This window comes from Blastomonas sp. AAP53 (genome assembly GCF_000331245.1).
Classification (GTDB): domain Bacteria; phylum Pseudomonadota; class Alphaproteobacteria; order Sphingomonadales; family Sphingomonadaceae; genus Blastomonas.
Map to the genome: position 1 here is coordinate 57,672 of NZ_ANFZ01000007.1, position 44,872 is coordinate 102,543.

The 44,872-nt window shown below is 64.0% G+C and carries 41 protein-coding genes and 2 tRNA genes (1 of these 43 running past the window's edge); 23 read left to right on the forward strand and 20 right to left on the reverse strand.

The features are described 5' to 3' along the window. Together D618_RS18965 and D618_RS18970 are read right to left on the reverse strand one after the other, a co-directional pair. On the reverse strand, positions 1–844 hold the beginning of the coding sequence (locus D618_RS18965) for an AbfB domain-containing protein (RefSeq protein ID WP_193746686.1). The gene continues 2,264 nt to the left of window position 1, outside the view; 844 of the gene's 3,108 nt are visible here — the first part of the coding sequence; it begins with the start codon at positions 842–844; the stop codon falls past the left edge of the window. After that, positions 804–1,394, reverse strand: coding sequence for an SCO family protein (locus D618_RS18970; RefSeq protein ID WP_081590435.1), 591 nt, complete (start codon positions 1,392–1,394; stop codon positions 804–806). Before D618_RS18970 ends, D618_RS18965 begins: the two co-directional genes overlap by 41 nt. Positions 1,395–1,702: 308 nt before the next feature. On the opposite strand from D618_RS18970, the gene D618_RS0106270 reads away from it, so the two are divergent. After that, positions 1,703–1,951, forward strand: a complete 249-nt coding sequence (locus D618_RS0106270) for a hypothetical protein (protein ID WP_017670646.1) — start codon at positions 1,703–1,705, stop codon at positions 1,949–1,951. A gap of 239 nt (positions 1,952–2,190) precedes the next feature. Here the strand turns inward: D618_RS0106270 and D618_RS0106275 are convergent. Then, positions 2,191–2,277: transfer RNA gene (locus D618_RS0106275), tRNA-Leu, on the reverse strand. Positions 2,278–2,510: 233 nt separating this feature from the next. On the opposite strand from D618_RS0106275, the gene D618_RS0106280 reads away from it, so the two are divergent. Further along, positions 2,511–3,458 (forward strand): complex I NDUFA9 subunit family protein, encoded by a 948-nt coding sequence (locus D618_RS0106280; RefSeq protein ID WP_017670647.1) that lies wholly within the window; start codon positions 2,511–2,513, stop codon positions 3,456–3,458. Between the two features lie 11 nt (positions 3,459–3,469). Here the strand turns inward: D618_RS0106280 and D618_RS0106285 are convergent, their stop codons facing one another. After that, positions 3,470–4,066 carry a TetR family transcriptional regulator gene (locus D618_RS0106285; RefSeq protein ID WP_017670648.1) on the reverse strand — a complete coding sequence of 199 codons (597 nt, stop codon included), beginning with the start codon at positions 4,064–4,066 and terminating at the stop codon, positions 3,470–3,472. Between the two features lie 60 nt (positions 4,067–4,126). Between D618_RS0106285 and D618_RS0106290 the strand changes: the two genes are divergently transcribed. Further along, positions 4,127–5,038, forward strand: a complete 912-nt coding sequence (locus D618_RS0106290; protein WP_017670649.1) for a metal-dependent hydrolase — start codon at positions 4,127–4,129, stop codon at positions 5,036–5,038. A gap of 188 nt (positions 5,039–5,226) precedes the next feature. On the opposite strand, the gene recR is transcribed toward D618_RS0106290, so the two are convergent. Beyond that, a complete protein-coding gene (recR, locus tag D618_RS0106295) occupies positions 5,227–5,823 on the reverse strand; it encodes a recombination mediator RecR (protein ID WP_017670650.1) in 597 nt (198 codons plus the stop codon). A 56-nt stretch (positions 5,824–5,879) separates the two neighbouring features. On the opposite strand from recR, the gene fmt reads away from it, so the two are divergent. Further along, on the forward strand, positions 5,880–6,785 hold the full coding sequence (gene fmt, locus D618_RS0106300) for a methionyl-tRNA formyltransferase (RefSeq protein ID WP_017670651.1): 906 nt from the start codon (positions 5,880–5,882) through the stop codon (positions 6,783–6,785). After that, the gene (truA, locus tag D618_RS0106305; protein WP_017670652.1) at positions 6,782–7,522 is read left to right on the forward strand and encodes a tRNA pseudouridine(38-40) synthase TruA; all 741 of its coding nucleotides are present in this window, start codon (positions 6,782–6,784) and stop codon (positions 7,520–7,522) included. Before fmt ends, truA begins: the two co-directional genes overlap by 4 nt. Before the next feature lie 6 nt (positions 7,523–7,528). Here the strand turns inward: truA and D618_RS0106310 are convergent, their stop codons facing one another. The 5 genes from D618_RS0106310 to D618_RS0106330 form a co-directional block, all read right to left on the reverse strand. Next, a complete protein-coding gene (locus D618_RS0106310) occupies positions 7,529–8,848 on the reverse strand; it encodes a HAMP domain-containing sensor histidine kinase (protein ID WP_040370346.1) in 1,320 nt (439 codons plus the stop codon). Positions 8,849–8,924: 76 nt separating this feature from the next. Next, positions 8,925–9,602 (reverse strand): response regulator transcription factor, encoded by a 678-nt coding sequence (locus D618_RS0106315; protein WP_017670654.1) that lies wholly within the window; start codon positions 9,600–9,602, stop codon positions 8,925–8,927. Positions 9,603–9,731: 129 nt separating this feature from the next. After that, positions 9,732–10,049 (reverse strand): PepSY domain-containing protein, encoded by a 318-nt coding sequence (locus tag D618_RS0106320; protein WP_017670655.1) that lies wholly within the window; start codon positions 10,047–10,049, stop codon positions 9,732–9,734. 116 nt (positions 10,050–10,165) lie between these two features. Continuing rightward, complete coding sequence (locus tag D618_RS0106325; protein ID WP_017670656.1) at positions 10,166–10,894, reverse strand: SIMPL domain-containing protein; 729 nt, start codon at positions 10,892–10,894, stop codon at positions 10,166–10,168. Between the two features lie 116 nt (positions 10,895–11,010). After that, positions 11,011–11,862, reverse strand: coding sequence for an aminotransferase class IV (locus tag D618_RS0106330; protein ID WP_040370331.1), 852 nt, complete (start codon positions 11,860–11,862; stop codon positions 11,011–11,013). Between the two features lie 123 nt (positions 11,863–11,985). Here D618_RS0106330 and D618_RS0106335 point away from each other — a divergent pair, with 123 nt between their 5' ends. Then, positions 11,986–13,806 carry an ABC-F family ATP-binding cassette domain-containing protein gene (locus D618_RS0106335; RefSeq protein ID WP_017670658.1) on the forward strand — a complete coding sequence of 607 codons (1,821 nt, stop codon included), beginning with the start codon at positions 11,986–11,988 and terminating at the stop codon, positions 13,804–13,806. 196 nt (positions 13,807–14,002) lie between these two features. Here the strand turns inward: D618_RS0106335 and D618_RS0106340 are convergent, their stop codons facing one another. After that, positions 14,003–14,527: a DUF6456 domain-containing protein gene (locus tag D618_RS0106340; protein WP_017670659.1), complete on the reverse strand. Its 525-nt coding sequence runs from the start codon at positions 14,525–14,527 to the stop codon at positions 14,003–14,005. Between the two features lie 97 nt (positions 14,528–14,624). Here D618_RS0106340 and D618_RS0106345 point away from each other — a divergent pair, with 97 nt between their 5' ends. Continuing rightward, positions 14,625–15,188: a helix-turn-helix transcriptional regulator gene (locus tag D618_RS0106345; RefSeq protein WP_017670660.1), complete on the forward strand. Its 564-nt coding sequence runs from the start codon at positions 14,625–14,627 to the stop codon at positions 15,186–15,188. Positions 15,189–15,200: 12 nt separating this feature from the next. Then, positions 15,201–16,364, forward strand: coding sequence for a glycosyltransferase (locus D618_RS0106350; RefSeq protein ID WP_017670661.1), 1,164 nt, complete (start codon positions 15,201–15,203; stop codon positions 16,362–16,364). Here the strand turns inward: D618_RS0106350 and D618_RS0106355 are convergent. After that, entirely contained in the window at positions 16,344–16,715 is a 372-nt protein-coding gene (locus tag D618_RS0106355) for a PilZ domain-containing protein (protein ID WP_081590436.1), read from the reverse strand. The genes D618_RS0106350 and D618_RS0106355 overlap by 21 nt on opposite strands. A 252-nt stretch (positions 16,716–16,967) precedes the next feature. Further along, entirely contained in the window at positions 16,968–17,240 is a 273-nt protein-coding gene (locus D618_RS19295; protein ID WP_040370332.1) for a hypothetical protein, read from the reverse strand. Positions 17,241–17,765: 525 nt separating this feature from the next. Between D618_RS19295 and D618_RS0106365 the strand changes: the two genes are divergently transcribed. Next, positions 17,766–18,755, forward strand: a complete 990-nt coding sequence (locus tag D618_RS0106365; protein ID WP_017670664.1) for an aldo/keto reductase — start codon at positions 17,766–17,768, stop codon at positions 18,753–18,755. Positions 18,756–18,829: 74 nt separating this feature from the next. Here D618_RS0106365 and D618_RS0106370 read toward each other — a convergent pair. Beyond that, positions 18,830–18,906: transfer RNA gene (locus tag D618_RS0106370), tRNA-Pro, on the reverse strand. 281 nt (positions 18,907–19,187) lie between these two features. Here D618_RS0106370 and yajC point away from each other — a divergent pair. The 6 genes from yajC to D618_RS0106400 all read left to right on the forward strand — a co-directional run bounded on the left by yajC (position 19,188) and on the right by D618_RS0106400 (position 24,654). Further along, complete coding sequence (gene yajC, locus D618_RS0106375; protein WP_238550604.1) at positions 19,188–19,442, forward strand: preprotein translocase subunit YajC; 255 nt, start codon at positions 19,188–19,190, stop codon at positions 19,440–19,442. A 116-nt stretch (positions 19,443–19,558) separates the two neighbouring features. Continuing rightward, on the forward strand, positions 19,559–21,163 hold the full coding sequence (gene secD, locus D618_RS0106380; protein ID WP_017670666.1) for a protein translocase subunit SecD: 1,605 nt from the start codon (positions 19,559–19,561) through the stop codon (positions 21,161–21,163). Positions 21,164–21,177: 14 nt separating this feature from the next. Beyond that, positions 21,178–22,167 carry a protein translocase subunit SecF gene (gene secF, locus D618_RS0106385; RefSeq protein WP_017670667.1) on the forward strand — a complete coding sequence of 330 codons (990 nt, stop codon included), beginning with the start codon at positions 21,178–21,180 and terminating at the stop codon, positions 22,165–22,167. A gap of 15 nt (positions 22,168–22,182) precedes the next feature. Beyond that, the gene (locus D618_RS0106390) at positions 22,183–22,575 is read left to right on the forward strand and encodes an Mth938-like domain-containing protein (RefSeq protein ID WP_017670668.1); all 393 of its coding nucleotides are present in this window, start codon (positions 22,183–22,185) and stop codon (positions 22,573–22,575) included. 124 nt (positions 22,576–22,699) lie between these two features. Then, the gene (locus D618_RS0106395) at positions 22,700–23,512 is read left to right on the forward strand and encodes a formate/nitrite transporter family protein (RefSeq protein WP_017670669.1); all 813 of its coding nucleotides are present in this window, start codon (positions 22,700–22,702) and stop codon (positions 23,510–23,512) included. A 140-nt stretch (positions 23,513–23,652) separates the two neighbouring features. Continuing rightward, positions 23,653–24,654: a histidine kinase dimerization/phosphoacceptor domain -containing protein gene (locus D618_RS0106400; RefSeq protein WP_017670670.1), complete on the forward strand. Its 1,002-nt coding sequence runs from the start codon at positions 23,653–23,655 to the stop codon at positions 24,652–24,654. Between the two features lie 18 nt (positions 24,655–24,672). On the opposite strand, the gene D618_RS0106405 is transcribed toward D618_RS0106400, so the two are convergent. The 3 genes from D618_RS0106405 to D618_RS0106415 all read right to left on the reverse strand — a co-directional run bounded on the left by D618_RS0106405 (position 24,673) and on the right by D618_RS0106415 (position 28,967). Next, positions 24,673–25,116, reverse strand: a complete 444-nt coding sequence (locus D618_RS0106405) for an Rrf2 family transcriptional regulator (protein WP_017670671.1) — start codon at positions 25,114–25,116, stop codon at positions 24,673–24,675. 105 nt (positions 25,117–25,221) lie between these two features. Continuing rightward, positions 25,222–27,678, reverse strand: a complete 2,457-nt coding sequence (locus D618_RS0106410; RefSeq protein ID WP_238550605.1) for a PBP1A family penicillin-binding protein — start codon at positions 27,676–27,678, stop codon at positions 25,222–25,224. A gap of 119 nt (positions 27,679–27,797) precedes the next feature. Further along, positions 27,798–28,967: an N-acetylmuramoyl-L-alanine amidase gene (locus D618_RS0106415; protein ID WP_238550602.1), complete on the reverse strand. Its 1,170-nt coding sequence runs from the start codon at positions 28,965–28,967 to the stop codon at positions 27,798–27,800. A gap of 631 nt (positions 28,968–29,598) precedes the next feature. On the opposite strand from D618_RS0106415, the gene D618_RS0106420 reads away from it, so the two are divergent. From D618_RS0106420 to D618_RS0106440, 5 genes are all read left to right on the forward strand, one after another. Beyond that, the gene (locus D618_RS0106420; RefSeq protein WP_026091370.1) at positions 29,599–32,517 is read left to right on the forward strand and encodes a ribonuclease E/G; all 2,919 of its coding nucleotides are present in this window, start codon (positions 29,599–29,601) and stop codon (positions 32,515–32,517) included. 242 nt (positions 32,518–32,759) lie between these two features. Continuing rightward, positions 32,760–33,542 carry a succinate dehydrogenase iron-sulfur subunit gene (locus D618_RS0106425; protein ID WP_017670675.1) on the forward strand — a complete coding sequence of 261 codons (783 nt, stop codon included), beginning with the start codon at positions 32,760–32,762 and terminating at the stop codon, positions 33,540–33,542. 44 nt (positions 33,543–33,586) lie between these two features. Further along, positions 33,587–34,072 carry a PaaI family thioesterase gene (locus tag D618_RS0106430; RefSeq protein ID WP_026091371.1) on the forward strand — a complete coding sequence of 162 codons (486 nt, stop codon included), beginning with the start codon at positions 33,587–33,589 and terminating at the stop codon, positions 34,070–34,072. Beyond that, entirely contained in the window at positions 34,069–35,208 is a 1,140-nt protein-coding gene (gene zapE / locus D618_RS0106435; RefSeq protein ID WP_017670677.1) for a cell division protein ZapE, read from the forward strand. Before D618_RS0106430 ends, zapE begins: the two co-directional genes overlap by 4 nt. A gap of 129 nt (positions 35,209–35,337) precedes the next feature. After that, positions 35,338–36,978 carry an ATP-binding protein gene (locus D618_RS0106440; protein WP_081590437.1) on the forward strand — a complete coding sequence of 547 codons (1,641 nt, stop codon included), beginning with the start codon at positions 35,338–35,340 and terminating at the stop codon, positions 36,976–36,978. Between the two features lie 7 nt (positions 36,979–36,985). Here D618_RS0106440 and D618_RS0106445 read toward each other — a convergent pair whose 3' ends face one another. Beyond that, complete coding sequence (locus D618_RS0106445) at positions 36,986–38,488, reverse strand: aldehyde dehydrogenase family protein (RefSeq protein WP_017670679.1); 1,503 nt, start codon at positions 38,486–38,488, stop codon at positions 36,986–36,988. Positions 38,489–38,679: 191 nt separating this feature from the next. On the opposite strand from D618_RS0106445, the gene D618_RS0106450 reads away from it, so the two are divergent. Genes D618_RS0106450 through D618_RS0106460 form a run of 3 tightly spaced genes read left to right on the forward strand, consistent with a single transcriptional unit; the run spans position 38,680 to position 42,924 of the window. Further along, the gene (locus D618_RS0106450) at positions 38,680–39,393 is read left to right on the forward strand and encodes a response regulator transcription factor (protein WP_017670680.1); all 714 of its coding nucleotides are present in this window, start codon (positions 38,680–38,682) and stop codon (positions 39,391–39,393) included. Beyond that, positions 39,390–40,724 (forward strand): FecR domain-containing protein, encoded by a 1,335-nt coding sequence (locus D618_RS17850; protein WP_017670681.1) that lies wholly within the window; start codon positions 39,390–39,392, stop codon positions 40,722–40,724. Before D618_RS0106450 ends, D618_RS17850 begins: the two co-directional genes overlap by 4 nt. Then, positions 40,717–42,924, forward strand: a complete 2,208-nt coding sequence (locus D618_RS0106460) for a CHASE2 domain-containing protein (protein WP_017670682.1) — start codon at positions 40,717–40,719, stop codon at positions 42,922–42,924. The genes D618_RS17850 and D618_RS0106460 overlap by 8 nt, the downstream gene beginning before the upstream one ends. A 35-nt stretch (positions 42,925–42,959) precedes the next feature. On the opposite strand, the gene D618_RS0106465 is transcribed toward D618_RS0106460, so the two are convergent. Both D618_RS0106465 and D618_RS0106470 read right to left on the reverse strand, forming a co-directional pair. Further along, positions 42,960–43,496 carry a hypothetical protein gene (locus D618_RS0106465; RefSeq protein ID WP_017670683.1) on the reverse strand — a complete coding sequence of 179 codons (537 nt, stop codon included), beginning with the start codon at positions 43,494–43,496 and terminating at the stop codon, positions 42,960–42,962. Then, positions 43,493–44,749, reverse strand: a complete 1,257-nt coding sequence (locus tag D618_RS0106470) for a M20/M25/M40 family metallo-hydrolase (RefSeq protein WP_017670684.1) — start codon at positions 44,747–44,749, stop codon at positions 43,493–43,495. The genes D618_RS0106465 and D618_RS0106470 overlap by 4 nt, the downstream gene beginning before the upstream one ends. Between the last annotated feature and the right edge of the window lie 123 nt (positions 44,750–44,872).

Below are 44,872 nucleotides of genomic sequence, written 5' to 3' on the forward strand. Positions count from 1 at the left end.
ACCACCAGCGCGTGCTGCGAGGCCCAAAGGCATCGGTGCTGAATGCTCCAACAAGGCTGCGCCAACCCTGGCCCGGAGTGTAGACTTCTGGTGTCGACGAGATGTCCGGAGCGGACGCTTCTGGACGGTTAGGGTCCCCGTTTGCGTAAGGAACTCCGCCACCTGTGATGATGGCACGGCCATCGGGCAATTTGGTCATCGTGCCGTACCAGCGCGGCGCATTGAGGTCAAAGTCACGGCTCGCACTGGAACTGCGCCAGTCGAGCAACATGCTTTCGCGACTGGAAAACCCGGTGGCACCGCTGGCCCCGCCCGACGTCAACAGACGACCATCGTTCAACAGGGTGGCAGAAGCACAAAAGCTGTCGACATTCTGGGCGTTTGGCAGGACCCGCAAGGCGGCTGATCCGGTGCCACGGCTTGGCTCCCAGAAGGCCAGGGTGCGGCCATCCTGGACGCCCGCAACACCTGGAGGCGCCCCGAATGTCAGAACGCGACCATCGGGGAGCAGCGAGGCATGGATGGCAATCATGGGCCAGTCGAACACGCGAGACCACATCCCCGCCTGCGCCGCATTTGCCGGAATGGCCAGGTTGGACAGCAATGGATCAGGCGTGGTGTTGTCGATGACCACCGGATGCACGGCGTCCTGCGCCATTGCCGGCATGGCGCTGACGCCAGCCATGAGAAGGGCGGCGACAGGCAAGGCCCTTGCAGACGCCAACAGGCGAACGGCGGCAGCACACTTGAGTGACATGTAGAGTCTCCAGACGGTGAAACAGGGATGAGTTGAAAATTGGCTTTTATCGACGCGCCAGTTCGACCAGAGCGTCGATGTCAGCACGAATTTGACGAGCAGCCAGGGGCACGCCGGAATAGCGTTGGATCATCCGGTGCCGGGTATCGAAGAGCCGTACTTCGGTCGTATGCAAGGCCGAGCTGTCGTCCTGCGGGCGCAGCGCGACAAACTTGCGTACAACGCGCATGATGCGATCCGGGCGACCGGTCGCGAACGTCCACAGCTTGGGGTCTGCGCGATGCGCGCGAGCAAATGCCTGCAGTCTCGCTGGCTTGTCATTGCCCGGATCGACGCTGATCGACAGAACCGTGACACGCGAACGCAACGAGGGTGGCAAGGAGTTGTGAAAGCGCGCGAGTTCGGCGGTCTGCGTCGGGCAACTTGTGCCACAGCCGGTGAAGATGAAGTTCACCAGCACGAAACGACCGGCAAAGCGACCGACATTGATCGGGCGACCATTTTGATCAATCAGGCCTTCGACCATCTCGTAGAGCGGATCGGCGACCGGGGAAGCCGGCTTGGCCAAACTTGCGGTCATCGCCGGCAGAATAATTGCCAGCACCGCAACAATCGATTTAACAATCCTGTTAACCATAGAGCCCCCCTCATGACAGGGAGACAACTGCCCGAGCCAATTTAAAATTGAAACGATGCTTCATGGTTAAAATTACCTTTATACCGGTATGTGCGATTTTGGAACACCACCCCGCAAACTCATTAATCGCCCACCGCGCCTCTCTCGCGCAAGTTAATATTGATATTAATTCATGTTTTATTTACACATGCTGCCCAAAACATTTATCATCTCAAAGTAAAACCAACAAGTGAAGAGGCTGACCTCCGTGAAGGTTTCCCCACCGGCGGAAATTGTGAATTGGTCCGACAACAATAAGGAGGCTCGCGATGGCAGCGGCGATTGCGGGTCCGACCGCGCATGGATTTCGCGCGACTGGCAGTTCGCTGCTCAACGAAGAAGGCCGCTGGCCACCGGACATCATCGAGCATGCCCTCGCCCACAAGGACCGCGATGCCGTCCGCGCGATCTACAACCGGACGACCTACTGGAAGGCGCGCGCGGAGATGATCCAAGCCTGGAGCGATCGTATGGACGCACTGAGGGACGGCGAGTTCATCCTGCGGCTTGCGGCCTGACCGGGGTTGTCGCGACAGATGATTCGCGACCGATGCGGCCCTTCGGAGGGCTGATCAACACCTCCCACGAACGACCAAGGTGGGGCCAAAATTCGGCCCCAAAAATGGCCCCACTTTGAGCCCCACTATGGCACCGGATAGCCCCATATTGCGTCGGACTTGTCCGAACTCGACTTTGTCAAAAACAACGGTTTTCCGGGGGCTTGGCCCATTCGCGAGGCTCTCAGCGAATGGGTGAATGGTGCCCAGAAGAGGACTCGAACCTCCACGCCCTTGCGAGCGCCAGCACCTGAAGCTGGTGCGTCTACCAATTCCGCCATCTGGGCACGGGGTAGGAGCGGGCCACTAGCCTGACTGTTTGCGGGCGTCAACAGCCTCTTGCATCATTCACAAAAGAAATTGTGGAGGCATCCGCCGATGAGGGGGACAAAAGCGCAATTGCGGCGTTGCGCGGCGCGTTTGGCTGATGCAAAGGCAATACGGCGAGACGCAGTGCGTTGGTGCGCGGGCCCATCTGTGTGGCGCGGCGCGGACGCGGCAACATCACGGGACGGATAGCATGCGCGACAGTTTGATCACGATTTTTGGCGGCGGCGGGTTTCTGGGTCGCCATATCACCCAGCAGCTGACGGCGGCAGGCGCACGCGTGCGCATCGCCCAGCGCAACATCCGCATCGCGCAGGATGTGAAGCCGCTGGGCAATCTGGGCCAGACCCAGCTGGTTGCCGCCGACATCCTGAAACCCGAGAGCGTGGCGCGCGCGGTGCATGGCGCCGATGCCGTGATCAATCTGGTCGGCATCCTCAAGGGCGATTTCGACGCGTTTCATCACCGGGGTGCTGCAAACGTCGCTCAGGCAGCGGCGGCTGCAGGCGTATCGGCGCTGGTGCATGTCTCGGCGATTGGCGCAGATCCGCAATCGAAGAGCGGATACGGTCGCAGCAAGGCGGACGGCGAAGCGGCCGTGCGCGCTGCCTTCCCCCAGGCAACGATCCTGCGCCCTTCGATCGTGTTCGGACGCGAGGACCAGTTCGTCAATCGCTTCGCCGGGCTGATCGCCGCGCTGCCCATCGTGCCGATCATCGGCGGCAAGGCCCGGTTCCAGCCGGTCTATGTCGAGGATGTGGCCGAGGCCGTCGCCAATAGCCTGGCAGAGCCCGCCCGCTTTGGCGGACGCACGTTCGAGCTGGGCGGCCCCGAAACGGTGAGCATGGCCGAGCTGAACAAGCGGATTGCGCACGAAATTGGCGCGAATCCGACGTTCATCGACATGCCCGATGGCCTTTCCGGACTGATGGCAGGGATGACCGGATGGCTGCCGGGCGCGCCGATCACCAGCGACCAATGGGCGATGCTGCAGACCGACAATGTCGTTGCCGATGGCGCAGACGGGTTCGCCGCATTTGGCATCACCCCCACGCCGATGGCGGCGGTGATCGGCGACTATCTGGTGCGCTTCCGCAAGCAGGGCCGCTTCGGCGCGCGCGCCAAGGGTCGCACTGACTGACAGGATGCAGTTCAGGCGGGCAGTTCTGTCCGCCACTGCTCCAGCGACGCGCTGAGCTGCTTTTCAGCCAGCGCCCGGCCGGTGTCACGATCAAGCCCCAGCGCGCCTGCCAGCTGCGCGCCCATCAACGCGTCGCCAAGCGCCATCGTGCACAAGGTCAGCGTGTCCTCGTGCAGAGAGCGCCCCTCGGGCGCATGTTCAGCCAGTTCATCGACCAGCTGGTGAATCGCCTCGACGATCGGGTCGAGCGCGTCCTCGTTCCCTGACAGCAGCATCCAGCAGGCCAGCGCCCCTGCCCCCTCGCGGTCGAAGGCATCGAACGCCATGTCGACGATGTCGCGTGGCGTGCCGTCGCCATTGCGCAGGCGAATCACCGCCGCCCCGATCATCTGGCAGATCGACGTTGCCAGATACTCCGCCAGCGCCTTTTGCAGACCCGATGCCGACCCGAAATGATGGAGCAGATTGGCGTGCGTCCGCCCGATCCGCCCGCTCACCGCCTTGAGGGTGACCGCCTGCGGTCCGGTTTCGATCAGCAGCTCGCGTGCAGCAGCAAGCGCAGCGGTGCGGCTCTGCTCGGGGCTCAGCCGTCTCTTCGCTATTGACATCTATGTAAGTAACCCTATTGTCATCGGTGTAAGCAACATTCCCGCATTATGGACCCCGCCATGAACGCTCCGCAATCCTTTTCAACGCCCGCCCCGATTGATCGCCAGCATACACCTGCCGATCTGGAACTTGTGATCCGCGATCGCCGCTTTGGCCGCAATGAAAAGCAGCGCCGCTGGTGGATGGGGGGCGACCCCATCGGCACCGCGTTCTACAACGCGCTGTCGGTGACGTTCCCCAAGGGCGAAGCCTTTTTCATCGAGAGCGTCAAGGCGTTCCGCGAAGGCACGCCCGAGCGGCTTTCGCACGAGATTCGCGCCTTCGTGAAGCAGGAGATCAACCACACGCGCGAGCATGTCGCCTTCAACCGCCGCGTGGTCGAAGCTGGGTATGACGTCCGCGCGCTGGAAGAGCATGTCGATCAGGCGCTGGCGCTGACCAAGGACAAGCCCAAGATCGCCAACTTGGCCTCGACGATGGCGCTCGAGCATTTCACCGCGATCCTGGCGCAGCAGCTGCTCGCCAACCCCAGGCATCTGGGCACCGCCGATGCCGAATCGCGCGATCTGTGGCGCTGGCATGCGATGGAAGAGATCGAGCACAAGGGCGTCGCGTTCGACACCTGGAACTTTGCGACCAAGGACTGGAGCCGCTGGCAGCGGTGGAAGGTCAAGTCGCTGGTGATGCTGATCGTCACCAAGAACTTCCTGCATCACCGCGCGATCGGCATGCTCGAACTGCTGCGGCAGGACGGCCTGACTGGCCCCAAGGTCTGGGCGCAGCTGTTCTGGTACGCCTTCGGCAACCCCGGCATGGCGCGAAAGATCATCCTGCCCTGGTTCAGCTATTTCCTGCCCGGCTTCCACCCGTGGAAGCATGACGACCGCCACCTGATCCAGCTCGCCGAAAGCGACTATCAGGACGCGGTGATGGCCAAGGCTGCGGAGCCTGCGCTGGTGCCCGCGGAATAACAGTCGATACCCAATTCCGTTTGCCTCGAGCGTGTCGAGGGACGCATGCGCTACTGTTTGCGATTACGTCCCTCGACTTCAGCCGTAGGCTGAAGTTTATCCTGAGCGACGCCGACAGGCGGCGTCGAAGGGCTCGGGACAAACGGATGTGAAATAAGCGCGCCACGCGGTGAACCGTGGCGTAGGCGCTACACCATAGGTTTGCGCGCCCGCAGCGCCTGTGCCAGCGTGCCCTCGTCAAGATAATCGAGCTCGCCGCCCATCGGCAGGCCCTGCGCCAGCTGGGTGAGCCGCACCGGATAGCCCTCCAGCCGCTCGGCCAGATAATGCGCGGTCGTCTGCCCTTCCAGCGTGGCGTTCATCGCCAGCACGACCTCGTCGATGCCGCCAGCCGCGACGCGCGCCACCAGCGAGGCAACGCCCAGATCCTCCGGACCGATGCCATCGAGTGCCGACAAGCGCCCGCCCAGCACATGATAGCGCCCGACGAACAGCCGCGAGCGATCAAGCGCCCACAGGTCCGACACCTCTTCGACCACGCACAGGCTGCGCGGATCGCGGCGTGGATCGGTGCAGATGCCGCAGGGGTTCTGCGTATCGACATTGCCGCACAGCTCGCAGGTGGAGAGGTTTTCGCGCACCCGCTCCATCGCTTCGACCAAAGGCGTAAACGCGGTTTCGCGCTTCTTGAGCAGATACAGCACCGCCCGGCGCGCCGAACGCGGCCCCAGGCCCGGCAAACGGGCGAGCGCGGCGGCCAGATCCTCAATCTCTTGCGATGCCATGGTCTGAGCTTTAGGGGCGTGGTGAACCGCCTGCAAAAGAAAAGTCATCCAGCCTCATGCGCATCGCCTTTATGGGAACCCCCGATTTCGCCGTGCCGACGCTGCAGGCGCTCGTCGATGCAGGTCACGAGATCGCGGCGGTCTACAGCCAGCCGCCGCGCCCTGCCAATCGCGGCAAGAAGCTGACCCCCTCGCCCATCCAGCAGCTGGCGGAATCGCTCGGACTGAAGGTGCACACTCCGGTATCGTTGAAGGGCGAGGACGAGAAGGCTTCGTTTGCCGCGCTCGGTCTCGATGCGTGCGTGGTCGCGGCGTATGGCCTGATACTGCCGCGCGCGGTGCTCGATGCGCCGCGTCATGGCTGTCTCAACGTGCACGGATCACTGTTGCCGCGCTGGCGCGGCGCCGCGCCGGTGCAGCGCGCGATCCTCGCAGGCGATATCGCAACGGGCGTGACGATCATGCAGATGGAGGCCGGGCTCGATACCGGGCCGATGCTGCTCAAGGGCGAGACCCCGGTGGCGGCCAAGACCGCAGGCGAGCTGACCGACGAGATCGCGCAGCTGGGCGCGCGGCTGATGGTGCAGGTGCTGGACGACCTCGCCGCCTATCCGCCGGTGGTGCAGCCGGAAGACGGCGTGACCTATGCGGCGAAGATCGACAAGGCCGAGGCACGGCTCGATTTTACCCTGAGCGCGGAACAGGTCGAACGCCAGGTGCGCGCGTTCAACCCGATGCCGGGCGCGTTCTTCGAGCTGGCTGGCGAGCGGCTGCGCGTGCATGCAGCGGAGATCGCGGGCGGCAGCGCAGAGCCCGGCACCATCCTCGACGACCGCCTGACCATCGCCTGCGCCGACGGCGCGATCCGCCCGCGCATCATCCAGCGCGCAGGTCGTCCGGCGATGCCGCTCGACGACTTCCTGCGCGGCTTTGCCGTCGCCCCCAGCACTGCAATCGCATGACTCGTTTCGCGCTGACGCTGGAGTTCGATGGCGGACCGTTCATGGGGCTGCAGCGCCAGGCGCATGGCCCCAGCATTCAGCAGCATGTCGAGGAAGCCGCACAGGCAATCGTAGGTGAGCAGGTGACGCTGCACGCCGCCGGGCGCACCGATGCGGGGGTGCATGCGCTGGCGATGCGCGCGCATATCGACATCGACAAGGCGATCGACCCGTTCCGGCTGATGGAGGCGCTGAACGCCAAGCTGCGGCCCCAGCCGATCGCGGTGCTCGCCTGTGAGATCGTGCCCGATGACTGGCACGCGCGCTTCTCGTGCACCGGGCGCTCGTACATCTACCGCATCACCAACCGCCGCGCGCCGCTGACGCTGGAGCGGGGCAAGGCGTGGCAGGTTTCCGCCCCGCTCGATGCCGATGCGATGCACGCCGCCGCGCAGCATCTGGTCGGCCATCATGATTTCACCACCTTCCGCTCGGTGCACTGCCAGGCTGCCAGCCCGATCAAGACATTGGACCGGCTCGACGTGGTCCGCGATGGCGACGAGATCGATATCCACGCCGCCGCGCGCTCATTCCTGCACCATCAGGTGCGTTCGATGGTGGGGTGCCTGGTGCTGGTCGGGCGCGGCAAATGGACCGGCGATGACTTGAAGGCCGCGCTCGATGCGCGCGACCGCGCCGCTCTGGGCTTCAATGCCCCGCCCGATGGATTGTATTTTGCAGGCGCCACCTATGAATAGGCAGGCCTAAAGCGCGCGCGGCAATCTGAGCCGGACCAGCAGCCCGCCAAGATCCTCGCTCTCGTCGAGCTCGACCAGCCCACCGTAGATTTCGGCAACATCGCGCACGATGGCGAGGCCCAGCCCCGTGCCCGGCTTGCCGGTGTCGAGCCGTGCGCCGCGATCGAAAATGCGCACACGTTCCACCTCGGGAATGCCGGTGCCATCGTCCTCGATCCAGATATCGACCAGCTTCGGGTCCGCCGCTTCCTTGGGATCGACGGTGACGAAGACGCTGCCGCCGCCATATTTGCCCGCGTTCTCGACCAGATTGCCCAGCATTTCTTCCAGATCCTGCCGCTCGATCGCAACGCTGGCGGTCTTGCTGCCATCCAGGTCGCAGCGGACATGCGGGTACAGCCGCGACACGGCACGCTCCACCGCCTGCGCGCTTTCCCACACGCTCGCGCGCGCCAGCGCCTGTCCGCGCCGCCCGACGGCGCGCGCACGGGCGAGGTGATGGTCGACCTGGCGGCGCATCACCGCCGCCTCGCGGATCACGGTATCGGCCAGATCATCAGCGCGCGCGGTGGCGCTGTTCATCACCACGGTGAGCGGGGTCTTGAGCGCATGCGCCAGATTGCCCGCATGTCGCCGTGCCTCTTCGGCCTGCTTCTCGTTATGCTCGAGCAGCGCGTTCAGCTCCTCGACCATCGGCATCACCTCGATCGGCATGGGATCGCGCACCCGGTCCATTCGGCCGGTGCGCATCGCCTGAATCGCCTCGCGCACCTTGCGCAGCGGCCACAGGCCATAGAGCGTCTGCAGCCCCGCCAGGATGATCAGCCCCAACGCGAGCAACGCAAAGCTGTAGCCCAGGGTCTGGCGCAGCTGGCGGATCTGCAGGTCCATCGCATCGCGCGATTGCGCGACCATGAAGCGCCATCGCACCTTGGAGCCCGGCAGATAGATCGACTGTTCGATGATCCGCAGTTCGTCGTCGGAAAACTGGTCGCTGTTGTAGACATGCGGCTGCGCGTCGCTGTGCGCGGTCTCTATCCTGAGCGCGCGGTCCCATAGCGAGCGCGAGGTGAAATCTGCGTGCCCCTCGCCGCTGATCTGCCAGTACAGGCCGCTGTTGGGCTCAAGGAACCGTTGATCGCCCAGCGGGCGATTGAAGAACACCTCACCATCGGGGCCGATCTCCGCCGAGGAGATCATCGCGGTCAGCACATATTCGAGCTGATCGTCGAAGCTGGTGGTGATGGTGTTGGTGAGGATGCGGTCGAGCGCGAGGCCGCCACCGAGCAGCAGCACGAAGATCCACGCCGCCGCGATGCCGATCATCCGGCGGCTGAGCGACCCGGTATTGGGCAGCGGCGCGGGCGGCGGCGGTGCCGCATCGCCCTGCGCCTGCAGGGTGTCAGCTGCCGGCACGCTCGACGGGGTCTTCAAGGCTGTAGCCCAGGCCACGGATCGTGGTGATCACATCGGGGCCCAGCTTCTTACGGATGCGCGTAACAAACACCTCGATGGTATTGGAATCGCGGTCGAAATCCTGATCGTAGATATGCTCGATCAGCTCGGTGCGGCTGATAACCTTGCCCTTGTGGTGCAGCAGGTACGACAGCAGCTTGTACTCCTGCGCGGTCAGCTTCACCGGCTCGCCGTTGAGCGACACCTTGCCCGAGCGCGTGTCGAGCCGGACATCGCCCGCGGTCAGTTCGCTCGAGGCATTGCCCGACGCGCGGCGAATGAGCGCGCGCAGCCGCGCGATCAGCTCTTCGGTCTGGAAGGGCTTGGCGAGATAATCGTCCGCCCCGGCATCGAGCCCTGCGACCTTGTCCGACCAGCTGTCGCGCGCGGTGAGCACCAGCACCGGGAAGGTTCGCCCCTCCTTGCGCCACATGCCCAGCACGGTCAGTCCATCGATCTCGGGCAGGCCAAGGTCTAGGATCACCGCATCATAGTCTTCGGTCGAACCCATGAAATGGCCGTCCTCGCCATCGACCGACAGATCGACGGCATAGCCGGTGGCCTCGAGCGTGGACTTGAGCTGTTTGCCAAGGGTGGGTTCATCCTCGACGATCAGAATACGCATGGGCAACTCCTGCGATACGGGTGCTGGGGCTTCAGAGCCAAACGCTGCGGAAGCCAGAAAGGACCCCATATCGGGGAAAAGAGCGAGGGTTACAAGTTCGGGGGTTCGAGCGGGGCGGAACCGGCGATCTCAGCCCGCCTGGCGCAGGATCGCACCAGTGCGGGCATCGACATCGACGAAGATAACCCTGCCACTGTCGAGGAACTTCAACCGGTAAACCTGTGATCCGGCGTCATATTCGGGGCCGAGATACTGCATGCCGCGCATCTTGGGGAGAATGCGCCCTTCGATCTCGCGCAACGACTTCACCTGGCCCGCCATGAACTGCTCGCGCGCTTCGCTCTGCTCGCCGCGGCGCTTGCCGTCGACCGCATCGGCCATCGGCGCGCTGGCGACCAACGTGGCGGCAAAAGCCATGGCAGACAGAATGGTGGAGAACGGTGTCATGGCCTCTCAATATCCCCCGATCATTGAATAGCGGCTGAATACTCCGCTAACGCCTTTGTCAGCCTTTGGCCAGTGGTGCGCTGATCCAGCGTCTGGCCAAAGGCTGGGCGGAAGACTCATCGCGTCATCTGATAGGTGACATTGACCGTCACGCTGGTCCCCACCTGGCCGCCTTCGACCGGAGGTGCCGCCGCTTCCAACCGCGCCGTGGTCATCTTCATGTCAGCCCCGCCAAAGGGCGATGCGTTGGACGTCGCCTCGGACACGGCAAGAACCTGAACGCCGGTAAAGCCGGTGCGGCGGGCGTAATCCATCGCCTGCGCCTCGGCGCGCTTCATTGCCTTGTCGCGCGCTTCGCGCTGGGCGGTGCTGTCATCGTCGATGCTGAAGCTGGGACCCGACAGGTTGTTGGCACCCTGCGACACGACGGAGTCGAGGATCGCACCCAGTTTGTCGATCTGACGCACCTTCACCGAGACGGTATTGCTGACCTGATAGCCGATGAAGCGCGGCTGGCGGCCATCGGTGCCATAGTCATAATCCATGGTGAGGTTGATGCCCGATGTCTGGATATCCTCGCGCTTGATTCCCAGGCCGACGATCTGCTTGATCACCTTGTCCATGTCGGCCGAGTTCTGGCGCAGCGCGGCAGACGCGGTCGGGGCCTTGCTGGTGACGCCGGTGCTGAACGTCGCCGTATCGGGCGCACCCAGCACGGTCTCGGTCACGCTCAGCTCGACCACCGGGTTGGCGGCGCTCGCGGTGATGTCCACTGCAGCCATCGCGGGGCTGGCGGCAGCAGCCAGGATGGCCAGCGGAAGAGCGCGCGCGAAGAGTGTCGTCATGGGAAGGTCTCCAAGTAGCTGAACTTCAGCGGTTTTCGACGTGTCCAATGCACGCTGCAACGTGTCGCGCCGCTGAACGAAGCTGTCAAACCGGCGACAGCATTGTAAACACGCGTCTATGGGTGGGCGCATGCCTGGTCGATATAGGCCTTGCGCAGCGCCATCGTCTCCATGCCCGGACGGCCATCGCCGACGCTCAGCCCGTCAATCTCGACCACCGGCATCACGAACAGCGAGGCCGATGTGACGAATGCCTCTGCCGCACCCTGCGCTTCGGCAATGGTGAACGGGCGCTCCTCGACGGTGATACCGCTGGCGCGTGCGATGTCGATCAGGCTCAGCCGGGTAACCCCGGGCAATATGTGATGACCCAGATCGCGCGTGACCAGATGACCCTGCGGCGTGATGATGCAGGCGTTCTGCGAAGTCCCTTCGGTGATGACATCGCCCTCGACCAGCCAGACATCGTCGACACCCGCCGCCTTGGCCTCCATCTTCATCATGCTGGCATAGAGCAACTGCACCGTCTTGATATCGCGCCGCCCCCAGCGCCGGTCGGGCCGGGTAAGGATGCGCATGCCGCGCTCGGCCATCGGATTGTCGACCAGCTTGCGCGCCTGCGTGAACGCGAACACCGTGGGCGGCGTGCCGGGTGCGGGGAACAGGAAATCGCGGTCTGCCGCGCCCCGGCTGACCTGCAGGTAGATTGTGCCTTCCTCGAGAGCGTTCGCCTCGATCAGTGTCGCCAGAATGCCCGGCCAGTCGGCGGCAGCGACATCATAAGCAATGGTCATTCCCGCGAGCGATCGCTCGAGCCGCGCCATGTGCGCTGTTTCATCGATGATCCGCCCGCCCAGAACCGAAACGACCTCGTACACCGCATCGGAGAACAGCAGCCCGCGATCGAAGATCGACACCTGGCCTGCATCCTCGGCCACATATTGTCCGTTGAGATACACTGTGCGCACGGCCCGACCCTTTCCAACTGGTTTGTTCCGGTCTTGCGACGGGCGCAGGTAGCGGGTCAAGCCGGTTGTCGGCAGCGGTGCAGGGATTGCGCCGCGCACCGCCCGCGACTAAGTGCCAGCAGCATGTCCACACCCCCTGTCCTGTCGTACGAAAATCTTGGCCTCAATCAGGGGACCAGCTGGCTGTTCCGCGATATCAATCTGCACGTGGGGCCTCGTGACCGGCTGGCGCTGATCGGGCGCAACGGCGCGGGCAAGACCACGATGCTGCGGTTGATCGCAGGTGACCTTGAGGCCGATCAGGGCACGCGCACCATCCAGCCGGGCGTTCGCTGCGTGATGCTGGCGCAGGATCCCGACTTCAAGGGCTTTGAGACACTGAACGACTGGGCACTGGCGGGCGATGACGCGCCGCCTGCGCACGAGGTCGCCGCGATCGCCGACCAGCTTGGTATCGACCTGTCGCGCGAGGCCGCCACCGCCAGCGGGGGTGAGCGCCGACGCGCCGCGATCTGCCGTGCGCTCGCCAGCGAACCCGATGTGCTGCTGCTCGACGAGCCGACCAACCATCTCGACCTCGCCGCGATCGACTGGCTGGAAAGCTGGCTTGCCCGGTTCAACGGTGCCTTTGTCGTGATCAGCCATGACCGTACCTTTCTGGAACGGCTCACCAAGCAGACTTTGTGGCTTGACCGGGGCAACCTGCGCCGCCTGGAAATCGGCTTTGGCGGGTATGAAGCGTGGATGGAACAGGTCTATGCCGAGGAAGCCCGCGCCGCCGACAAGATGGACGCCAAGCTGAAGATCGAGGCGCATTGGCTGGAACGCGGAGTCACCGCGCGGCGCAAGCGCAACCAAGGCCGGCTTGCCAAATTGTGGGAGATGCGCGCGCAACGCGCCGCGATGATGGGGCCGCAGGGCACCGCCAAGCTGAAAGCGGTGAGTGACGACAGCAAGACCAAGTCGGTCATTGTCGCCGACCGCGTGTTCAAGACCTTTGGCGAAGGCGAGACCGCGCGCACGATCATCAAGGACTTCTCGCTACGCGTCCAGCGCGGTGACCGCATTGGCATCGTCGGTTCGAACGGGGCGGGCAAAACGACGCTGATCCGCCTGCTGACCGGCGAGCTCGAACCCGACAGCGGCAAGATCACGCTTGCCCAGACGCTCGACGGCGTGATCATCGACCAACAACGCAAATTGATGTCGCCCGAAAAGCGCGTGCGCGATGTGCTTGCCGAAGGCGGCGACTGGATTGACGTGCGCGGGGTGCGCAAGCACATCCATGGCTATCTCAAGGAGTTTCTGTTCGATCCAGGCCTGGTCGAGGCGCGGGTCGGAACGCTCTCGGGCGGCGAGCGGTCGCGGCTGTTGCTGGCGCGCGAGTTCGCCCGCGCCTCCAATCTGCTGGTGCTCGATGAACCGACCAACGATCTTGATCTCGAAACGCTCGATCTGCTGCAGGAGGTGATCTCCGACTATGACGGCACCGTCCTGATCGTCAGCCACGACCGCGACTTTCTCGACCGCACCGTCACCGTGACGCTCGGGCTTGATGGATCGGGCGTGGTCGATGTGGTTGCGGGCGGCTATGCCGACTGGGAAGCCAAGCGCAAGCAGCGCACCGCCGACTGGGTCAAATCGAACCGCAGCAAGGCAGATGCCGCAGCCGCGGCCGCCGCGGCTATCCCCAAGCCGGTCTCGCAAAAGGTCAAGCTGAGCTACAAGGACCAGCGCGATTACGACACTTTGCCCGAACGCATCGAGGCGATCGAAGCGGCCATTGCGCGCGACGAGGCGGCCCTGTCCGACCCTGATCTCTACACCCGCGATCCGACCAAATTCGCCGCGCTGACCAAGGCGATCGAAAAGGCCCGCGACGAAAAGGACGCCGCAGAAATGCGCTGGCTCGACCTCGCCGAGCAGGTCGAAGCGATGGGGTAACATCGCAGAGCGATATCTGCGAGCTACCCGGTCCCCGGCGCAGGCAGGGGCCCATCTTCCGGACATGTCGAATGTCAAACGACCGGTGCATGTGAAGCACCAGCAGGAGTTGGGCCCCTGCCTGCGCAGGGGACCAGAAGGCGGAAGTTCCCTTTCTCCCCCCGCTCGCGGGCGGGGAGAACTCGGGATGCACCCCTCACCCCAAGCGATAGAAATCCGCCAGCCGATCGAGCGCCATCCGCAGCACCAGGCGGCCAGAGCGCACCGGCCAGCCGAGTGCCTTTTCCGCGACCGGCATCGCTTCGCCCGAACAGATGACACGCCACGCGATGTCGTTGAGATCGCGGCCCAGCGCGGTCATCGCGGCATCGAAGCGCTGACGTGCCGCCGTCTGACGTTCTGTCGGCTCGAGGTGACCGTCACTGCAACGCGAACCACTCGAGATCGGCGCTGCATCCCAGCGCATGGTGATCGATGGCGCCAGGTTCGCCCGCTCCCAGTCGGCGCGCAGCTTTTCGCCCGCATCGAACTGGCGCTGGTCGATCAACCCGCGCGCGAACAGCCAGCCCAGCGGCGATTCGGCAAGGTTCACCGTCACCGACCGCGCCGGACGCTGCCCTGCGGTGACAAGCGCGCCGACGGTTTCTCCCTCCAGCACCTTTTCCGCCAGCAGCCTGCCTGCTGATGCCCGCACCGCTGCCCTGTTCTGCCTGTCACCCATATATCATCCCATCTGGTTGCATTCTGCCAAAACAGGATTGCCATGATGGTTGGAATGTAGGAAAGATATTTTTCCATATAGGTTAAGGTGACCCAGCATGATCAACCGAATTCGCGATGTCCGCCGCGCGCGCAACATGACGCTGGACGATGTCGCGCGCCGCTGCGATCCACCCACCACCGCGCAGACGATCGGGCGGCTCGAAACCGGCACGCGCACACTGTCGCTGGGTTGGCTCAACCGGATCGCCGCCGCGCTGGAGGTGGAGAGCAATGCCCTGGTCAGCACCGCTGCTGCTGCAGACCTTCCGGTGACCGCCCTGCTCGCCGCCGACGGTGCGCGCGCGCTGACCAAGGCGGAACGCGTGCTGCCCCCCGCTCCGCATGAGGCTCTCATCGCAATGCGCGTGGCCGCCAGCGTTGGCGAGTATCGCAGCGGCGACGTCGTGTGGCTGCGTCGGATCGACCAGACGGATCTGCCCAGTGCGCTCAACCGCGATGTGCTGGTGCCACGCCCCGCGGGGCGATTCGTGTTCGGGCGGCTGATCGCGCGCGATGGCGGGCGGATGCAGATCTTGCCCCCCGGCGCGGGGACGCGGCAGCAGGTGGTCAGCGATCCCGCCTGGCTGGCAGTGGCAGAAACGTTAATCCGACCGCTGTAGACAGGCGGCAACATGCGCATCCTGACCCTCGCCACGCTGTTCCCCAACGCCGCCCGTCCCAATTTCGGCATTTTCGTCGAGCGGCAGACGGCGGCGCTGGCCGCGCACGCAGATGTGGACATCACCGTCATCAGCCCGCAGGCGATACCCCCCTGGCCGCTGTCGAACCATGATCGTTATCGTGCGCTTTCCGCCCTTCCGTTGCGAGAAAGCTGGCGTGGGCTCGACGTCTACCGCCCGCGCTTTCTTCACCTGCCCGGCATCGGCCCGCACTGGCAGCCCGCCCTGATGGTCCGCGCGATCTGGCCCCTGGTGCAGCGGCTGCACGCGCAACGCCCGTTCGACCTTGTCGATGCAGAGTTTTTCTACCCCGATGGTCCGGCGGCGCGCGTTCTGGCGCAGCGGCTGGGCATTCCCTATTCGGTCAAGGCACGCGGTGCGGACATTCATTACTGGGGCACCTCACCCAGAACGCGCGGCATGGTGGTGCAAGCAGGGTGCGACGCGCACGGCCTGCTCGCCGTATCGGCAGCGATGAAGCTGGACATGGTGTCGCTGGGCATGCCGGCGGACACAATCGCCGTCCACTATACCGGCTGCGATCAGCAGCGTTTCGCGCCGCAGGACGGCAGCGCGCTGCGCGCCGAACTGGGCATTGCCGGGCCGATGCTGATCACTGTCGGCGCACTGATTGCGCGCAAGCGGCAGGACCTGGTGATTCAGACGCTCACCGCCCTGCCCGGCGTCACTTTGGTGCTGGCAGGTGCCGGTGAAGAGGAGCGGTGCTATCGCGAACTGGCCCATCGGCTGGGCGTGGCCGACCGCGTCGTCTTTGCCGGATCGTTGCCGCACGACGATCTGCCCCGCTGGCTGGCCGCTGCCGACGCCATGGTGCTGCCGTCCAGCTCTGAAGGGCTGGCCAATGCCTGGGTGGAGTCACTGGCGTGCGGCACGCCGATCGTGATCAGCGACGCGGGCGGAGCAGGCGAATTGCTGAACGATCCGGTTGCCGGTCGCATTGCCGAGGCGCAGCCTGCGGCGCTGGCTCAGGCGATCGGTGAGGTGCTGGCGACCCAGGCTGTGCCCGCGCGGGTTCGCGCGACGGTCGCCAACTTCACCTGGGAACGCAATGCAGCCGAGCTGCACCGTCACTTTTCAACGATTCTGGGGCGGTAGTGCGCGCTCGCGCAGCGTGCGGATGATGCGGTTGCAGATCGTGGGGCTGAGCGGCTGGGCGAAATGACAGCCGATGACCTTGCCTTCCACCCACACCACTTCGCCCATGATCGGGTCAACACCCTCGATTTGCAGCGTGATCGGGGCGTTCATCCGCAGCAGAAAGTCGCTTTCGAACCGGCATCCCGTGATCGACAGGTTGGTCAGCGTGACCGAGCAGCGACGACGACCCTGGTCCACCATTTCGGCATCGATCTGGACATTGATGCGGATGGCATAGCGGCGTTCGGTCGCTGGCTGGTGCGCCGCCTGCCGTTTGTCCTGCAACCCTGCCATCGAGTGTCTCCGCATGAACCATGGTCTGCAATTCCGGGCAATTTGGACCCGTTGTCGTTGCAGGATGGCGAATTGTAACGCGAAGAGCCTAACCGACCGTAAAGATGAGTTAAAAAACCCTCTCAGTCAGAAGTGTCAGCCAGCAAGTGCGCGGAGCGTCAGCCCCGGCGCGCCGCAGTCCAAACCATAAAAAACGCCCGGCAACCCCTTGGGGCGACCGGGCGTCTTTCAAAACTTGGCCTTGTTCAGGCGAAGCTTGGTATCAGCTTACTTAGCTGCTTCAGCCGGAGCTGCTTCAGCGGCAGCAGCTTCTGCACCGGCTTCGGCGCCAGCTTCAGCACCGGCTTCCATGCCAGCTTCTGCACCAGCTTCCATGCCAGCTTCGGCGCCTTCAGCGGCCGGAGCTTCCATGGCTTCTTCAGCAGGAGCTTCAGTGGTTTCTTCGGCAGGAGCTTCAGCAGCTTCTTCGGGCGTGCAGGCTGCGAGAGCGAGGAGGCTAGCGGCGGCGAAAACCGGGCTCAGCTTAAGAATGGACTTCATGGTACTTTTCCCCTTCGTTGCGGAAACAAGAGCCCGCGTTTTATCGACACCCTAGAGACTCTGGCAAGACATATTTCTTGCACTCGCGCGGGAAGGACACGCCGCAAGGCCCGACCCCTATCCCCCGCACCCTTGGGAGACATGCATATAGCCGGTTTGCCAGGGGCCGAAAAGAGGATAAAATGCGGTTACCACGCAGGGCATAGTGCAGGTGCGAACGGCGCCGCAAAACGCCCCGTCCTTCGCCTCATGCTCGCCCGCAATCCTCGATACGCACGGTCGATCAAGCCTATTTCATTGCCGCAACACGGCATTTCACAACGATGTCGCCCGCCGCTGCAGACCGCCAGGCAGCCGCTCTGGCGGTCAGATCCGGCAACCTGCGCGCCCTTTGCGCTGTCCCGTTCCTGTACCGGCGGGGCGGCTCTCATGCCTTGCGAATCATCGGCTTGACCCCACGGCCTGATCTATGCGAGCCCCGCCGAAATCCTGGACGCCAATGTCCGATCATCAGGGAATGGCTTTGTGACCACGCGCTTCATCAACACCCGTCCGCTCAATGCGATAGGCCTTGGCTGCATGTCGCTCAGCTGGGGCTATGGCACCCTGCCCCCGCGCGATACCGCGACCGCGCTGCTCAACCGGGCGCTGGATTTGGGCTATGACCATCTCGACACCGCCAATATCTATGGCCTGGGGCATAACGAGACGCTGATCGGCGAGGCGCTCAAGGGGCGTCGACGCGAATTCTTCCTGGCGACCAAGATGGGCATCGTCATCGAGGGCGAAAAGCGCGGAATCAGCTGCCGCCCCGAGGCCATCCGCCGCTGCATCGATGAATCGCTGACCCGGCTGCAGACCGACCATGTCGACCTGTATTACATGCATCGCCGCGACCGCGACGTGCCGATCGAGGAATCGGTGGGCGCGATGGCCGATCTGGTCAAGGCCGGCAAGATCGGCAGCATCGGCCTGTCCGAAATGTCGGCAGACACGCTGCGGCGCGCGGCCGCCGAGCACCCGATTGCCGCGATGCAGACCGAATATTCGCCCTGGACGCGCGAGCCCGAAATCGCCGTGCTCGAGGCCTGCCGCGACCTGGGCACCACCTTCGTCGCGTTTTCGCCGGTCGCGCGCGGGGTGCTGGCCAATGGCGTGCGCGATATCGATGCGCTCGATGAAAAGGACCTTCGCCGCACGATGCCGCGCTTCAACGCCGACAACTGGCAGGTCAATCGCGCGCTGGTCGACGCATTCTGCGACATTGCCGCCGAACTGGAGGTGACCCCGGCCCAGCTATCGCTTGCCTGGGTGCTCTCGCGCGGCGAGCATATCGTCGCCATCCCCGGCACCGCATCGATCGCGCATCTGGAAGAGAATTTCGCGCGCGCAGACTGGACCATCCCTGCCGACGCTGCCGAACGGATCGACGCGCTGATCAACGAGCGCACCGTCGCCGGCCCCCGCTATGGCGAGATCATGCAGCGGACGATCGATACGGAGATGTTTGGCTGAAACAGATGTCTGGCTGACAATGGTGTCTGGCTGGACATGCCCTGCGGTCATCTTGATCGCAGGGGTTTGAAAATTGGTCGGGACGAGAGGATTCGAACCTCCGACCCCCACACCCCCAGTGTGATGCGCTACCAGGCTGCGCTACGTCCCGACCGGTCCATCGCCGCGCCGCGGCGGATGGGAAGCGCGCCTATATGGGCATGGAACGCGATTGGCAAGCCCGTCCTGCACGCCTGTGTGCCAAAGCCAAGATCAATTGCCTTGCGCTGCCGATGATGATAGGCGCGCCCATCGCTGCGACCGGGTTTTTTGAGCCGGCTCGCTCCTGGCCATCTCTTCAGACATTCGGAATTTATCGACATGGATTCGACACTATTGCTTGCACTGGCCGCTGCCGCACCTGGCGCCGCTCCGGCCTGGACCCAGCTTTTGATGTTCGTGCCACTGCTGCTGATCTTCTACTTTCTGATCATCCGTCCGCAGCAGCGCCAGATGAAGGCGCACAAGGCCAAGATCGAAGCGGTCAAGCGCGGCGATCAGGTGATCACCGGTGGCGGCCTGGTCGGCAAGGTGACCAAGGTCGACGACGCCTATGTCGAAATCGACCTGGGCGGCGCCAAGGTGCGCGCGGTCAAGGCGACGATCAGCGACGTCATCCTGCCCGGCGGCGCGCCCGCCAACGATTGAGCTACCGCCTTGCCGCCTGATGCGCGCATGAATATATGGCGCGCACATCCGGCCCGCGCCCAACTGGCCCGCCTTCTGGCGATGCCCGGGTTCGCACTGCCAAGGAAGCCTTGAGAATGCTAGATTTTCCGCGCTGGAAAACGATCTCCACTGCCCTGCTGCTCGCATTTGGCGTGCTGTTGGCGATCCCCAGCCTGCTGCCTGCCAACGTGGCGACATATTATCCGTCGTTCCTGCCGCAGGCCAAGATCAACCTGGGGCTCGATCTGCAGGGCGGCAGCCACATTCTGCTGGAGGGCGACCCCAAGGATGTGGCGGCGCAGCGTCTGCAGAACATGGAAGAAACGGTGCGGGCAGCGATGCGCAACGCCAAGCCGCGGATCGGCATCGGCGATATCTCGCGTGAGGGCGGCGCTCTTTCGTTTCTCGTGCGCGATGTCTCGCAGGTGGATGCCGCGCGGGAAGCCATTCTGCCACTGACCAGCGGTGCGGGCCTGACCGGACAGCGCGACTGGGATATCGAGGTCCGCGACACCAGCCGCATCGTGCTGACGCCGACCGAGGCGGGCCTTACCGAAGCACTCGACCAGGCGATGGAAACCGCGACCGAAGTCGTGCGCAAGCGTATCGACGAACTGGGCACGCGCGAACCCACCATCATCCGCCAGGGCGACAACCGCATCGTGGTGCAGGTGCCCGGGCTCGACGATCCCGAGGCACTGAAGGAACTGCTGGGTCAGACCGCCGAACTGGAATTCAAGCTGGTCGATCAGAACGCCAGCCCCGAAGATATCGCAGCCGGTCGTGCGCCGGTGGGCAGCGAGATCGTGCCCTACCCGACCAACCCTGCCGGCGGCACGCCGATTGCCGTGCGCCGGCTGGGCGGCATTCGCGGCGACAAGCTGACCAACGCGCAGCAGAGCTTTGACCAGCAGACCAACGAGGCGGTCGTCACGATCACCTTCGATCGCGAGGGCGGCACCCGCTTTGCCCGGCTGACGCAGGAAAATGTCAACAAGCCCTTTGCCATCATCCTCGACGGCGAGGTGCTGTCGGCACCCAATATCAACGAGCCGATCCTGGGCGGTACCGCGCAGATTTCGGGCAGCTTCACGACCGAAAGCGCCAATCAGTTGGCGATCGCGCTGCGCTCCGGCGCGCTTCCGGTCGAGCTCAAGGTGGTCGAGGAACGCTCGGTCGGTCCCGATCTAGGTACCGAATCGATCCAGTCGGGCCTGCTGGCAGGCGCGGTGGGGACCATCGCCGTTCTCGCCTTCATGGTCGTGACCTATGGCCGGTTCGGCGTGTATGCCAACATTGCTCTGGTGCTCAACATCCTGCTGATCCTGGGCATCATGGCGCTGATGAACGCCACGCTGACGCTGCCGGGTATTGCAGGCTTTGTGCTGACCATCGGCGCGGCAGTAGACGCCAACGTTCTGATCAACGAGCGCATCCGCGAGGAGCGCAAGAACGGCAGGCGGATCATCCAGGCGATCGAGGTGGGTTACACCGAAGCATCGCGCGCCATTTATGATGCCAATATCACCAACGTTATCGCGGCGGTGCTGCTGTTCCTGTTCGGATCGGGTCCGGTGCGCGGTTTTGCGGTGGTGCTGATGATCGGTATCGTCACCTCGGTCTGGACTGCCGTGTATGTGACCCGCATGTTTGTCGCCATCTGGCTGAAGCGCGAACGTCCGCGCGAACTCGTAATTTAACAAGGCTCGATCGCATGAAGCTCATCAAGCTCGTACCGGACGATACCAACTTCCGCTTTCTGCGCTGGCGCAAGCTGGCGATGACGATCAGCCTGATCTCGATCATCGCCTCGATCGTGCTGGTCGGAGTGCGCGGCCTGAACCTGGGCGTCGATTTTGTCGGCGGCCAGATGATCCAGGTAACCTTCGACAAGGTGGCAGAGGCGCCCGTGAGCGGCCTGCGCGATGATATCGAGGCGCTCAATCTGGGCGAATCGACCATCCAGCGCTTCGGCCAGCCCAATCAGGTCTCGGTCCGCATGCGGCTGGCTGGCGACAATGTCGATGAGGTCAACGCCGTCACCAGTCGCGTCACGCAGATGATCACCAAGGAATATGCCGCGCAAGGCGCCCGCATCGACGGGGTTGATTCGGTGTCCGGCAAGGTTTCGGGCGAACTGCTTTCCACCGGCGTGTATTCACTGGTGTTCGCGATGCTGGCGATCGCCATCTATATCTGGTTCCGCTTCGAATGGCAGTTCGGCGTCGCTGCGCTGTTTGCGCTGTTCCATGACGTGACCCTGACCTTCGGTTTTTTCGCGCTGACCCAGCTCGAATTCAACCTCAACATTGTCGCGGCGCTGCTTACCATCATCGGCTATTCGCTCAATGACACGATCGTGGTGTTCGACCGCGTGCGTGAAAATCTGCGCAAGTACCGCAAGATGGACATGATCTCGCTGCTCGATCTTTCGACCAACGAGACACTGTCGCGCACGGTGATGACCACGCTGACCATGCTGATCGCGCTGATGGCGCTGTTGCTGATCGGCCCGGGCGTGATCTTCGGCTTTACCGCTGCCATGACGCTGGGCCTGTTCGTCGGATCATATTCGTCGGTCTATATGGCCAACCCCATTCTTGTCTGGCTGGGCGTGGGACCGCACAGCTTCGTGCCGCAGCAGACCGATGCCGAGAGGGCGGCAGCCAAGCTGAAGGAAGGCATCGGCGGCGCGAAGCCCTGATGGCAGGCTTGATCGATGGCTGAGTTCAATCAGGATCCTCGCGCGTCCGGCCCGGTGATTACCGGCTTTACAGCTCGCGGGTTCAAGCTCGACGGCGACAATCTGGGCCCGCGTCGGGTCGATTCCAGCCTGGTGCTGACCCCGGTGTCGGCAATGCCCTGGGATGCGCCAGCGCTCGATGCGCTGGGGATCGAGGACATGGCACATGTCCTGGCGCTGGAGCCTGTGCCCGAATTCCTGCTGCTGGGCACCGGCTCCGCCCTCGCCCACCCCCCGCGCGCGCTCATTCGCGCCATGGAAGCCCATGGCATCGGGGTCGAGGTGATGGACAGCCGCGCTGCGGCGCGTGCCTGGGGCATCCTGAGGTCCGAAGACCGCTGGATCGCCGCCGCGATCATGGGGCTGTAGCCCCCTTCGCCACATCGTGAGTGCATCAGGGCGCGGTGCGCCTGCTGCCACGCCGCCTCCCGGCGGCAACGAACCGTCATCGCGTGCGTTCAGTCGAGCAAGCGCGCACGAAACGGGGGCAGGTATGGCAAGGACACGATCAAACAAGGCGCAGGAGCCTGCGCTCGATGAGCTCGCCGACGTCACCACCGCACTTCTCTACCGAGCGATCAGCCGGTCCGGGCGTCACGAACTGGCACGCTCCTTCTCGGCTCTTTGGTGGTCCGGCGTTGGGGCCGGGCTGGCCATCAGCCTGTCGATCCTCTGCAAGGGCATGTTGACCGCGCTGGTACCTGATACCGCGTGGGCGCCTGCCGTCACCAACCTGGGTTATTCGGTCGGCTTTCTCGTCGTCATCATGGGGCGGATGCAGCTGTTCACCGAGAACACGGTGACACCCATCCTGCCGCTGCTGGCCTATCCCTCGATCGGCCGGCTCGCGCAGACGGCCCGGCTCTGGTCGATCGTGTTCCTGGCCAACATGACCGGGTGCCTGCTCGCCGCCCTTCTGATGGTGTATGGCGGCATCATTCCACCCCTGCAGATGCAGGGCGTGCTGGATGTGTCGCGCCATTATGCCGACGTCGCTCCGATGAACCATCTGCTGTGGGGCATGCCGGCCGGGTTCATGATCGCGGCGCTCGTGTGGATGCTGCCCCGGATCGAGAGCGCCGGCGAAGTGCTGATGATCATGCTGGTGACCTACATGATCGGCCTGGGCGGCTTTTCGCATGTGGTGGCGGGTTCGACCGAACTGTTCATCGTGATGCTGAAAGGCGAGATCGGACTGGTCGAGGTGGTCGCTGGCGGCATCATCCCCGCCTTGTTCGGAAATGTCATCGGCGGCACGGTCATCTTTGCGGCGTTGGCTTATGCCCAGGTTCGCGAAGAAATCTGATCGCTCGCTCCATCGCCAGCGTCCCAACGGTTCGTCTTGTTCCGCTTGCTGCGCTATTCAAGGGCTTTTAGACAGTCGTTTGGCGATGCGGCGGGCTCGCCTGGTTTTTGTCCGCTGCTTCCTGTCTGACGAGAGTGTCGATGGATCGAATCGTAAGTGCAGGTGCCATTTTCCGGAAAGACGCATGGCTTGGCTATGGCCTTGCCGTGCTGTCGTTTGCGGTTGCGCTGTTCATCCGCCTCGAACTGCAGGGCACGCTTCCGCCCGGATTTCCCTACCTCACATTCTTTCCGGCCGTCATCCTGACGACTTTTCTGGCCGGCTTATGGCCCGGGATAGCCTGCGCGACACTGTGCGGGATTGCCTCGCTGTATTTTTTCATACCCCCGTCGGACTCGTTCGCCATCGATGGGGCAAGCAGCATCGCCATCGGCTTTTACATCTTCATCGTCACCGTGGACATCGCGCTCATCCACTTCATGCACCGCGCTGCAGACCGCCTGATGGCGCGCAAGCAGGTCATGGAAAGCCTTTATGACCAGCAGCGCACCATGTTTCAGGAACTGCAGCACCGCGTTGCCAACAACATGACCTTTGTCGCTGCGCTGCTCCACCTGCAAAAGCGCAACATCACCGCCGACCCGGCATCGGCCATCAACGCGCTTGATGAGGCGCAGAGCCGGATCGAGACGATGTCGCGCATCCACCGCAGACTTTACGATCCTGCTTCGGTCGATCTTCCGGTAGCGGAGTATTTTCAGGAAATCTGTTCGGACCTGTTGCAGGCCACTGGCGCGCGGAACATCGTGTGCATGGTGGACATGCCTGCGGTACGACTGGATATCGCCCGGCTGACCACCCTGTCGTTGCTGGTGACCGAACTGGTGACGAACAGCCTGAAGCACGCCTTTACCGACGACGGCGGCACGATATCACTGAAACTCGAGCGTCTGAGCCCTGACAGGCTGGCGCTCACCGTCAGCGACAATGGTCGCGGAATGCAGCACGGCGTCGATACTGTCGCGAACAAGGGCCTTGGCACGCGCATCATCCAGTCGCTGGCGGCGCAGCTGGGCGGCGAGGTGAAGGCTTTGACCGGGCTGCGCAACGGCGTGGCATGGCAGCTGGAGTTTTCCGCCTGACCGGCGCCTGCGCGTCGGTCAACCCGCCAGGGCGGGGTCGCAAGCGGCAGCAGGCTCGATCGCATCGGCCAGCGTGATCTGATCCAGGACCACGGCGGTCTCGTCGCGCACCTTGAGCATCAGCGCGCGCAAGCGACACGCATCTTCCGCCAGACAGTTCTTGCACTTCTCGTAAGCATAGCGGCTGGCGCAGGGGACCAGAGCCAGCGACCCGCTGGTCATTCGGACGATATCGCCATAGCGAATGTCGATCGGCGGCAGCCCCAGCTCATAACCGCCGTCCTTGCCGCGCTGCGAGTGCACCAGCCCGGCCCGTGCCATTTCCGACAGGATGACGGTCAGGAATTTGGGCGGAATGTTCTGCGCTGCGGCTATCTCATCCAGATGCACCAACCCCTCGCCGTAACGATCGGCAAGGTGCTGCAAGGCGCGGATGGTGTATCGGACTTTCTGGCTCAGCATGTCCCGAACGCTGATACGCACGATGCGCCGAATTTTCAATGCAATTGGTAGAGTGACCGGCAAGCGGGCCTATATCGCGAGGCGACCGCCGCGTTCAGCCCCCAATCAGTAGATGCCGCCCTGCTGCTGCAGGAATTCGCTGTCGCTGCGCGCACGGGTGGCAGGGCCTGCGCGCTTCTGCACGGCCTTGGCTGCGGCCATTTCTTCCTCGCGGATGGTACGGCGCGGCTCTGTTTCAGGCTTGAACGCTTCCCAGATGACCGCGGCCTTGGCCTCGTCGCCCGGCCAGGCGCCGTACACGCGGCGGCCAGAGCGCCGGTCGATCCGCACCATCCTGGTCCCGGCAGGCGCACGGAATTCCGTCACCGGCATCGATGGCAGGACTTCTCTGGCAAACTGCTTGAACACCGGGGCGGCAAGCCTGCCACCCTGGGCATAGCCGCCCATGCTGCGCGGCTGATCAAAGCCCAGGTAGATTCCCGCCACCATATCCGGCGTTCCGCCCACGAACCAAACATTCGTGGGGCCGCTCGAGGTTCCGGTCTTGCCGAACATCGGGCGATTGAGGTCGGCCAGATTGGTCGCGGTGCCGCGCGTGATGACGCCTTCGAGCATGTGCACCACCTGGTAGGAGGTGATCGGATCGATGATCTGGCGACCACGCGGGGTGAAGCGCGGCATCGGCTTGCCATTCCATTTGGCCATGTTGCAACCTTCGCAGGTGCGCGGGTCGGAACGGAAAATCACCTTGCCGCGCCGGTCCTGGACATAGTCGATCATCGTCGGCTTCAGCTCGCGGCCATGGTTGACCAGCATCGAATAGGCATTGGTGATCTTCATCACTGTGGTGTCGCCCGCGCCGAGCGCGATCGAAAGGTAGGGCTTGTAGTCGCCGATGCCGACAGCCTTGATCGTCTTGACCACATTGACCATGCCGGCGTCATTGGCCGCGCGCACCGTCATCAGGTTGCGCGACTGCTCCAGGCCCCAGCGCATCGTCTGCGCCCCTGCCCCTGCCGAGCCGCCGAAGTTGCGGAAGCACTTGTTGCCCAGGCTTGCTGACTGATAAACGCAGAACGTGCCATCGACGATCTGGGTGGCAGGCGTCATGCCGTTGTCGAGCGCGGTTGCATAGACGAACGGCTTGATCGTCGATCCCGGCTGGCGGTCGGCTTGCGTCGCCCGGTTGAACGGACTGATCTGCGAATCGAACCCGCCCTGCATCGCATAGACCCGGCCAGAGCGCGGGTTCTGCACCACCATGCCGCCGGAAATCTCGGGCACGTTGCGCAGCGCGTAATTGTCACCCGCCATTGGTGCGACGGCAATGATATCGCCCGGCTTCATCGAATCGAACGCGGTGCCGCCCACGCGCTTGCGCGGCATGGTGGCGGTCGAGCGCGGCAGGACGCCCGTGTCGCCATTGGCAAAGCCGATTTCGGCGGCACTCGGCGACTTGCCGATCACCACCGCCACGCGCCAGTTCTCGTAATTGATATCGATATAGGTCGATGCCAGCCGCGAGGCCCATTGGTCGTCGATCTCTATGGTGTTGAGCGGACCGCTCCAGCCGCTGCCGCGATCATAGCGCAGCAGCGCATCGCGCAGTGCTTCAGTTGTCGCGCGCTGCATCGTGGGGTTGAGCGAAGTGCGCACCCACAGGCCACCGGCATAGACGCTGTTCTTGCCGTCCTCGGCCTTCTCGCCGAACTTCTCGACCAGCTGGCGGCGCACTTCCTCGACGAAATAGCCGCCGACCTTGTCGAAATTGTCGCCGGTGCGGGCGATTGTTCCCAGCGGTTCTGCCTGTGCGGCGGCCATTTGTGCCTGCGTGATCCAGCCGTTGGACTGCATCGCACCCAGCGCCCAGTTGCGCCGTTCCAGCGCGCGTTCCATGTGCACTTCGGGGCGATAGTTGGACGGCGCCTTGGGCAGGATCGCCAGATAGGCCGCCTCGTGCAGCTTGAGCTCGGCGACGTCCTTGCCGAAATAGGCGCGCGCCGCCGCCTGTACGCCATAGGCGTTGCGGCCGAGGTAGATCTCGTTGAGGTACAGCTCGAGGATTTCCTGCTTGGTCAGCACATCCTCGATGCGATAGGCGAGAATGGCCTCCTTGACCTTGCGGGTGATCGAATATTCATCGCCCAGCAGCAGGTTCTTGGCAACCTGCTGGGTGATCGTCGAGCCGCCGCGCGCGCGCCGTCCCGAGCCGAGCTTGGTCACATAGTCGAACACCGCAGAGGCAAGCCCAGGATAATCCAGTCCGCTGTGCGAGAAGAAGTTCTTGTCTTCAGCCGACAGGAACGCCCGGATCAGCGGGAGGGGATAATCCTTGTACTGCAACTGCACGCGCCGTTCGCGTGCATAGCTGTTGATGATCTCGCCATCGACACCGCGCACCATGGTGGGCAGGTCGGGCTCGTAATCCACCAGGGTATCGGCAGAGGGGAGATCGCGGGCAAAAACGAGCCAGATCAGCAATATGCCGAGCAGTGCCAGACCCAGAAGATAGGTGGCCCAGCGCACCCAGCGCTTCTCCCACGCATCGCGAAAGGACGCCATTGCGCCATCGCCGCCCCGTCGCACGCTATAAGCCGTGTTGCCGCTTTCACCCTCGCTCATGCCGGGGCGGTTAGCACATCATTCCTGAATATGGCCAGAGCGGATTGGTGCCTGGCAGATCAGCGCGACGCCAGTTTACGTGCGAAAAACACCGTGACCGCCTGGCTGACCGATTCCGCAATCCTGCGGCGATAAGCGGCGGTATTAAGCAGCGCGACGTCGTCGACATTGCTGACATAGCCGGTTTCCAGCAACACCGACGGCACATCGGGCGCCTTCAGCACCATCAGCGAGGCGAAGCGGTGCGAGTCTGTGCGGAAGTTCATCTTGTCGTCGCCTTCGCGCCGCAGAAGCCGGGCGAAATCTGCCGACAGATTCATCGTTTCGCGCTGGGTAAGGTCGATCAGGATCGAGGACACGTCGGATGGCGCATCGGACAGGTTGACCCCGTTCAGGATATCCGCCTTGTTTTCGCGCGCGGCAAGCCGTGCCGCTTCGCGGTCGGACGCGACCTCGGACAGCGTATAGATGGTTGCGCCGCGCGCAGTCTGCGAGGCAGCGGCATCGGCGTGAACCGAGATGAAAAGATCGGCTCCCAATCGCCGCGCGATGCCATAACGCTCCTGCAGCACCAGGAATGTATCGCTATCGCGCGTCAGCGCCACGCGGAAGCGGCCGGTCTTGAGCAACTGATCGCGGATCGCCCGGGAGATCTGCAGGGTGACCTTGCTTTCGTGCGTGCCATCGTGCGGACTGACCGCTCCGGGATCATGCCCGCCATGCCCGGCATCGATGACCACCAGCGGACGCGAACTGTCGTCCGGCCCCTCGATCCGTGGCAGTCGCGGCCCCTTGCTGGGCTTTGGCAGTGGTATGCGGACACTGTAGCGACGCGGCGGCGGCTCTGCCCGGAAGGATGCCGGCGGCACGAAAGACTGGCGGGACGCATTGAGCACGCCGTGCAGTTCGGACGATCCCAGTTCGGTCACCGACAATGTCAGACTGCGGCCATCATCGGAAAATGTGCCGGCGCTGATCACAGCCGGGCGGTCGAGGTCCAGCACGACGCGTGCGGTATCGGTATCGAACTGCGCCATGCGCACTGTGCGGAACAGGCCACTTTGATAGAGTGCGTTGGAACGGGCAGTCGCCCCCTTGATATCGATGGCGATGCGGTCCGGTCCACTCAGCACGAAGCTGCTGGCGCTCTCGATCGGATCGTTGAAGTGCAGCACAATCTGATTGGCATGCACCTCCACATTCGAGACCTCGCCGGCCTGCACCGGCACGGAGCACGCCAGGGACGCGCAGATGGAAGACAGCCAGACCATGTCTGTCTTATGCCTCCGGCGTGATTGTCCGGTCCAGTGCAATTTCGTCATCGCTGGAATCGTGCCTCTTCTCTTGATAAAGGCACGATTAGGGTTAAGCCGAAAAAACCGTGTGAAACGATCTGGTTACCAGAAATTTTACCACGAGGGGCTTTAGGAATGCCGACGCCTGCCGTCTTATGGAGGTTGAGGCATCTTCATTGCCGGCCTCTGCGACGAAATGAGCTTTTTGTTGCTGTATGATGCAAGCGATGCTAGCAAAGCTTTGCGGCTCATTGGCTTAACCGGCCATTCCCCGCATTCAATGACGGCGCGACGGCTTTCTATGCCGCCGATACCGTATCACCAGGTTGACGCTTTATGGGTTTGAATACCGCCTTTTCCGCCACCCCGCTTTCGGGCGGTTGGCTGCGGAAAAGCGACGCGGCCAGTGCGCTTGACGCCCTGCGAACCTGTACAGCAGACACAATCCCTATCGTACACACACGTATGCGCAACGCCCCCATCTTCGGGGGCGGCAGCGCCTTAGCAAACAGAAGCGCAGCGACCCGGCCGGTTCCGCCCGGTGCGCGCGCACGGAGAATATTGAATGACAACGCGCATGTTGATCGATGCGCGCCACCAGGAAGAAACCCGGGTGGCGGTGCTCAAAGGAAATCGGATTGAGGAATTCGACTTTGAATCTGCAGAACACAAGCAGATCAAGGGCAATATCTATCTCGCCAAGGTTACCAGGGTAGAACCCTCGCTGCAGGCGGCTTTTGTCGATTACGGCGGCAACCGCCACGGCTTCCTCGCCTTTTCCGAAATCCATCCCGACTATTACCAGATCCCGCGCGAGGACAAGATCGCGCTGCTGGCTGAAGAAGCCCGTCACGCCAAGGAAGAGGCCGACGCGCTGGCCGCCGAGGAAGAGGCTGACGATGCGGCAGGACGCGGCGGCGATGAAGGCAGCTATGACGACGGCCTGTCCGACGATGGCCTGATCGAAGCCGATGACGAGCCGATCGCTGCCGAAACGCTGTCCAACGACGGCGACAGCGAAGCCGATTCCGACAGCGATGGTGACAGCGAAGAGTCCGACGAGGCACGCGAATCCAGCGGCGAGAGCAACGGCAATGGCCGCAACTCGGGCCGTCGCAAGCGTCGTGACGGCCGTGGCGGCAAGGCCAAGGCCAGCGACGAGGCGCGCACCAACCGCATGGCGCTGCGTCGTCGCTACAAGATCCAGGATGTCATCCAGCGCCGCCAGGTGATGCTGGTCCAGGTCGTCAAGGAAGAACGCGGCAACAAGGGTGCTGCGCTCACCACCTATCTGTCGCTCGCGGGCCGCTATTGCGTCCTCATGCCCAACAGCGCGCATGGCGGCGGCATCAGCCGCAAGATCAGCAACGCGTCCGATCGCAAGCGGCTGAAGACGATCATCGCCGAGATGAAGCTGCCCGCTACCATGGGCTGCATCGTGCGCACCGCAGGCCTTTCGCGCACCAAGCCCGAGATCAAGCGCGACTTCGACTATCTCGCACGGCTCTGGGACGAGATCCGCGAAAAGACGCTGAAGGCTTCTGCGCCCGAGATCATCCATTCGGACAGCGACCTCATCAAGCGCGCGATCCGCGATATCTACAACCGCGATATCGAGGAAGTGCTGGTCGAGGGCGAAGCGGGCTACCGCGCCGCCAAGGACTTCATGAAGCTGCTGATGCCCAGCCACGCACGCCGGGTGAAGAGCTATTCGGACCCCGTGCCGCTGTTCCAGCGCTATGGCACCGAAGACCAGCTGTCGGCGATGTACGAGCCGGTCGTTCAGTTGAAGTCGGGTGGCTATCTGGTCATCAACCCGACCGAAGCCCTGGTGTCGATCGACATCAACTCCGGGCGTTCCACCAAGGAACACGGGATCGAGCAGACCGCGCTCAGCACCAATCTTGAGGCCGCGCGCGAAATCGCCCGCCAGTTGCGCCTGCGCGACATGGCTGGCCTTGTCGTCATCGACTTCATCGACATGGAATATGGCAACAACGTCCGCAAGGTCGAAAAGGCCATGCGCGATGCGTTGAAGAGCGACCGTGCGCGCATTCAGGTGGGCCGCATTTCGGGCTTTGGCCTCATGGAAATGAGCCGCCAGCGTCTGCGCACCGGCGTGCTGGAAGCATCGACCCGCACCTGCCCGCACTGCGACGGCACCGGACTTGTCCGCACCGCATCGTCGGCAGGTCTGTCGGCGCTGCGTCTGCTGGAAGAGGAATCAGCGCGCGGCCATGGCAGCATCATCACGCTGCGCACCAGCCAGGAAGCATCGATCTACGTCCTCAACAACAAGCGCCGCGACATCGCCGAGATCGAGGAACGCTTTGGTGTCCGCATCGAAATTCTGCCCAATGGGGAGAATGAAGGTGCCAAGATGGAAGTGACCGCCAGCGGTCCGCGTCCGGAAAAGACCGTCACCTTCCAGCCGATCATCGACGATGACGAAGACGATATCGAAGAGGAAATCGACGAGGTCGAGGAAGAGGAAGAAGTCACCGAAAAGCGCGGCAACCGCGGCAATCGCGGTGAACGCCGCGATCGGGGAGATCGGGGTGAAGGTAGCGAGCGCGCCGAACGACCTGCCGAAGCGCGCAGTGGCGAGGAAGGCGAAGGCGGACGTGCCAAGCGTCGCCGCCGCCGCCGGGGCAAGCGTCCTCGCCGTGACGGTGAAGGTGTGCAGAGCGAGAACGAGGGCAACTTCGAGGCCGATGGCATCGCGCAGGACGAAAACGGCGCCGTGACCGACGAGGCGGAAGCCATCACCGAGGCAGGCGAAGCGCCCGCGTCGGCTGAACAGGCTGAGGATGGCGCGGACACCAAGCCCCGCCGCGCGCGTCGTGGCCGCAGAGGCGGACGCGGCCGCAAGACCGGCGAAGGCAGCGATGCAGAGGCGAGCGAGGCGGTTGGTGAAACCGGCGAAGCGAACGCCGATGCAGCCAGCACCGACGCGGTCAACGAAGCGGAGGCCCCTGCCCCCGTCGAAATGACCGAGGATGCAGCGCCCACAGCGGACGCCGAGCCCGAAGTCGTCGCCGAAAAGCCCAAGCCGAAGCGCAAATCGCGCGCCAAGAAGCCTGTTGCCGATGCTGAACCTGCAGCAGAAGCAGCGGCCGAAGCGCCGGGTGCAGACGCATCGGCAGACGCCGTGGCCGAAGCCCCCGCCGCAGAGGCTGATGCAGAAGCCCCCGATGCAGAAGCCAAGGCGAAGCCCAAGCCCAAGCGCGCACCGCGCAAGAAGGCCGCGCCCAAGGTGGATGCCGATGCCGCCGATCAGGTGGTGGCAACTGCCGCCAGGGCTCCCAAGGCTGTCAAAGCTGCAGACCCCGCTCCGGCGGTGGAAGCAGCCCCAGTGGCTGACGAAGGCCAGGCGGCTGACACCGATGCTTCGGAACCTGCCCCCAAGCCTGCCAAGGCTGCTGAAGCAGAGGACACCGGTCCTGCGCGTCGTGGCTGGTGGCAGCGCACCTTCGGCAACTAAGGGCCTCGGCCCGCTTGCTGTTCAACTCAAAAGGGGTGCCTCGCCGACATGGCGGGGCACCCCTTTTGCGTCAGGCACAGCAGGCCAGCGGGCGAGCGCGCACGCTGCAAGGCCAGCGCATCACCGATCGCAGGCAGACCCCAGTTGCAGCAGGTTTTTAACCCCCATCGTCTTATGCAATTGAGCCTGCGCACCAAAGTGTCTATCTAGGCACCGGACGCACTGATTGACGAGGAATTTCCATGGCTACCTTTACGCTTCCGGCGAACAGCAAGATCACTGGCAAGGGCCAGGCGTTCAGCAACAAAACCGGTGGCCGGACCAAGAAATTCAAGGTTTACCGCTACGATCCGGACAGCGGCGAAAACCCGCGCTACGACACGTTCGACATTGATCTGGACGATTGCGGCCCGATGGTGCTCGACGCGCTGATCAAGATGAAGTCCGAGCAGGATTCGACTCTGACCTTCCGCCGCTCGTGCCGCGAGGGCATCTGCGGATCTTGCTCGATGAACATCAACGGCCGCAACGGCCTAGCCTGCACCACCGCGATCGAGGATTGCAAGGGCGAGGTGCGCATCACGCCGCTGCCGCACATGGATGTGATCAAGGACCTGGTGCCCGATTTCAGCCATTTCTATGCGCAATACGCTTCGATCCGCCCGTGGCTGCAGACCGTGACGCCGGTGCCCTCGGGCAAGGAGCGGCTGCAGTCGCCCGCCGACCGCGCCAAGCTTGACGGACTGTACGAGTGCATCCTGTGCGCCTGCTGCTCGACGAGCTGCCCGAGCTACTGGTGGAACTCGGACAAGTTCCTGGGCCCTGCCATCCTGCTGCAGGCCTATCGCTGGCTGGCGGACAGCCGCGACGAGATGACTGGTGAGCGGCTGGACGAGCTGGAAGATCCTTTCCGCCTCTATCGCTGCCACACCATCATGAACTGCGCCAATGTGTGCCCCAAGGGGCTGAACCCCGCGCGGGCGATTGCCGAGATCAAGAAAATGCAGGTCGAACGGCACGTCTGATCAGGCCCCGCCCTGATCTGACCCGTTCGACAGCCTTTTGCCCGGTGGACGCGCAAGCACCCGTATTGCCCGATGATTTTGCCTTTGGCCCGGACCCTGAGCGTCCGGGCTGGATGCGCTGGGCGCTGCGCGAGGATAATCGCTACAACAGCACCCTGGGCCCGATGTGGGTGATGCAGCGCGACGATGGTACCGTCGTCGTTCGCACCGAGCCTGGTCATCTGCAGGGCAATCTAGCCAATAACGTGCATGGCGGCGCGATATTGACCCAGGTCGATATCGCCTTGTTCGTCTGCGCGCGGCTCAACGGTTCGCTGCGCCATGGGCCAGGCGTGACGCTGGAGCTGGGCAGCCATTTCGTTGGTGCCGGCAAGGTGGGCGTACCGATGGATGCAGAGGTGGAGATCATCCGCGAAACCGGGCGATTGCTGTTTCTGCGCGGGCTGGTCAAGCAGCAGGGCGAAACCGTGTGCGCGTTCACCGGCACGATCCGCAAGACACCCGCGCCCAAAAGCCAGCTGGCCGGATGACCGGCACCCTCGCCCGCTATGAAGCGCTGGTGAGCGCCGGAGAACTGCGCCCGGACGCCGATCAGCGTGCCGCCGCTGTCCGCCTGCAGGCGATGCAGGATGCGCTGGAGGCCGTGCCGCCCCGCGGAAGCCTGCTCTGGCGGCTGATGGCGATGCAGCCCCAGCCAAAGCCGGTACGCGGCCTCTACATGTTCGGCGGTGTCGGGCGCGGCAAATCGATGCTGATGGACCTGTTCTACGAATCGGTCGGCATCAGCCGCAAGGTCCGGGTCCATTTCCACGAGTTCATGCAGGATATTCACGCCCGGCTGCGGGTCGAGCGCGACAAGATGCAGGGCGACCCGATCCCGCCTGTCGCGCGCCAGTTCAGCGACAATTACCGGCTGATCGCGTTCGATGAGATGGTGGTGAACAACAGCGCCGATGCGATGATCATGTCGCGGCTGTTCACCGCGATCATCGAGGCCGGAGTCACTATCGTGACAACCTCGAACCGCCCGCCCGATGACCTGTACAAGGACGGCCTCAACCGCGAACATTTTCTGCCGTTCATCGAACTGATCAAGCAGCGGCTGGACGTCCAGTCCTTGAACGGCCCGACCGACTACCGGCTGGAACGCCTTTCCGGCACCGATACCTGGCATGTGCCCAATGGCCCCGCCGCCACCGCCGCCCTGCGCGAGGCGTTCTTCCGGCTGACCGATTATTCGCCAGATGATGCCGCGCATGTGCCATCGGCGGATGTCCCCGTGAGCGGGGGACGGTCTGTTCATGCCCCCAAGTCGCTCAAGGGCGTGGCGGTCTTCTCGTTCAAGAAGCTGTGCACCGAAGCACGCGGCGCACCCGATTATCTCGCCATCGCACGGCGCTATCACACCGTGTTCCTGGTTGGCATTCCGCAGCTTGGCCCGGAAAACCGCAACGAGGCCGCACGTTTCGTGACGCTAATCGACGCGCTGTACGAAATGAAGGTCAAGCTGATCGCGTCTGCCGACGCCGAACCGATGGACCTCTATTCGAGCGGCGATGGCAGGTTCGAATTCGACCGGACGATCTCGCGCCTGATGGAAATGCAGTCGGACAGCTATCTGGCACTGGGCCATGGCGCGCGCAACGCTGGCGAGGACCAGAGCTGATCAGCGCACTTGCCGTAATGGCAACTTCGCTGCCACACCGGCTTCGAAGCCCTGCAAGACCAACATAAGTGTGCGCCAGAAGCTGGAAGCCGTTTATCACGGTCGGGTTTTCCGATCGGACACCTCTTCATGTTAAAACGACTGGCCATCGCAACCGGATGGGCACGCGCAACGCGCCGCTCACCGGGATTGCGCATCGGGATCGCGCTTGCGGCCTGCGTTCTGGGCGTCGGCGGCAGACTTGCGCTTGATCCCTATGTCAGCGGCGTCCCGTTCATCACCCTGTTCGGCGGTATCGTCATCTGTGCGTTTTTCGCCGGGTTCTGGCCTGCGATGTTGACGACAACACTGGGGGCGATCGCGCTGGAGGTGTTGATCATGCCAGGCGTTGCCATCGTCCGGCCAGACGACATGAACTGGCTGCCCACCACCTTCTTTCTGCTCACCAGCCTGATGATCGTGCTGATCATCGAAAGCGTGTTCCGCGCGCATGACGACCGCATGGCCGTTGCCGATCAACTGGCGCAGCTCAATGCTGACCTTGATGATCTGGTCGCCGAACGCACCCGCCAGCTCGAGGCAGAGATCGCCGACAGGCAGGCAACCGAGGCGCGGCTGCACCAGGCTGAAAAGCTGGACGCCATTGGTCACCTGACCGGCGGCATAGCGCATGATTTCAACAACATGCTGGCGATCATCACCGGATCGCTGGATTTGGCCAAGCGCCGTTTGGGGGGGCAGCCCGATACGCGCGTGGTGACCCATATCGACAATGCGGCAACCGCCGCAGAGCGCGCGGCGTCGCTGACCCATCGCCTGCTGGCCTATGCCCGCAAGCAACCGCTGGCACCGCGCAGGCTGGACGTCAACGCGCTGGTGGGCGGTGTCAACGTGCTGCTCGAACGCACGCTGGGCGAGCAGATCCGAATCGACATCCAGCTTGATGAGAACGTCTGGCCCTGCCATGCGGATCAGACCCAGCTGGAAACCGCGATCATCAACCTGGCGATCAATGCACGCGACGCGATGCCCGATGGCGGGCGTCTGGTGATTGAAACAGGCAACGCGACGCTGGATGCGAGCTATTGCGATCAGCATGATGATCTGGCCGCGGGGGACTATGTGCAGATCGCGATCAGCGATACCGGCGTTGGCATGTCGCCCGAGGTGCAGGCCCGCGCGCTGGACCCGTTCTTCACGACCAAGGATGTCGGCAAGGGGACCGGGCTGGGGCTGAGCCAGGTCTACGGCTTTCTCAAGCAATCCGCCGGCCATCTCAACCTCTATTCGGAAGAGGGCAAGGGCACCACGGTCAAGCTCTACCTGCCCCGCTCCAGCGCAAGCGACATCGGCCAGGACGCCAAGCCGCAGGACAGCATCCGCTTCTTGCCACCGCAGAACCTGACGGTGCTGGTGGTCGAGGATGACGATGGCGTCCGCGCGATGGCACGCGCGAGCATGATAGAGCTGGGCTTCATCGTCCATGATGTCGACAGCCCGCAAAAGGCGCTGCACCTGATCCAGAAGGGTCTGGTGATCGACCTGCTGTTCACCGATGTGGTCATGCCGAAAATGAACGGGCGGCAGCTGACCGAGCAGCTGCGCAAGACCCGCCCAGACCTGAAGGTGCTCTACACCACCGGCTACACCCGCAACGCGATCTTGCACAACGGCGTGATCGACAGGAATGTCGTACTGCTGGTCAAGCCGTACAGCATCGATGATCTTGCCGACAAGGTGCACGTCGCGCTGAACATGACGGCCAGTTAACCGCGCATCACAGTTCGAACGTCACTCCCTGCGCCAACGGCAGCGCGGCGGAATAATTCACCGTGCTGGTCTGGCGGCGCATGTACGCCTTCCAGCTGTCCGATCCGGACTCGCGGCCGCCGCCGGTTTCCTTCTCGCCGCCGAATGCGCCGCCAATTTCCGCGCCCGATGTGCCGATGTTGATATTGGCATTGCCGCAATCGCTGCCCGATGCGGCAACAAACGCTTCGGCCTCGCGCAGATCGTTGGTGAAGATCGACGAGGACAGCCCATGGCTCGCCGCATTGTTGAGCGCGATCGCTTCCTCCAGCGTATCGTAGCGCAGGCAATAGAGGATCGGCGCAAAGGTTTCGCGCAGCATCGGTCCGGCCTGCATGCTCATCTCCACGACCGCGGGGCGAACATACACCCCCTGCCCCGGACCCTCGATCCGCTCGCCGCCATGCACCACGGCACCCAAGGCGCGAGCATCCGCCAGCGCCGCCTGCATTGCCGTGAACGCGGCCTCGTCAATCAACGGCCCGGCCAGCGTCACTGGTTCGCGCGGGTCGCCGATGGGCAGCCGCGCCGCTGCCGAGATGATGCGCGGCACGAAGGCATCGTAGATCGAGCCATGGACGAACAGCCGCCGCAGCGACGTGCAGCGCTGACCGGTCGTGCCCATGAAGCCGAAGGCGCAGCCGGTCAGCGCCAGATCCATGTCGGCGCTGGGCGCGACGACGGTTGCGTTGTTGCCGCCCAGCTCGAGCAGACTGCGCGCGAACCGCCTTGCGGCCGCCTGTCCCACGATCCGCCCCATCGCCGTGCTGCCGGTCGCCGAGATCAGCGCCATCGCCGGGTCCGCGACCAGAGCGGCACCGCTGGCAGCATCGCCCAGCGCCAGCTGCGCCAGACCGGCGGGTGCATCCGGTCCGAACTGGCTTGCCACCCGGTCGAACAGCGCCTGCACGGCCAGCGCCGTCAGCGGCGTCTTTTCCGACGGCTTCCACACCACGCTGTTGCCGCAGACCAGCGCCAGCGCGGCGTTCCACGCCCAGACCGCCACGGGGAAGTTGAACGCGGTGATGATCGCCACCGGGCCCAGCGGATGCCAGGTCTCGCTCATCCGGTGCCCGGGCCGCTCGCTGGCGATGGTCAGGCCGTGCAGCTGGCGCGAGAGCCCGACTGCGAAATCGCAGATGTCGATCATCTCCTGCACTTCGCCCAGCCCCTCGGACAGCGGCTTGCCGCAGTCGATCGTGACCAGCATGCCCAGCTCGGCCTTGTGCGCGCGCAACGCCTCTCCCAGCTGCCGGACCAGCTCTCCCCGACGGGGGGCGGGTACGGTACGCCATCCGAGGAACGCCTGCGCCGCACGCTGGGCCACTGTGGCAATATCGGCAGGACCCGATGGATCGAACCCGCCGAGCCGCTCACCATCGATGGGACTGGTCACCGCGAGTAACCCTTTGGGCAGGTCAAATCCCAAAGCGGTGCTGAGCTGCTTCACATGAATGCTGCTGGATTTCATTTTTTCCTCAATTCTAGGTCCATTGGCCAGGGCTGTGCGGCGCAAAAGCAGGTCTTGGGCACAGGATTGCGCCGGTTAATGTAAAGCAGTGTAAAAACAAGTATGGGGGACTCGCCAATCAGTGCAAAAACAGGCATTTGCCGTGGTTAACAAGGGTTAAAGCCAACCGGGGCGCACGTCGGGGGAACTTAATGCGCATCGCGATCGCAGATGATGATGGCACCAGCCTGAACTTTCTTGAAAACGTTGTCATTGGCATGGGGCATATCTGCGCCAAGTTCAACGATGGCGAACGGCTTTCGGCAGCGCTGCTGCGGGACACGTTCGACCTGGTGATGCTGGACTGGAACATGCCGGGCAAGACCGGGCTGCAGGTTGTCCAGTGGATGCAAACCACTCTGGAAGCTCCCCCCCCGGTGATCATGCTGACGGCACGGACGGCCAAGCGCGATATCACCGATGCGCTGAATGCAGGGGCTGACGATTATATCTGCAAGCCGGAAGAAGACGGCGTCATCGCTGCGCGGATAGCTGCCGTGCTGCGCCGGACCAGCGGTGGGGCCAGCACCGACAAGATCGCCGAATATGGTGGCTACCGGCTGGACCGGATGGCGCAGACCATCCGGCATCAGGGTGCCGAGGTCGTGCTGACGGCCAAGGAATTCGAGCTGGCCGATCTGTTGTTCCGCAACCGCGACCGCACGTTGTCGCGCGCCTACATCATGGAGACGATCTGGCGGACCAGCGCCGATCTGGCCACGCGCACGCTGGACATGCACATCTCGCGCGTCCGATCCAAACTGTCGCTGAAGCCGGAGAACGGCTATCGCATCTTCACAGTTTTCGGTTATGGCTATCGGCTTGAGACGATTGACCCGGCCAAGGACCAAGCTGCCACCGAATGACCCTGCGTACCGCGCCGAACTTATGGCCGATGCTGCTCGCCCTGCTGGGCGCCTTCATCCTCGCCATGCCACAGCCTGCGCGCGCGCAAGCCGCGCCGGGGGATGACGCCATCGTCTACACCGTGCGCAAGGGCGATACGCTGATCAGCCTGGCGCGGGCATATATGATCCGCGAGGCCGATTGGCCGCAGGTGCAAAGGCTCAACCGCATCGGCGATCCGCACCGCCTCAAGGTCGCAAGCCAGATCGCACTGCCGGTCCGCCTGTTGAAATCGCGGCCGGCCACGGCAACCGTCGCCGCCTTTCGCGGGGTGGCCCAGGTGGCTGCTGCAGGCCAGCCTTCGCGCCCGGTCACGATGGGCCAGGCGCTCGGCGAAGGCGCGCGCATCTCGACCGGCCCTGCCTCATCGGTGTCGCTCGCACTGACCGATGGATCGGTGATTACCCTCCCGTCGAATAGCGCGCTCAGGATCGCGCGGCTGCGCAAGCTGCTGATCACCGACAGCATCGATTACGATCTGGCGCTGGAAAGCGGATCGGTGCGCAGCCGGGTCACGCCGTTCCGCAACCGCGACGACCGCTTTCGCCTGCGCAACCCGATTGCGGTGTCGGCTGTGCGCGGCACCGATTTTCGCACCCATTACGACGCCGCGACCGCCACCGCGCGGGCAGAGCTGATCGAAGGCGGCATCGGCCTCACGACCGGAGAGGTGGCGAAGGAAACCCGGCTGGCTCCCGAGTTCGGCGCCGTGATCGGCAAGACCGGCGGTATCGCGGTCGAGCCGCTGCTGCCCGCGCCTGTGGTGACTGCAGGCAGCGGTGTGCAGCGTGCGCCCGCATTGACCTTCGCCGTTAACGCCGTTCCGGGCGCTGCGGCCTATCGGCTGCTGATCGCGCGGGACAGCGGATTTGTCGATATCGTGGACGCCATCGATGCAGCACGGCCCGACTTCACCCTGGCGGCGCTGCCCAATGGCAATTATTTCGCCCGGTTCACCGCGATTGCGACGTCAGGGCTGGAAGGCCTTCCCGGTACGGTCGCGTTCCGCCGCCGGCTTGCCACCGCCACACAAGGCGCGGTGGCAGCCGAAGAGGGCTATGTCTTCCGCTGGACCGGCAGTGGTGAGGGCGTGCGCCGCTATCGCTTCCAGCTGCGCAGCGCCGACAGCCCGGTCTTCATCGTCGATGAGGCCGGCCTTGCGGGATCATCGATCGTGCTGAGCGATCTTCCGCCCGGGCGTTATCTGTGGCGCGTGGGCACCACGACGCACAGCGCGGAAGAAACCGACACCGAATGGTCGCAGTTCGAGAGCTTCGCCCTCGATGAATAGCCGCAGCGGAGCGGCTGGCCTGCGGCGCCGTTTCCGTATCGAATGGATCTGGGTCGCGGCATTGGCCTCGGCGATCATTGCCGCTGTCGTGCTGGGGCATTGGACGCAGCCCGCAGACGACCTGCTCTATGATGCCGCGATGCGCATCGCTCCGGCCGAAGCAGACCCCGACATCCTGATCATCGCCATCGACGAGCCCAGCCTTGCCACGCTGGGTCGCTGGCCATGGCCACGCAGCCTGCACGCTGCGCTGCTGGAACGCCTGGCACTGGCGCGCCCGGAATCCGTGACAATCGACATGCTGCTGTCCGAGCCTACCCCCGACGATAGCGCGCTGGCTGCCGCCATGCTGCGGCTCGACCGGGTCTTCATACCGGCCCAGTTTGTTCAGCCCGGTCGCAATGGTCAGGCTTATGACCGGATCGACCCAGCACCGGCGCTGCTGCGCGCAGCCGGCAGCGTGCGGCACGCCAACACCGCGATCGACCGCGACGGCACCGTCCGTTCTGCAGCGCTATGCTTTGCGCAGGACAAGACCACGCCCCCCTACCCCCATCTGATGACGCAGGAACGCAGGCCAGCGCGCTGGCCGTCATGCCAGCAGCCAGCGCGCCTGCGCTTTGCCGCACAGGAGAGTTTTGCCACCGTCTCGTACAGCAGCGTGCTGCGCGGCGAGGTGCCAGATGCGCTGATCACCGGGCGGCGCGTGCTGATCGGCATGACCGCGCAAGGCTTGGGTGATCGCTATCCGGTGCCGGTATCCGATGGCGGTAACATGCCGGGCGTCGAGATCAACGCCAATATCGCCAATGCCTTGACCGGCAGACATTGGGTGCGGCAGCCTGAGACCAGCGCCGCACTGCTGCTCGCGCTGGCGCCCGCCTGGCTGCTGCTGCTTTCGTTCTGGCGGATCAGGCCACGCAGCGTCAATCTGCTGGTGGTGGCGATGGCAGTGACGGTGCTGGCAGGCAGCATCATCGCACTGGCCTTCAATCTGTGGATTGCTCCCGGTCCGGCGTTGCTGGGGCTGGCCCTGGTCTACCCGTTATGGGGCTGGCGCAGGCTGCAGGCGGCAAGCGACTATATGGCGGGCGAACTCGCCTCGCTGGAGCGCGAGGAGGCGCTGCCACTCGGTGGGGCCGGGCCTGCCGATAGCGACCATGTCACCCGGCAGGCAGGCCAGCTGGCCGACGCTATCGATCAGTTGCGCGATCTCAAGCGCTTTGTCGGCGACACGCTGGCCGGGTTGCCCGATCCTGCGCTGGTCAGCGACATGGCCGGACGCATCGTGCTGACCAACGCAGCCGCTGATGGTGCATTCGGCAAATCGCTGATCGGGCAGGACGCAGCAAGCTTGCTGGCGAGCATCACCGTGCCCTTAGGAACCGAGCCACTGCGCGCCTATCTTGCCAATCCGGGGGGCCGCCATATCGAATTCGAAGCCCACGACCGGCGCCACTTCGTGCTCCGCCGCGCTGCCATCGCCAGCGCCGATGGCAGCCTGCGCGGGCATATCGACTATCTGACCGACATCACCGAAATTGCCGAGGCGCGGGCCGAGCGTGAACGGATGCTGCAACTGCTGTCGCACGATATGCGCGCGCCGCAGGCCGCGATCCTTGCCTTGATAGGGCAGCAGGGCGGCGAGATCGACCGTGTCCGCATTGCCCGTCACGCCCGCCACACGCTGACGCTCGCCGACAATTTCGTCGATCTGGCGCGGATGCAGGAACGCCCGTTCGATCCCGAGCCGGTGATTGCTGCCGATCTGGCCAGCGAGGCCGCCGACAGCCTCTGGCCGATCGCGCAGCAGCGCGGCGTGCAGGTGCTGGTGGTCGACGATAGCGACTGCGCCTTTGTCGCCGCCGAGCGCGAAAGCCTGTTCCGCGCCTGCGTCAACCTGATCGACAATGCGGTCAAGTACAGCCCCGACCTGGGCCGGGTCACGGTGCATGTCGATCTCGCAGAGGGCGCGGTGCAGATCGCGGTGCGCGATGATGGCCAAGGCATCGCCGCCGATATTCTGCCACGGCTGTTCGAACGCTTCGCCAGCGCGCGCACCGGCACGACGGTCAAGGGCATCGGCCTTGGGTTGAATTATGTCGCCGCCGTGGCCGCGCGGCACGGCGGGTCGATCACGGCGCGCAACCGGCCCGAAGGCGGGGCAGAGTTTCTGCTGACATTGCCGCTGGACGAATAGTTCCAGGCACCCGCAAGGCAGCCGGCAGGAAGGGCCTATCGCACGCCTGCGCGCTCGACCTGCAGCATGCCGTTCCGCCCGGAAAGCCCGCCGAGTGCGGCGCTCACCAGATGTGGCAGGCTGTCATAGAGCCCTGCCTTGCAATGGAATTCCGCAGCGGAGCCTGAAAAGGCAACGTCGCCGCTGACCCGCCGGGTCAGGGTGATTGCCAGCCGGTGATCACGCTGTGCGCACCCCTTGTTGTTCGCGCGGGTGGCAGCAGGCGCAATCACGCCAGTGGCGCGGCCCGCGTCATCCCCGGCGCGGAGGACCGCGCTGGCCGGACGATCGGACAGGGTTACTGCCAGCAGATACTCGGCCGCTTCTGCATCACGCCAGCCCTGCTGCTGCAGGCCGGCAACGACCATGTCGCGCGCCTGCACATGCAGGGGAGACAAGTCATCCGGCTCGGGGGCCAGCGAGAAGCTGCCCCGCGCAGGCACGGGCGCAGTGGCATCGATCCGCGTCACGACCGGCGATGCGCATCCTGCCAGCAGGGCTGCGGAAGCGAGGAATGGCCAGGCGCGGATCATTTGACCGCCCAGTCCAGGTTGGCCACGGCAACCAGCAACGCCAAGCCTGAAGACAGTCCGCCGACAAATGCATTGCGCTCGATATTCACATATTCATCGACCGAATGGGCGCGACCACCACCGCCTCCCGAACCGATGGTAATCGCCGGGATGCCCAGGCTCATCGGGATGTTGGCATCGGTCGACGATGCCTGAAGCTGTGTGGCATAGCCATGCTCGCCCAGTACCCTCTGGCTGGTAACGACCAGCGGGTGGGTGTCCGCCGTGCCGCCTGCGGGCCGATCGCCGATCTTGGTTTTCTCCGCGCCGATCTGGCCCACATTGGTCGACCGAGCGAAATTCTCCGCTGCCACCGCCTCGTCGACGATGCTCAGGAAACGCTTTTCCAGGCGGTCGAGCGCCTTGGGATCGGGCGAGCGCATGTCGACCTGAAGCTCGATCCGGTCGGGGATCGAATTGACCGACGTTCCGCCCGAGACGACGCTGGCGGCAAAGCTGGTGCGCGGGCTGGACGGCACATCGGTCTCGTACAGCCGCTTGACCGCATCGGCCATCGCCGCCATCGGGTTTACGATGCCGAACGCGCCATAGCTGTGCCCACCCGGACCGGTGAAGGCGATGTTGTAGCGCTTGGACCCGACCGCCTGATTGACGATGCGCGAAGGGTCGGACCCATCGACCGAAATGAACGCGGCAATCCGGCTTTTATAGGCATTCTGGGTGAACAGGTGCCGCACCCCGCGCAGATCGCCCGGACCTTCCTCGCCCACCGTGGCGACGAACAGAATGTCGTGCTTGGTCGGCACCTTGGCGGCATTCAGCGCGCGGACCCAGGCCAGCAGGCCAGCCAGCCCAACGCTATCATCACCGATACCCGGCGCGTTCAGCGTATTGCCCTCGCGCCGCACCGTGACGTCGGTACCCTTGGGGAAGACGGTGTCGAGATGCGCGCTGATCACCACCAAAGGCCCGCCAGCGGGTGCCGTGCCGCGCCGGATGCCGGTGACATTGCCAACCGCGTCGGTCGCCACCTCGGTCAGACCCAGCGCCTTGAACTGCTGCGCCAGATACGCACCGCGCGCCTGCTCGGCAAACGGCGGCGCGGGGATTTCGGTGATGGTGATCAGTTCCTTGACGATCCGGTCATAATCGCCTGCCAGCGCAGTCTTGGCAGCCGCCGCATCCTGCGCAAGGGCGGGCGCGGCAAGGCTGGCACTAAGCGCGAGTGCCGCGAGGAATGTCCGAAAAGCCATGCGATCCCCTATGTGTAACGTTTCAATCTTGCTCCCCTCCCTTCTAGGGAGGGGTTGGGGGTGGGTAGGCGTACAGACGCGACGCTCAGCGCCGACGACCCCCCCCCCCCCCCCCCCCCCCCC

Coding starts and splice junctions, on each gene's coding strand:
- D618_RS18970 (WP_081590435.1), bottom strand. CDS start 1,394: ATGGTTAACAGGATTGTTAAATCGATTGTTGCGGTGCTGGCAATTATT.
- D618_RS0106270 (WP_017670646.1), top strand. CDS start 1,703: ATGGCAGCGGCGATTGCGGGTCCGACCGCGCATGGATTTCGCGCGACT.
- D618_RS0106280 (WP_017670647.1), top strand. CDS start 2,511: ATGCGCGACAGTTTGATCACGATTTTTGGCGGCGGCGGGTTTCTGGGT.
- D618_RS0106285 (WP_017670648.1), bottom strand. CDS start 4,066: ATGTCAATAGCGAAGAGACGGCTGAGCCCCGAGCAGAGCCGCACCGCT.
- D618_RS0106290 (WP_017670649.1), top strand. CDS start 4,127: ATGAACGCTCCGCAATCCTTTTCAACGCCCGCCCCGATTGATCGCCAG.
- recR (WP_017670650.1), bottom strand. CDS start 5,823: ATGGCATCGCAAGAGATTGAGGATCTGGCCGCCGCGCTCGCCCGTTTG.
- fmt (WP_017670651.1), top strand. CDS start 5,880: ATGCGCATCGCCTTTATGGGAACCCCCGATTTCGCCGTGCCGACGCTG.
- truA (WP_017670652.1), top strand. CDS start 6,782: ATGACTCGTTTCGCGCTGACGCTGGAGTTCGATGGCGGACCGTTCATG.
- D618_RS0106310 (WP_040370346.1), bottom strand. CDS start 8,848: ATGATCGGCATCGCGGCGGCGTGGATCTTCGTGCTGCTGCTCGGTGGC.
- D618_RS0106315 (WP_017670654.1), bottom strand. CDS start 9,602: ATGCGTATTCTGATCGTCGAGGATGAACCCACCCTTGGCAAACAGCTC.
- D618_RS0106320 (WP_017670655.1), bottom strand. CDS start 10,049: ATGACACCGTTCTCCACCATTCTGTCTGCCATGGCTTTTGCCGCCACG.
- D618_RS0106325 (WP_017670656.1), bottom strand. CDS start 10,894: ATGACGACACTCTTCGCGCGCGCTCTTCCGCTGGCCATCCTGGCTGCT.
- D618_RS0106335 (WP_017670658.1), top strand. CDS start 11,986: ATGTCCACACCCCCTGTCCTGTCGTACGAAAATCTTGGCCTCAATCAG.
- D618_RS0106340 (WP_017670659.1), bottom strand. CDS start 14,527: ATGGGTGACAGGCAGAACAGGGCAGCGGTGCGGGCATCAGCAGGCAGG.
- D618_RS0106345 (WP_017670660.1), top strand. CDS start 14,625: ATGATCAACCGAATTCGCGATGTCCGCCGCGCGCGCAACATGACGCTG.
- D618_RS0106350 (WP_017670661.1), top strand. CDS start 15,201: ATGCGCATCCTGACCCTCGCCACGCTGTTCCCCAACGCCGCCCGTCCC.
- D618_RS0106355 (WP_081590436.1), bottom strand. CDS start 16,715: ATGCGGAGACACTCGATGGCAGGGTTGCAGGACAAACGGCAGGCGGCG.
- D618_RS19295 (WP_040370332.1), bottom strand. CDS start 17,240: ATGAAGTCCATTCTTAAGCTGAGCCCGGTTTTCGCCGCCGCTAGCCTC.
- yajC (WP_238550604.1), top strand. CDS start 19,188: ATGTTCGTGCCACTGCTGCTGATCTTCTACTTTCTGATCATCCGTCCG.
- secD (WP_017670666.1), top strand. CDS start 19,559: ATGCTAGATTTTCCGCGCTGGAAAACGATCTCCACTGCCCTGCTGCTC.
- secF (WP_017670667.1), top strand. CDS start 21,178: ATGAAGCTCATCAAGCTCGTACCGGACGATACCAACTTCCGCTTTCTG.
- D618_RS0106390 (WP_017670668.1), top strand. CDS start 22,183: ATGGCTGAGTTCAATCAGGATCCTCGCGCGTCCGGCCCGGTGATTACC.
- D618_RS0106395 (WP_017670669.1), top strand. CDS start 22,700: ATGGCAAGGACACGATCAAACAAGGCGCAGGAGCCTGCGCTCGATGAG.
- D618_RS0106400 (WP_017670670.1), top strand. CDS start 23,653: ATGGATCGAATCGTAAGTGCAGGTGCCATTTTCCGGAAAGACGCATGG.
- D618_RS0106405 (WP_017670671.1), bottom strand. CDS start 25,116: ATGCTGAGCCAGAAAGTCCGATACACCATCCGCGCCTTGCAGCACCTT.
- D618_RS0106410 (WP_238550605.1), bottom strand. CDS start 27,678: ATGGCGTCCTTTCGCGATGCGTGGGAGAAGCGCTGGGTGCGCTGGGCC.
- D618_RS0106420 (WP_026091370.1), top strand. CDS start 29,599: ATGACAACGCGCATGTTGATCGATGCGCGCCACCAGGAAGAAACCCGG.
- D618_RS0106425 (WP_017670675.1), top strand. CDS start 32,760: ATGGCTACCTTTACGCTTCCGGCGAACAGCAAGATCACTGGCAAGGGC.
- zapE (WP_017670677.1), top strand. CDS start 34,069: ATGACCGGCACCCTCGCCCGCTATGAAGCGCTGGTGAGCGCCGGAGAA.
- D618_RS0106440 (WP_081590437.1), top strand. CDS start 35,338: ATGTTAAAACGACTGGCCATCGCAACCGGATGGGCACGCGCAACGCGC.
- D618_RS0106445 (WP_017670679.1), bottom strand. CDS start 38,488: ATGAAATCCAGCAGCATTCATGTGAAGCAGCTCAGCACCGCTTTGGGA.
- D618_RS0106450 (WP_017670680.1), top strand. CDS start 38,680: ATGCGCATCGCGATCGCAGATGATGATGGCACCAGCCTGAACTTTCTT.
- D618_RS17850 (WP_017670681.1), top strand. CDS start 39,390: ATGACCCTGCGTACCGCGCCGAACTTATGGCCGATGCTGCTCGCCCTG.
- D618_RS0106460 (WP_017670682.1), top strand. CDS start 40,717: ATGAATAGCCGCAGCGGAGCGGCTGGCCTGCGGCGCCGTTTCCGTATC.
- D618_RS0106465 (WP_017670683.1), bottom strand. CDS start 43,496: ATGATCCGCGCCTGGCCATTCCTCGCTTCCGCAGCCCTGCTGGCAGGA.
- D618_RS0106470 (WP_017670684.1), bottom strand. CDS start 44,749: ATGGCTTTTCGGACATTCCTCGCGGCACTCGCGCTTAGTGCCAGCCTT.